This is a genomic window from Brevibacillus invocatus (assembly GCF_003710915.1).
Taxonomy (GTDB): domain Bacteria; phylum Bacillota; class Bacilli; order Brevibacillales; family Brevibacillaceae; genus Brevibacillus; species Brevibacillus invocatus.
Window position 1 is genome coordinate 57,672 of the sequence record NZ_RHHR01000003.1, and the last position, 57,671, is coordinate 115,342.

57 protein-coding genes and 1 other annotated feature (2 of these 58 cut by a window edge) are annotated in these 57,671 nt (G+C 50.0%); of the genes, 8 read left to right on the plus strand and 49 right to left on the minus strand.

The genetic code is table 11. The annotated features are described in order from the left end of the window. The 18 genes from glyS to EDM52_RS01180 form a co-directional block, all read right to left on the minus strand. Positions 1-1,416 carry the 5' portion of a glycine--tRNA ligase subunit beta gene (glyS, locus tag EDM52_RS01095; RefSeq protein WP_122907186.1) on the minus strand. The gene continues 657 nt to the left of window position 1, outside the view, so the window shows 1,416 of its 2,073 coding nt (coding positions 1-1,416); it begins with the start codon at positions 1,414-1,416; its stop codon lies off the left edge, out of view. Further along, positions 1,409-2,314, minus strand: coding sequence for a glycine--tRNA ligase subunit alpha (glyQ, locus tag EDM52_RS01100; RefSeq protein ID WP_122907187.1), 906 nt, complete (start codon positions 2,312-2,314; stop codon positions 1,409-1,411). The genes glyS and glyQ overlap by 8 nt, the downstream gene beginning before the upstream one ends. 285 nt (positions 2,315-2,599) lie before the next feature. Then, positions 2,600-3,364, minus strand: coding sequence for a DNA repair protein RecO (recO, locus tag EDM52_RS01105; RefSeq protein WP_122907188.1), 765 nt, complete (start codon positions 3,362-3,364; stop codon positions 2,600-2,602). Then, positions 3,355-3,510, minus strand: coding sequence for a YqzL family protein (locus tag EDM52_RS01110; RefSeq protein ID WP_122907189.1), 156 nt, complete (start codon positions 3,508-3,510; stop codon positions 3,355-3,357). The genes recO and EDM52_RS01110 overlap by 10 nt, the downstream gene beginning before the upstream one ends. A 104-nt stretch (positions 3,511-3,614) precedes the next feature. Continuing rightward, positions 3,615-4,532, minus strand: coding sequence for a GTPase Era (gene era / locus EDM52_RS01115; protein ID WP_122907190.1), 918 nt, complete (start codon positions 4,530-4,532; stop codon positions 3,615-3,617). Further along, positions 4,525-4,923, minus strand: a complete 399-nt coding sequence (locus tag EDM52_RS01120) for a cytidine deaminase (RefSeq protein WP_122907191.1) — start codon at positions 4,921-4,923, stop codon at positions 4,525-4,527. The genes era and EDM52_RS01120 overlap by 8 nt, the downstream gene beginning before the upstream one ends. A gap of 108 nt (positions 4,924-5,031) precedes the next feature. After that, positions 5,032-5,403, minus strand: coding sequence for a diacylglycerol kinase family protein (locus EDM52_RS01125; RefSeq protein ID WP_122907192.1), 372 nt, complete (start codon positions 5,401-5,403; stop codon positions 5,032-5,034). 8 nt (positions 5,404-5,411) lie between these two features. Continuing rightward, positions 5,412-5,921 (minus strand): rRNA maturation RNase YbeY, encoded by a 510-nt coding sequence (ybeY, locus tag EDM52_RS01130; protein WP_183184735.1) that lies wholly within the window; start codon positions 5,919-5,921, stop codon positions 5,412-5,414. A gap of 4 nt (positions 5,922-5,925) precedes the next feature. Then, complete coding sequence (locus tag EDM52_RS01135) at positions 5,926-6,900, minus strand: PhoH family protein (protein WP_122907193.1); 975 nt, start codon at positions 6,898-6,900, stop codon at positions 5,926-5,928. A 39-nt stretch (positions 6,901-6,939) separates the two neighbouring features. Continuing rightward, on the minus strand, positions 6,940-8,154 hold the full coding sequence (gene yqfD, locus EDM52_RS01140; protein WP_122907194.1) for a sporulation protein YqfD: 1,215 nt from the start codon (positions 8,152-8,154) through the stop codon (positions 6,940-6,942). A 36-nt stretch (positions 8,155-8,190) separates the two neighbouring features. Then, on the minus strand, positions 8,191-8,475 hold the full coding sequence (gene yqfC, locus EDM52_RS01145; RefSeq protein ID WP_122907195.1) for a sporulation protein YqfC: 285 nt from the start codon (positions 8,473-8,475) through the stop codon (positions 8,191-8,193). A 199-nt stretch (positions 8,476-8,674) separates the two neighbouring features. After that, positions 8,675-8,881 (minus strand): sigma-70 family RNA polymerase sigma factor, encoded by a 207-nt coding sequence (locus EDM52_RS01150; protein ID WP_122907196.1) that lies wholly within the window; start codon positions 8,879-8,881, stop codon positions 8,675-8,677. 183 nt (positions 8,882-9,064) lie between these two features. Next, on the minus strand, positions 9,065-9,556 hold the full coding sequence (locus EDM52_RS01155) for a hypothetical protein (RefSeq protein WP_122907197.1): 492 nt from the start codon (positions 9,554-9,556) through the stop codon (positions 9,065-9,067). Between the two features lie 11 nt (positions 9,557-9,567). Continuing rightward, entirely contained in the window at positions 9,568-10,572 is a 1,005-nt protein-coding gene (floA, locus tag EDM52_RS01160; RefSeq protein WP_122907198.1) for a flotillin-like protein FloA, read from the minus strand. 6 nt (positions 10,573-10,578) lie between these two features. Beyond that, positions 10,579-11,922 (minus strand): NfeD family protein, encoded by a 1,344-nt coding sequence (locus tag EDM52_RS01165; RefSeq protein WP_122907199.1) that lies wholly within the window; start codon positions 11,920-11,922, stop codon positions 10,579-10,581. Positions 11,923-12,106: 184 nt separating this feature from the next. Next, positions 12,107-12,553: a GatB/YqeY domain-containing protein gene (locus EDM52_RS01170; RefSeq protein WP_122907200.1), complete on the minus strand. Its 447-nt coding sequence runs from the start codon at positions 12,551-12,553 to the stop codon at positions 12,107-12,109. Positions 12,554-12,570: 17 nt separating this feature from the next. Continuing rightward, complete coding sequence (gene rpsU, locus EDM52_RS01175) at positions 12,571-12,744, minus strand: 30S ribosomal protein S21 (RefSeq protein WP_007727630.1); 174 nt, start codon at positions 12,742-12,744, stop codon at positions 12,571-12,573. A 113-nt stretch (positions 12,745-12,857) separates the two neighbouring features. Continuing rightward, positions 12,858-13,181, minus strand: coding sequence for a histidine triad nucleotide-binding protein (locus EDM52_RS01180; RefSeq protein WP_122907201.1), 324 nt, complete (start codon positions 13,179-13,181; stop codon positions 12,858-12,860). A 231-nt stretch (positions 13,182-13,412) separates the two neighbouring features. Between EDM52_RS01180 and EDM52_RS01185 the strand changes: the two genes are divergently transcribed. After that, positions 13,413-14,792: a UDP-N-acetylmuramoyl-tripeptide--D-alanyl-D-alanine ligase gene (locus EDM52_RS01185; RefSeq protein ID WP_122907202.1), complete on the plus strand. Its 1,380-nt coding sequence runs from the start codon at positions 13,413-13,415 to the stop codon at positions 14,790-14,792. Between the two features lie 117 nt (positions 14,793-14,909). Here EDM52_RS01185 and EDM52_RS01190 read toward each other — a convergent pair whose 3' ends face one another. Beyond that, a complete protein-coding gene (locus EDM52_RS01190; protein ID WP_122907203.1) occupies positions 14,910-16,028 on the minus strand; it encodes a D-alanine--D-alanine ligase in 1,119 nt (372 codons plus the stop codon). A gap of 216 nt (positions 16,029-16,244) precedes the next feature. Between EDM52_RS01190 and EDM52_RS01195 the strand changes: the two genes are divergently transcribed. After that, positions 16,245-16,745 (plus strand): hypothetical protein, encoded by a 501-nt coding sequence (locus EDM52_RS01195; protein WP_122907204.1) that lies wholly within the window; start codon positions 16,245-16,247, stop codon positions 16,743-16,745. An 86-nt stretch (positions 16,746-16,831) separates the two neighbouring features. On the opposite strand, the gene EDM52_RS01200 is transcribed toward EDM52_RS01195, so the two are convergent. After that, a complete protein-coding gene (locus tag EDM52_RS01200; protein WP_122907205.1) occupies positions 16,832-18,127 on the minus strand; it encodes a class I SAM-dependent rRNA methyltransferase in 1,296 nt (431 codons plus the stop codon). A gap of 108 nt (positions 18,128-18,235) precedes the next feature. On the opposite strand from EDM52_RS01200, the gene EDM52_RS01205 reads away from it, so the two are divergent. Beyond that, positions 18,236-19,177: a Na/Pi cotransporter family protein gene (locus EDM52_RS01205; RefSeq protein WP_122907351.1), complete on the plus strand. Its 942-nt coding sequence runs from the start codon at positions 18,236-18,238 to the stop codon at positions 19,175-19,177. Positions 19,178-19,186: 9 nt separating this feature from the next. Here EDM52_RS01205 and EDM52_RS01210 read toward each other — a convergent pair whose 3' ends face one another. The 13 genes from EDM52_RS01210 to lepA all read right to left on the minus strand — a co-directional run bounded on the left by EDM52_RS01210 (position 19,187) and on the right by lepA (position 32,567). Next, on the minus strand, positions 19,187-19,852 hold the full coding sequence (locus EDM52_RS01210) for an LrgB family protein (protein WP_122907206.1): 666 nt from the start codon (positions 19,850-19,852) through the stop codon (positions 19,187-19,189). Next, a complete protein-coding gene (locus EDM52_RS01215; protein ID WP_122907207.1) occupies positions 19,845-20,249 on the minus strand; it encodes a CidA/LrgA family protein in 405 nt (134 codons plus the stop codon). Before EDM52_RS01215 ends, EDM52_RS01210 begins: the two co-directional genes overlap by 8 nt. 111 nt (positions 20,250-20,360) lie before the next feature. Continuing rightward, positions 20,361-21,026: a deoxyribose-phosphate aldolase gene (deoC, locus tag EDM52_RS01220; RefSeq protein WP_122907208.1), complete on the minus strand. Its 666-nt coding sequence runs from the start codon at positions 21,024-21,026 to the stop codon at positions 20,361-20,363. 3 nt (positions 21,027-21,029) lie between these two features. Next, complete coding sequence (locus tag EDM52_RS01225) at positions 21,030-21,458, minus strand: NUDIX hydrolase (RefSeq protein ID WP_122907209.1); 429 nt, start codon at positions 21,456-21,458, stop codon at positions 21,030-21,032. Then, positions 21,455-22,813, minus strand: a complete 1,359-nt coding sequence (mtaB, locus tag EDM52_RS01230) for a tRNA (N(6)-L-threonylcarbamoyladenosine(37)-C(2))-methylthiotransferase MtaB (protein WP_122907210.1) — start codon at positions 22,811-22,813, stop codon at positions 21,455-21,457. The genes EDM52_RS01225 and mtaB overlap by 4 nt, the downstream gene beginning before the upstream one ends. 18 nt (positions 22,814-22,831) lie before the next feature. Then, complete coding sequence (locus EDM52_RS01235) at positions 22,832-23,599, minus strand: 16S rRNA (uracil(1498)-N(3))-methyltransferase (protein WP_122907211.1); 768 nt, start codon at positions 23,597-23,599, stop codon at positions 22,832-22,834. 18 nt (positions 23,600-23,617) lie between these two features. Then, positions 23,618-24,559, minus strand: a complete 942-nt coding sequence (prmA, locus tag EDM52_RS01240; protein ID WP_122907212.1) for a 50S ribosomal protein L11 methyltransferase — start codon at positions 24,557-24,559, stop codon at positions 23,618-23,620. Positions 24,560-24,624: 65 nt separating this feature from the next. Then, the gene (gene dnaJ / locus EDM52_RS01245; protein WP_122907213.1) at positions 24,625-25,758 is read right to left on the minus strand and encodes a molecular chaperone DnaJ; all 1,134 of its coding nucleotides are present in this window, start codon (positions 25,756-25,758) and stop codon (positions 24,625-24,627) included. A 126-nt stretch (positions 25,759-25,884) separates the two neighbouring features. Continuing rightward, complete coding sequence (gene dnaK, locus EDM52_RS01250) at positions 25,885-27,720, minus strand: molecular chaperone DnaK (RefSeq protein ID WP_122907214.1); 1,836 nt, start codon at positions 27,718-27,720, stop codon at positions 25,885-25,887. A gap of 60 nt (positions 27,721-27,780) precedes the next feature. Beyond that, entirely contained in the window at positions 27,781-28,323 is a 543-nt protein-coding gene (gene grpE / locus EDM52_RS01255) for a nucleotide exchange factor GrpE (RefSeq protein WP_122907215.1), read from the minus strand. 68 nt (positions 28,324-28,391) lie between these two features. Beyond that, a complete protein-coding gene (gene hrcA, locus EDM52_RS01260) occupies positions 28,392-29,420 on the minus strand; it encodes a heat-inducible transcriptional repressor HrcA (protein WP_122907216.1) in 1,029 nt (342 codons plus the stop codon). A gap of 128 nt (positions 29,421-29,548) precedes the next feature. After that, on the minus strand, positions 29,549-30,688 hold the full coding sequence (gene hemW, locus EDM52_RS01265) for a radical SAM family heme chaperone HemW (RefSeq protein ID WP_122907217.1): 1,140 nt from the start codon (positions 30,686-30,688) through the stop codon (positions 29,549-29,551). 58 nt (positions 30,689-30,746) lie between these two features. Next, positions 30,747-32,567, minus strand: coding sequence for a translation elongation factor 4 (lepA, locus tag EDM52_RS01270; protein ID WP_122907218.1), 1,821 nt, complete (start codon positions 32,565-32,567; stop codon positions 30,747-30,749). 269 nt (positions 32,568-32,836) lie between these two features. On the opposite strand from lepA, the gene EDM52_RS01280 reads away from it, so the two are divergent. Next, a complete protein-coding gene (locus tag EDM52_RS01280) occupies positions 32,837-33,289 on the plus strand; it encodes a GNAT family N-acetyltransferase (protein WP_183184736.1) in 453 nt (150 codons plus the stop codon). Between the two features lie 52 nt (positions 33,290-33,341). Here EDM52_RS01280 and EDM52_RS01285 read toward each other — a convergent pair whose 3' ends face one another. The 11 genes from EDM52_RS01285 to gpr form a co-directional block, all read right to left on the minus strand. Continuing rightward, on the minus strand, positions 33,342-34,337 hold the full coding sequence (locus EDM52_RS01285; protein ID WP_122907221.1) for a hypothetical protein: 996 nt from the start codon (positions 34,335-34,337) through the stop codon (positions 33,342-33,344). Continuing rightward, positions 34,316-34,855 (minus strand): sigma-70 family RNA polymerase sigma factor, encoded by a 540-nt coding sequence (locus EDM52_RS01290; RefSeq protein WP_122907222.1) that lies wholly within the window; start codon positions 34,853-34,855, stop codon positions 34,316-34,318. Before EDM52_RS01290 ends, EDM52_RS01285 begins: the two co-directional genes overlap by 22 nt. A 229-nt stretch (positions 34,856-35,084) precedes the next feature. Beyond that, entirely contained in the window at positions 35,085-36,176 is a 1,092-nt protein-coding gene (locus EDM52_RS01295) for a M24 family metallopeptidase (protein ID WP_122907352.1), read from the minus strand. 210 nt (positions 36,177-36,386) lie between these two features. After that, on the minus strand, positions 36,387-37,280 hold the full coding sequence (locus tag EDM52_RS01300) for an ABC transporter permease (protein WP_122907223.1): 894 nt from the start codon (positions 37,278-37,280) through the stop codon (positions 36,387-36,389). A gap of 13 nt (positions 37,281-37,293) precedes the next feature. Next, the gene (locus EDM52_RS01305; RefSeq protein WP_183184757.1) at positions 37,294-38,298 is read right to left on the minus strand and encodes an ABC transporter permease; all 1,005 of its coding nucleotides are present in this window, start codon (positions 38,296-38,298) and stop codon (positions 37,294-37,296) included. A 171-nt stretch (positions 38,299-38,469) separates the two neighbouring features. Beyond that, positions 38,470-40,137, minus strand: coding sequence for an ABC transporter substrate-binding protein (locus EDM52_RS01310; protein WP_122907225.1), 1,668 nt, complete (start codon positions 40,135-40,137; stop codon positions 38,470-38,472). A gap of 120 nt (positions 40,138-40,257) precedes the next feature. Next, positions 40,258-41,232 carry an ABC transporter ATP-binding protein gene (locus EDM52_RS01315; RefSeq protein ID WP_122907226.1) on the minus strand — a complete coding sequence of 325 codons (975 nt, stop codon included), beginning with the start codon at positions 41,230-41,232 and terminating at the stop codon, positions 40,258-40,260. An 18-nt stretch (positions 41,233-41,250) separates the two neighbouring features. Further along, positions 41,251-42,219 carry an ABC transporter ATP-binding protein gene (locus EDM52_RS01320; protein ID WP_122907227.1) on the minus strand — a complete coding sequence of 323 codons (969 nt, stop codon included), beginning with the start codon at positions 42,217-42,219 and terminating at the stop codon, positions 41,251-41,253. 276 nt (positions 42,220-42,495) lie between these two features. Then, entirely contained in the window at positions 42,496-42,804 is a 309-nt protein-coding gene (locus EDM52_RS01325) for a DUF3679 domain-containing protein (RefSeq protein WP_122907228.1), read from the minus strand. A 6-nt stretch (positions 42,805-42,810) separates the two neighbouring features. Further along, positions 42,811-44,004, minus strand: coding sequence for a stage II sporulation protein P (gene spoIIP, locus EDM52_RS01330; RefSeq protein ID WP_122907229.1), 1,194 nt, complete (start codon positions 44,002-44,004; stop codon positions 42,811-42,813). 147 nt (positions 44,005-44,151) lie between these two features. After that, a complete protein-coding gene (gpr, locus tag EDM52_RS01335; RefSeq protein ID WP_122907353.1) occupies positions 44,152-45,252 on the minus strand; it encodes a GPR endopeptidase in 1,101 nt (366 codons plus the stop codon). Positions 45,253-45,479: 227 nt separating this feature from the next. On the opposite strand from gpr, the gene rpsT reads away from it, so the two are divergent. After that, positions 45,480-45,755: a 30S ribosomal protein S20 gene (gene rpsT / locus EDM52_RS01340; protein WP_122907230.1), complete on the plus strand. Its 276-nt coding sequence runs from the start codon at positions 45,480-45,482 to the stop codon at positions 45,753-45,755. 60 nt (positions 45,756-45,815) lie between these two features. On the opposite strand, the gene holA is transcribed toward rpsT, so the two are convergent. From holA to EDM52_RS01360, 4 genes are all read right to left on the minus strand, one after another. Further along, entirely contained in the window at positions 45,816-46,850 is a 1,035-nt protein-coding gene (gene holA, locus EDM52_RS01345) for a DNA polymerase III subunit delta (protein WP_122907231.1), read from the minus strand. 253 nt (positions 46,851-47,103) lie between these two features. After that, positions 47,104-48,063, minus strand: coding sequence for an anti-sigma factor (locus EDM52_RS01350; protein WP_245996415.1), 960 nt, complete (start codon positions 48,061-48,063; stop codon positions 47,104-47,106). Next, on the minus strand, positions 48,063-48,608 hold the full coding sequence (locus tag EDM52_RS01355; protein WP_122907232.1) for an RNA polymerase sigma factor: 546 nt from the start codon (positions 48,606-48,608) through the stop codon (positions 48,063-48,065). The genes EDM52_RS01350 and EDM52_RS01355 overlap by 1 nt, the downstream gene beginning before the upstream one ends. A gap of 53 nt (positions 48,609-48,661) precedes the next feature. Next, on the minus strand, positions 48,662-51,040 hold the full coding sequence (locus EDM52_RS01360) for a DNA internalization-related competence protein ComEC/Rec2 (RefSeq protein WP_122907233.1): 2,379 nt from the start codon (positions 51,038-51,040) through the stop codon (positions 48,662-48,664). A 198-nt stretch (positions 51,041-51,238) separates the two neighbouring features. On the opposite strand from EDM52_RS01360, the gene asnB reads away from it, so the two are divergent. The 3 genes from asnB (at position 51,239) to comER (ending at position 54,866) form a co-directional block, all read left to right on the plus strand. After that, a complete protein-coding gene (asnB, locus tag EDM52_RS01365; RefSeq protein ID WP_122907234.1) occupies positions 51,239-53,164 on the plus strand; it encodes an asparagine synthase (glutamine-hydrolyzing) in 1,926 nt (641 codons plus the stop codon). 107 nt (positions 53,165-53,271) lie between these two features. Then, complete coding sequence (locus EDM52_RS01370) at positions 53,272-53,952, plus strand: helix-hairpin-helix domain-containing protein (protein WP_122907235.1); 681 nt, start codon at positions 53,272-53,274, stop codon at positions 53,950-53,952. Between the two features lie 74 nt (positions 53,953-54,026). Further along, a complete protein-coding gene (gene comER, locus EDM52_RS01375; RefSeq protein WP_122907236.1) occupies positions 54,027-54,866 on the plus strand; it encodes a late competence protein ComER in 840 nt (279 codons plus the stop codon). An 80-nt stretch (positions 54,867-54,946) separates the two neighbouring features. Here comER and leuS read toward each other — a convergent pair whose 3' ends face one another. Next, positions 54,947-57,364 carry a leucine--tRNA ligase gene (gene leuS, locus EDM52_RS01380; protein ID WP_122907237.1) on the minus strand — a complete coding sequence of 806 codons (2,418 nt, stop codon included), beginning with the start codon at positions 57,362-57,364 and terminating at the stop codon, positions 54,947-54,949. Positions 57,365-57,505: 141 nt separating this feature from the next. Further along, positions 57,506-57,671 (minus strand) — a binding site (T-box leader); it runs 77 nt beyond the window's last position.

A 57,671-nucleotide genomic window follows, 5' to 3' on the forward strand; every position in this document is an offset into this window, starting at 1 on the left:
TGTTGGGACAATGCCAATCGCAAAGCAACCCACAATCGTATCCAGTTTATCTGCCATGCTGACGATAGCACCTTGGGTGGAACCTGGCATCTGGTCACCGGCAAAGCGAGGCAGATAGTGTTCAAACACACCGCGTGCCACTACATCGCTTTCTTTTGCCTTGCGCGCGTAATCCTCACCCATGATGCCTTGCAGTTCAGGGAATTCGCCCACCATATTCGTCACCAGGTCAAACTTGGCGATTTCGGCGATGCGATCGACCTGTTGGGCTTCCGCCTGGCTGATGGCAAGCTTGTCGGCGATTTGAGCGGCTGTCTTGCGGACACGGCGCACTTTGTCTCCGATCGTGCCCAGCTCTTCATGGAACACGATGGATTCCAGTCGCTTGGTGCAGCTCTCAATCGACAGCTTCTGGTCTTCTTCATAGAAGAAGCGGGCATCGGAGAGGCGTGCACGAAGCACCTTCTCATTCCCTTTCGCTACGTTTTCCAGTGCACGGCTGTCTCCGTTGCGCACAGTCACAAAATGATTGAGCAACTGCCCCTCGGCGTTTTCCACCGGGAAGTAGCGCTGGTGCTCACGCATCGAGGTAACGAGCACCTCACGCGGGATAGACAGGAATTCTTCCTCAAAGGTACCGAACAAGGCTGTCGGGTATTCTACGAGATGCACCACCTCGTCCAGAAGTCCTTCGTCCATCGGAATTTTCCAGCCCTGCTCCTGCTCCATGCGGCGAATCTGCTCGACGATGGTAGCGCGGCGCTCCTCCGGATTGACGACAACATACTGTTCCGCCAGCTTGCTTACGTACTCGTCAGGCGAGCCCAGCTCCACTTCTTTCCCCAGAAAACGATGTCCGCGCGTGATGCGTCCAGCATGTACACCCGCGATTTCCAGATCAATCAGCTCTTCTCCGAACAACGCGACCATCCAGCGGATCGGGCGCAGGTATTTCAGTTCATTGGCACCCCAGCGCATATTTTTCGGGAAGCTCATGCCCGCGATTACATCGCTCAGCTGTGGCAAAAGCTCCTTGGTTTCTTTTCCTGCTTCAGACTTACGCGCATGGATGTACTCCACACCGTTCACTTCTTTAAAATACAGCTGGTCGACCTCTACTGCGTTGCTGCGAGCGAAGCCTTGAGCTGCCTTGGACCAGTTGCCAGCTTCATCCTGAGCAATTTTGCGAGCAGGCCCTTTTGCTTCATCATTGCGATCCGGCTGTTTTTCAGCAAGTCCGCTGACCAGTACAGCGAATCGGCGAGGTGTTTCATAAGACGTGATCTGGTCAAATGGCAAACGCTCCTGAGCTAGCCATTTTTCCACTTTTTCTTTAAACTGAGTGGCCGCCTGAGCAACAAAGCGAGCCGGCATTTCTTCCAAACCAATCTCCAACAGCAAATCGCGCTTACTCATGCGAACCCTCTCCTTTCGCCTTTCCTTTTTCCAGCAGTGGGAAGCCGAGACGCTCACGCTCTGCGTAATAGGTCTGAGCGACTTCGCGGGACAGGTTGCGAACGCGGGCAATATATCCAGTGCGCTCGGTTACACTGATCGCACCTCGGGCATCCAGCAGATTAAAGGTATGGGAGCATTTCAGCACATAATCATAAGCCGGGTATACAAGGCGCTCCTTCATCAGGCGCTTCGCTTCGGCCTCATACGTATTGTACAGCTGGAACAGCATGTCCACATCCGAGAGCTCGAACGTGTATTTGGAGTGCTCGTACTCCGGCTGCAGGAAGACGTCGCCATAGGTATAGCCATTCACCCATTCCAGTTCAAACACATTTTCCTTCTCCTGAATGTAGGAAGCGAGACGCTCCAGTCCGTATGTCAGCTCGACTGCTACGGGCTTGCACTCCAGACCCCCTACCTGCTGGAAGTACGTAAATTGAGTAATCTCCATCCCATCAAGCCATACTTCCCAGCCGAGTCCCCAAGCACCAAGACCCGGATGCTCCCAGTTGTCTTCCACAAATCGAATGTCATGCTCAAGCGGATCAATGCCGAGCTCACGCAAGCTCTCCAGATAGAGCTCCTGGATGTTGTCCGGTGACGGCTTCATGATGACCTGAAACTGGTGATGCTGGTAAAGACGGTTTGGATTTTCTCCGTAGCGACCATCAGCAGGTCGACGGGAAGGCTCCACATACGCCACATTCCAAGGCTCAGGGCCGATCGAACGAAGGAATGTCATCGGGTTCAGTGTACCCGCACCTTTTTCTACGTCATACGGCTGCACGATCAGGCAATTTTGCTTGGCCCAAAAGTTTTGCAGGGTCAAAATGATGTCTTGAAACGTCATTTTCATGCTTTTTCCTCCTCAAAAAAATAAAACCTCTCGCCGCCTACACCGTCTGTACAAGACCGTGTAGGGACGAGAGGTTTCTCGCGGTTCCACCCTACTTGACGAAGCTTCTAGCCTCGCCCACTTTCATAATAATTGCTCCAGAACGCCCTTCATCTGCATGGTGACCGGGCTCTCACTTTTCCCGATTCGCTTTTCACAACCAGTGGCCGACTACTCTTTTCCTTCATGGCAATATCGATGATCCAATTTGGTACTTATCATAACGGAAAGAAATTCATCTGTCAATTAATCGCTATTAGGCATCTGCATGCGTTCCAACTGTTCCAGAAACGAGCGACTTTTCAGGCGGAGATCGAGATGTTCGTCCATGAAGCTGCGCAAAATATGCTTCATCTGGCTGCGTGTCGCGGGCTTTACCTCGATTTCTCCCAGCCGCTCCAAATCAAAGACCTGGAACAGCCGCAAGAGCTTCCAGGTAGAAGGAGTAACCGCTCGCGCATACGGATCAGATGGCGAGCACACCGGACACAACAAGCCGCCTTGGGTAATGCTGATCGTATACGGTTCCCTTTGTTCACCGCAATTCGTGCAATAGGAAAGCTGCGGAGATATCCCTGCCACCTGAAGCATTTTTGTTTCAAAAATGCGACAGAGAATCTCCGCATCCCGCCCTTCGTCGAGATAACGAAAGGTATGAAGCAACAATTGAAATAAAAAGGGATTTGCTTCACGTTCGTGTGTCAACCGGTCCAACAGTTCCGCTATGTATGCGGCATACGCCGTCTCATTCAGGCTCTGCCGAAGGTCACGAAACGAGTCCACGATATCTCCTTGTGAGAGATCAGGCATTCCTGCACCTGGTCCAGCCTTGCACAAGTAATAGCCGTGAGTAAATAGCTGGGAGACGGCGGCCAGGCGGCTCTTCGCCTTTTTGGCTCCGCGCACCATGATGGCCAGTTTGCCGTGCTCCCGGGTAAACAATGTTACAACCTTGCTAGACTCTCCGTAGTCTACACTGCGGATCACAATGCCTTCCCACTTTACAAGCATGCCTGCGACTCACCCAATTCGTTCTGGGCGAAATCAAACGCGTCCTCCTCATCTGGACTAGCTGTTTGATGGTGATCACGGTACAGAAGGTAAGCCTGGATATCACCGGTTGAAGCGAAAACTCTCCAAGAAAAGTCACGAAGCATGGAGCATCATCCTTTCCCGTTTCGGCTAAGATCCACTTCCTTCTTAGAATCACCTATGCCCGTTATTCTATCCGTTGGAAAAATTTCACCTTTAGCAAGGTCTTTTATTCTTCGTTGTAAAAACCAAAGTTGCGCAGCATCCGCTCTTGATTGCGCCAGTCTTTCTTCACCTTGATCCACACTTCCAAGAAGACCTTGTCGCCCATCAATCGCTCAATGTCATGGCGAGCACGGCGACCGATCTCCTTGAGCATCTGGCCCTTCTCTCCGATCAGAATTCCTTTTTGCGAATCCCGCTCTACATAGATGGCGGCGTAGATATACAGAGTCTTGCCATTTTCTCCACGCTTCATCTCTTCTACGACGACCGCAATCGAGTGAGGGACCTCTTCTCTCGTCAGATGAAGAACCTTCTCCCGGATGAGCTCGGCCACGACGAAGCGCTCTGGGTGGTCTGTGACCTGATCGGCAGGGTAGTACATCGGACCTTCCTGCATCTCATCAAAGATCGCTTCAGACAGGGAGCTGGTGTTGTTCCCTTCCAGGGCGGAAATCGGGATGATCTGTTTGAAATCATGCAACTGGCGATAGTCGTCGATGATCGGGAGCAAAGCTTCCGGATGCACCTTGTCAATTTTATTGATGATCAAGAATACAGGCGTCTTCACTTGCTTGAGACGCTCGATGATGTATTCATCGCCTGCTCCCCGTTTTTCTGTAGCGTCCACAACAAACAAGACCAGATCTACTTCGTTCAAGGTGTTCTCCGCTACAGAGACCATGTAGTCCCCGAGCTTGGATTTCGGCTTGTGGATACCTGGGGTATCGATAAAGACCACTTGGCCCTTTTCGGTGGTATGGACAGCCGTAATTTTGTTGCGAGTGGTTTGCGGCTTGTTGGACATGATCGCAATTTTTTGACCGACCATGTGATTGATCAAGGTTGACTTGCCTACATTCGGCCTTCCCACAATAGTGACGAAGCCAGATTTAAATGATTGTTTTGTCTTGCGGTTATCCACGTAAATCCTCCTTGGTGAAAGCCCCTGGCAGCAGGGCAGATACAGTCGTTTCCGTGACTTCTCCGTTCAAATTCGTTAAAAATACTGGCATTTGCGGCGGACAAAGCTCTGCCATCACCTGGCGGCACGCTCCGCAGGGAGAGACCGGTCCCGGCGTATCGGCTGCTACAGCCAATGCAGTAAAGTCACGCTCTCCTTCTGAATACGCTTTGAAAAGTGCTGTTCGCTCTGCACAATTGCACAGAGAGTATGCAGCGTTTTCGATATTGCCCCCCAGATAGACCTTCCCCTCTCCTGTCAGCAAGGCTGCACCAACAGGAAACTGGGAGTAAGGAACATACGCCAATCCTCTAGCTTCCAGCGCTTTTGCCATCAAAGCTTGTTTATCCATTCTCATCATTCCTCATCGATAGAGTATATATGAACAAGTCTTTCAAAAGACACCAAGAAACCAGACATCTGCCTGAAAGTGCAGTTCGTCCGGTACTCTTGAGTGTTTCTAACCCCAAATCTTGTGGAACAAAGGAGAGCCAAAGACAGCGATTCCAATCAGGACGGCCAAACAGGCAGCCACCAAAACGGCGCCAGCGGCTGCATCCTTGGCAATTTTCGCTTTGGCATGCCAATCTGGGGAGGCGATGTCCACAGCAGCTTCGATCGCCGTATTGACTATCTCCAGCGCAAACACAAGTGCTATCGCAAAAAAGACTAGCAAAGTATCGTTGCGAGAAATATCCAGCCACCAGGATGCGACTAGAGCAAGAACGGCTGCGACTAGGTGGATCTGCATGTTTCGCTGAGTCTTTACCGTATAGGCTATTCCCTCTATCGCGCAGGAAAAACTGCGCACAAAGCGATGCCATTCCTTCACAGCAATCCCTACCTCGTCAAGCCAATTTCCTGCAAGACCTCTTCTTGACGAGAAAACATTTCCTTTTCCTCTGCCTCAGTGCCATGATCGTAGCCCAACAGGTGCAAGAATCCATGAACGGCGAGAAAGCCTAATTCGCGTTCAAAGGAATGTCCGTAGTCCTCAGCCTGTTCCTTGGTTTTGGGCAAGGAAATGATGATATCGCCAAGCATATTCGGATAGTCGTCGATCTCATCTTCGTCGATGAAGATCTCCATCTCCCCTTCACCTTCTTCATTCATGGCAAAGGACAAGACATCTGTGGGGCGATCGACACCGCGATAATCACGATTCAGCTCGTGAATCCGCTCGTTATTCACCAGGGTAACGACAACCTCGCCGGTTACTTCTTCACGTTTAGCGGCTGCCTGCAAGCATTGAATAATCAATTCCTGCAAACGCTCTTCAATGGGTTCGATCTCTTCGTGCAAAATTTCTACAGATAGCACAGTAGTAAAATCTCCTTTTTCTTCCACCATTCATTTATCGGTTATTCTGATCCGCTTCTTCCTTGGCATAAGCTTCAATGATCTTCTGTACCAGGCTGTGACGGACAACGTCTCCCTCCTGGAATCGGATAAAAGCGACGTCACGAATTGGGTTCAATATACGTTCAGCTTCCCGAAGACCCGATTTTTTTCCTTTTGGAAGGTCAATCTGGGTCACGTCTCCTGTCACCACCATTTTGGAACCAAATCCAAGGCGGGTCAGAAACATCTTCATTTGTTCAGGCGTAGTATTTTGAGCCTCGTCCAAAATGACAAAGGAATCTTCCAGCGTACGGCCGCGCATGTAAGCGAGTGGAGCTACCTCAATCAAGCCTCTCTCCATCATTTTGGCGACTTGTTCGGTGCCGAGCATATCGTACAGGGCATCGTAGAGCGGGCGCAGATACGGATCTACTTTCTCCTGCAAATCTCCGGGCAAGAATCCCAGGCTCTCACCAGCTTCTACGGCCGGCCTGGTCAAGACAATCCGCTTGACTCGTCCACTTTTCAAGGCGTTGACTGCCATGACGACAGCCAGGTATGTTTTTCCCGTACCAGCAGGACCAATTCCAAATGCAATATCATGTCGCTTGATCGCAGACAGATAATGCCGCTGTCCCAGTGTCTTTGCCCGAATCAGCTTGCCGCGTTGGGTACGGGCTACTTCTTCGTCATACACATCGAGCAGTTGCGCTCCCTCACCACGCTCGATCAGCATCATCGCATAGGAAATGTCTCTCTCGGACAGGGCGATACCCCGGCGAATCAACTGCAGGAGGATACCAAACAACTCTGTCAGCTTATCCACTTCCGCCTTATCACCGGTAATCACCAGCTCTCCTTCTCTGGTCATGACCTTGGCGGAGCTTTTCTCCTCGATCAGCTTTAGATACGCGTCGTGCGGTCCAAACAACAGCAAGGCTTCAGATGCGTCTGAAAACGGGATTTTTACCTCATCTTGTACGTGCAACTTAGCTTCCATCTCCTCGGAACGGTTATCATTATTACCTCACGAATTGCTGTTTACTTCCGGTGTCTGAGGAACGCCTACGATCGGTTGTTCAACACCGATGTCTTCGATGACTGAAAAATGAATGCTTACGTAAACTTTACCATTCTCTGATGTAGCGTGCAAAACTTTTTCCTGTTGAATGGAAGCATCCTTGCCTGCCTTACGCAGGATATCCTCACGAGCAAATCGAATAGCCAACGCTTTTGCTTCCTCGACCGTCAACTCTTTTTGGGTCTGTACAATCTCTTCGTGCGTCACCCTTTTCCAGCCAACCGGCGATGTATACCCTGCATAGCCAGGCATGAATCGCTTTTCCTTGCTTTCATATTGGCTAAATGGCAGCTTCTCGAACGGCCATACCTGCACCGCGTACGGACCAATCACCAGATATTGCTGATCCTGTTTTTCTCCGGTCAAACGCGTGTGGCTCTGTTTGAGAGGTACCGAAGCATTGCTGATATACCAGACTTCACCTCGGATTGTCCCTTTTGCAGAAACGGCCTTTTGGCGCTCGTCGTTCCCAATAATACCGGAGATGAGCACTTGTCCTTTTTCAACAAATTGGTTTACCGTCACCTGACTGCGGCCGGCTTCAGGCAAAATTGTTTGGATCACCGCACGTTTTTTTGCAACTAAATGACGCGGTCCGGTCACAATCGGTTTGGCAGGCTCGTCTTTTTCCACTACCTGCAGTGTCACCTTGGTTCCTTGGATCGTCACCCCCACCCAAGTCACTTCCGGCAGAAGGCTTGTCAGCTCTCTTTGCAAATGCAGTGGTTCTTTTAGTTTGACCTTCCAAGCCCCTTCTTTAATCCCTATTTGTTCAGCTACCTGCATGACTCTTTCAGGACTCAATTGCTTGGTGCCTTGAACTTCAACGGTCCATATGAAGGATGAGAGCATGTACAATCCGACAAGAAAAAGAAATGCTCCAATTGCCAAGCCAGATCTTCGACGAAGCCTGGCCAACCAAAATGGAAAGCCTTCCCGCTGCTCGACGTGACTGCGACAGCCTGTCTCTCTCATCAAAGGACGCAGCCGAAAATAATCCTTGATCAAAATATCACAACGGCACGCTTCCGTACCTACTCGACGAATATTCCAGATGCGCAGACCTTCACGTACTGCCATGTTGAGGAAGCGTTCAAAACGCTTTCCTCTCACCGTGATCGTGACGTATCCCTCTGTCCACTCCTTCAGTCCATAACGCATACATGAGTCCCACCTTTTTCATGTGTTTGATCCCAATCATGGCTTTTCCAAAAATTTCACGCTTCCAATCCGGCCTTCCAGCAAGACCTCTTCTGGCAGAATCGCCCGAATGACAAGCTGTTCCCCCGATACGATCAGCTGTCCATTGGTCAACAACAAACGGAGCTCTTTTTCACTAAAGTGCAGAACTCCGCGATGATTTTCTATGTACATTTGAAGATGCCCGATCATCGTGATCCGCAGGACTTCCAGAACTACATCTTGTGGCAGGTCCAATACCCCTCCGGCCAGATGGCGCAGACGGCGGCTCCAACGCCTCATGGAAAAGCCCCCTCTCGTACTGGCGCAATGACGCCGAATAGCCATTCACAACCGTTCTTAACCATTTTTATGCGCCCAATCAGCAAGTGATTCATAAGAATTAAGTCTGCTCTGCCCTTCCTTGACTCATTGCCCTTAACCATTCTTTCTTGAACGGAATAAAAAAAAAACTTGCAGCTCCTTTTGAGGAAGCGGCAAGCTATGTGTGTTTGTCATTCAAATGTGCGGGAGCAGCAGATTCTTCATACCGAGAAAGCGTCTTCCATTTTTTGATGACGCGTTTCACTTTCTCTGCCGTGCAGCCACACGCTATGGCTGTCTCGTAGATCGACTTTTTTTCAACAATGGCAAGCTGAATCACCTTTTTGCGAAAACGTCCCATTTGATCCACACTTTTCGTATCCACCGCTTAACCATCCTCCTCTGCGATGTTGGAAAAAATTTCAATCCTAAGAGTAGAATAGTAAACCTACTAAAGATAGACAAGTTTATATTTTCGCTATTATTCGACATTTTCAATAAAAGAAAATGCCCCATCCAGTCGTTTTTCGACTCAACGGGACATTCACTTCGTTGTGTAATCGATGAATTACTCGCTTCTCCGCCGGGTATTTGGAGAAGCATATGGAGCTTTCGAGCGGGGTTCCCCAAAGATCAATGCCCACTTCATCCCTTCACGAGGGTCCAGCTGGATCGCAGACTTGGAATTTGTAGCCTCCTCCATTGATCGTCCACTCTCTTCTCGCTCTGAAGTCATTCGCTGCTCCACTTCGGAAGGTCGGTTAAGCCTTTCGTATTCCATTCCGACTTGTTCCCGTGAATCAGCCTGCACGGGTTCGTACTTGGAAGAAGCACGAACCGCTTTTCTCTCCTTGGTCTTTTGAGGAGTGGGGAAACCTCCGCTCTCCACAGGAGTAAGCGTTCTTCTCTTCTGCTCCTGTCCTGCCTTTTTCGCAGCCTGACCGAAAATCTTGTATCCGATGTACCCCACGATAAGGAACCAGAACTTGCCGATCAGCGGCCATAGCCAACTTAAGACATCGCCAACCAGGTCGAGGAGCAGAAAAATGAGGTCATCCATGTCAGGTTACCTTAATCCTGGCCGTCTGTGGACTCAGTTTTTTGCTTTTCGCCCGGCAATCCAAACGATTGACGCATTTGTGTATCAGCTGCTATGTTTTGCATATTGTAGTAATCCATAACGCCCAGTTTGCCAGATTTCAGTGCTTCTGCGAGTGCAAGTGGAACCTGCGCTTCTGCTTCCACAACCTTCGCTTTCATCTCTTGTACGCGAGCAATCATCTCTTGCTCTGTCGCTACCGCCATTGCACGACGCTCTTCTGCTTTTGCCTGGGCAATCTGTTTGTCTGCTTCGGCTTGGTCGGTCTGAAGCTCAGCACCGATGTTTTTGCCTACATCTACGTCCGCAATATCAATCGAGAGAATTTCGAAGGCAGTACCAGCATCAAGACCTTTGTTCAATACTGTTTTAGAAATCATATCGGGATTTTCCAAAACCGCTTTGTGACTATCCGAAGAACCGATCGTCGAGACGATTCCCTCACCTACACGAGCAATGATGGTTTCTTCACCAGCACCCCCGACCAGACGGTCAATATTGGCACGCACGGTCACTTTCGCTCTTGTGCGCAATTCGATACCGTCTTTCGCCATGGCTGCGACGATTGGGGTTTCAATCACTTTCGGGTTAACGCTCATCTGTACTGCTTCCAGCACGTCACGTCCAGCCAGGTCGATCGCTGCTGCACGTTCAAAGCCCAATGGAATATCTGCACGCTGTGCCGCAACCAGCGCGTCGACGACTCGGTCTACGTTACCGCCTGCTAGATAATGGCTTTCCAGTTGGTTCGTATCGAGCTCCAAGCCCGCTTTACGCGCTTTGATCAACGGATTCACGATCCGGGACGGTACAACACGACGCAGGCGCATCGCCACGAGGGTAATGATCCCGATCCGCACACCCGAAGCGAGTGCCGAAATCCAGAGCATGACTGGAACAAACGAAAAAAATATGGAAAGTACGACGATCGCTACCGCGACCATAAATATGAGGGGAATCAATCCGCCGTCTAACATGAGCATCTACTCCTTCTGTTCTTCTTCCTGCACTACAACGCGAGTGCCTTCTACCTGTACTACCACTATTTGTACACCGGCCTGAATAAATCCTCCTGCGGAAACAGCATCGACTCGCATTCCCTCGATCTTGGCAACACCCGCCGGGCGGAACGGTGTAAGCGCAATTCCTTTTTTACCTACAAGATTACGTTGGTCTTTGGGCGCTACGTATCCTTGTTCGTTGCGCTGTTCATCACTCAGGATAAAACGGTTTATCAGGCCTTTAAACCCGTATTTCTTGATCAGGATAAAGGTAATGACCGCCGTAATCAGTACGGCAATTCCCAAGGAGGCCAGTCCTTGCTCTGTATCGTAGGCGGCCATGACGAGACCACTTACTATACTGATAAAGCCTATCGCGCCAACGATTCCTCCGGGAAGGAAAATTTCGAGGATCATGAGCAAAATACCGAAAAGAAACAATCCGATGTGCAGCCAGTTGGCAAAGCCTGCCACGTAATGTCCGAAGAAATAAAGACTGAAAGCAAAGATCGAAATCGTCCCTGCTACACCAAAGCCTGGTGCAAACAGTTCGACTACGATTCCCCCCAACCCGATGATCAAAAGCATGCTCATCACAACCGGACTGGTTACCCAACGAGCGATATTTTCTCCGATCGTCGGTTCAATCGTCTGCATCGTGTCTGCAAAGATGCCATATTGTTTGAGCAGCTCATCTTTACCGCTCACCAAGCGGTCGGCATACCCAACCTCCTTCGCTCGCTCTGCATCGAGAGACAGGACTGTTCCCTTTGGCTTCAAACCAGGAAACTCCGTGTCTATTTCCACCATTGCACGAGCGACATCAGGGTTTCGATCATTCAGCTTCGCAGCCGCCTTCATCTGGTTTGACCACCCTGAGATCAATTTGATTTCTGCAGCATTTCCTGCCATGTCGATAGGAGTAGCTGCTCCCATGCTGCTACCAGGAGTCATCACGATCTCATTCGCATTCAATGCGATATAAGTACCTGCTGAAAACGCCTGATTGTCAATATACGCGACTACGTGTATCGGCGATTGGCGAATGAGCTCACCAATGGCTCCAGCAGCATCAATCTTCCCGCCCGGTGTATTGATATCCAGAATAATCAGATCAGCTTGCTGTGCTTCTGCCTCTGTGAATGCTCTGCGTAAAAAGCTCTCAAGACCCTGTTCGATTTCCTTCTCGACAGGGATCCAGACCGCTTTTTGGTAGGTCTGAGCCGTCGTTACCGGGGGAAATAGCAGAAGTATCATCGATGCGAGCAGACAAAGAAGCGACACTAGCAAGCGCACGCGACTCATCGCTGAGCGGGTTGCACTCATCCCATAAACCTCCTTTCCACTATCAGCTTCCCACGAATGGTTACTATGGTATACGGAGAAGTTCGACATTCGTTTCATTTTTTTGCCGGAAGTACCAGGAAAAATGGAATCGTAGAATACAAAGAAAAACTCAACCGATATCCGGCTGAGTTTTTCTGCGTATCTATATGAGGGTGTTACTCATTTAATTAGGTAATTCCTCAGATACAATCTTCTGCACGAGGTTCCCGTCTGCTCTGCCTTTTACTTTGGGCATGATTGCACCCATCACTTTGCCCATCTCTTTCTTAGAGCTGGCATGGGTAGAGGCAATCGCTTCACGAACGATTTCACGAATCTCATCTTCGCTAAGCTGAACGGGTAAGTAAGCGGAGAGCACATCGATCTCTTCGCGCGCTTTCGAGGCAAGTTCCTCACGGGCTGCCTTCTCAAATTCGTGGAGGGATTCACGGCGTTGTTTTAACTCACGAGTCAAGATGGTCAGCACTTCATCGTCAGACAAAGTTCTGCCTTTGTTTATCTCTTCGTTCTTTAACGCGGCTTTCACCATGCGAATAACAGAGAGTTTTAGAGCAGCTCTGTCTTTCATTGCTTGCTTCATATCTTGATCGAGTCGCTCCATTACACTCATGATGGGCCCTCCGTCAATTAAAACTTGCGCTTGCGAGCAGCTTCGGATTTTTTCTTGCGTTTAATGCTAGGCTTCTCAAAGTGACGACGTTTACGCAGTTCTGCCATCACCCCAGATTTTGCGCTTTCACGCTTAAAGCGGCGAAGTGCGCTATCCAAAGACTCGTTTTTCTTGACTCGAATTTCTGCCATTTGTCTTCCCTCCCTCCGCTAAAACCGTGGGACGCCTGAATCGAATCGAACGAACAGACTGTCACACTTCATTATAGGATATCTGACCAAAGAAGGTCAACCTTTAGTTCATTTTATTCTTGAAATCCCGCCAAAAAATGATAGTGAATATGGAACACTTCCTGACCGCCTTCTTTTCCGCAATTGTTCACGAGGCGGAATCCCTTCAATTCCAGTTTTTGTGCCAGCTTTTGGGCAACCTGATGGATATGGCCGATCAACGGCAGATCCTCATCTGTCACGTCCATCAGAGTAGGAATCGGTTTGCGCGGAATGATCAACAGATGGACGGGAGCCTTTGGCGAAATATCGTGAATGACGATAACCTGATCGTCCTCATACTCTACACGTGCCGGAATTTCTTTTTCCATGATCCGGGTAAAAATACTTTTTTCCATGACTGAAAAACTCCTTTCGAACATTCATCCGCTATGCGATCTGCTCGTATGTATAAATTGATAATAGTACCATGATAGCGAACCAAGCATAGCGAATCAATCCCCGCGTCCGGCATTTTTTCCTTGCGACATCGAGTAGTGCGTGATAGCATGACCTCGAGGTTTGGACCGAACATCATCCCCAATTCCCGTAAAAGACCAACGGATATCACGATAAAGGAGTTTGTGGACATGAAACCAATCGCACTGCAACAAGCCGCCATTCATGCGGAAGGACTGCTGCTCAAGGGAAATCCGGAGTCGGCGATCACCTCCGTACATTTTGATACCCGCCAGCTGGCACCCGGCGCTTTGTTTGTTGCGATCCAGAGCGGCGCCAGAGACGGGCACGATTTTCTCTTGCAGGCAGTGGAAAAAGGAGCAGCGGCAGCGTTGATCTCTGATCAAGATAAAATACCGTCGCAACTACCAGAGGATTTTGCGCTTATTCTCGTCAACGACACCTTGCGGGCATTTCAGAAGTTGGCTGCTGCCTATCGAAAAGATTTCTCCGCCACGCACATCGCCATCACGGGAAGCATCGGCAAAACCACGACCAAAGACATCGTGGCGCACATCCTGGAGAGTCAATATTCCATCTATAAAACGTACAAAAATCATAACAACCACATTGGCGTTCCTTATTCTTTGCTGCAGGTCGAACCCGAGCATCAAGCAGTCGTGCTGGAGCTGGGGATGAACCATGCTGGAGAAATTGACCTGCTCGCTTCACTAGTAAAGCCGGAAATCAGCGTCATTACGTACATAGGCGAATCGCACATCGAGTTTTTTGGCACGAAAGAGAAGATTGCCCTAGCTAAAGCCGAGCTTCTTCCCCATACGGCTTCAGATGGCCTGGTGCTATTGAACGGCGACTCGGAGTATTTGCACAAGGTTTCCCACTTGTATGCAGGCGAGATTCTGTACTACTCCGTCACTCAGGAAGCAGATATTTGGGCTGACCAGATAGAACCATTCGAAGACGGGATGCGTTTTGAGGTATGCTTTGCGTCTGGCGAGCATTTTCCTGCTTTTCTGCCGCTCTTTGGCAAGCACAGTGTCCTGAACGCCTTGCCTGCGGTTGCGATTGCCAAAAGACTCGGAATGACGAATGACCAGATCGTTGAGGCCCTTGCTTCTGTAAAGCTGTCAGCCATGCGCTTTGAAAAAATACAGTCTGCCCACGGTGCGCTCTATGTGAGCGATGCGTACAACGCCAGTCCGACATCGATGGAGGCGGCGATCGGTACGTTTGCTGAACTCTTTCCCGAACGCAAAAAAGTGCTGGTCTTAGGAGACATGTTCGAGTTGGGACTGGAGAGCGACGATTTGCACAGACAGGTAGGAGCGTATGCGAATCAGCTGCGCGAGCATTTCGAGCTGCTCGTGACGATCGGCGATCACTCCCGATTTATTTCAGAAACGTACGACGGGGAAAAGCTTCATTTTGCGACCAAAGCGGAAGCCACACAGGCATTGCTTCCCCTGCGTGATGCAAAGCACGCTTTTCTGCTCAAGGCCTCTCGCGGTATGGAGCTGTGGACGATCCTACCAGATCTGGAACACGCATAAGCATACAAAGCGGTCAGACCCACTTTCATTTCATGTAAAGATATCGAACTGTTTTTCACAGAAAAAAGCCGCTTCCCATGATCGGAGAAGCGGCTTTTTCTATTATACATAGGAACGTTAATCCAGTGACTCAGCATCGACCACGTTGCGCTGCTTGTCAGCGTGGCGCTCAAGGGCAAGCTGAACCAGTCGGTCAATCAACTCGCTGTAGCTGATGCCGGCAGCCTGGAACAACATCGGATACATGCTGTATGGTGTAAATCCTGGCATTGTGTTCACTTCATTAATGTACAGCTTATCGTGTTCTTCATCCCAGAAGAAGTCAACCCGCGACAACCCGGAACCGTCCAAAGCCTGAAACGCTTTTTTGGCAATTTCGGCGATTTGCTCTGACACATGCTGTGGCACCTTCGCCGGAATCGACAACTCTGTCCCCGCACCTTTGTACTTGGCTTCGTAGTCGTAGAATTCCTTGGCTGCCACAATCTCACCGACTACCGATGTGATGGTCTCTTCATTGCCCAACACACCAATTTCCAGTTCCCTTGCTTTGACAAATTGCTCAACAATCATTCTCCGGTCAAATTTGGCTGCAATATTCAGCGCCTCTTCAAGCTCGGATCGATTTTTTGCCTTGCTGATCCCGACGCTAGAACCCATATTTACGGGCTTGACGAAGCAGGGGTATCCTAGCTCCTGCTCGATTCGGTCCATCGTTGCATCGCGGTTCTTTTCCCACTGTGAGCGCAGCAGCCCCACATAGCGGACCTGAGGCAATCCCGCTTGGGCAAAGACCGTCTTCATCATCCATTTATCCATTCCGACAGCAGATGCCATTACGCCTGTCCCTACATAGGGGAGATTGGACAGCTCCAGCAATCCCTGAATGGTTCCGTCTTCACCATTTGGACCGTGGACGACCGGAAAGAATACATCCACTTGCTGCCCAATCGAGAAAGGAGAGGCTGCCCGCGACGAACGGACAAGTCCTGTGCTCATCTGTTCAGCATCGTTCTCCCCGTTCGTCAACCGCAGGGAAGCAATGGATTCAGGCAGCAAGCCACTCATGGCATCTCCCTTGATCCAGGCACCATCCAACGATACATAGATTGGTGTAATGTCGTATTTATCCATGTCCACCGCTTTCATGATGGACAAGGCTGTGCGCAGTGAAACCTCGTGTTCCGAGGATTTTCCTCCGTAGATAATACCGAGACGAATTTTCTCTCTACCCATTTTGTTTTGCCCCTTTCCTCTCTGTGCTGTCAGAGAGCCTAACCCGTATCGTTCTTTATCATTCTATGCAATAACCCAGCAACTGGCTCTATGCCTGGTTGAATCCACATTTCAGCATACACAAACCATTCTGTAAATACAAGGTACACAAGAATCACGACTTCGCTGACCTTGGCATATCCTGCCATTAAATCTTTCCTTCATGGAGGGAATTCCATGAGAGACTATCTGCTGTTTTGTACGTATTGCTCTACCTATACTCTCCTGCATGGCTTTGATAAGGAAAGCGGAGAATTTCAGGGTGAGTATTCCTTGCTGCATAACCATTATACGGGAAACAGCATCGTCCTCAACAAATTTTTGTTATCTCACCTCGGTCACAGCATCCGCTCCATCCCCTCCCAGACCGATGAGTACAGGGAGATCATTTGTACCGCGGAACACTTTCTGGAAGACGACATCGACAAGTACGTGGAAGAGAGCAAAGCCAGACAAAAGTATCAGGAACGCGACCGAAAAAGTGAAAGAGAGATTGGCCAAATACAGGTGTACTTGATCGAGCATCTACTCTCCCACGAGCTGTATACCTTGTCTCAGATGCATGCCTCCACGCCGGCAGAGAGCCAGGTTTTTCTCGGTCAGGAGTTGGGATTCAAAAAGGCACTGGAACTCGTTCGTCGCGTCATGAGTGACAAGCAGTTCAGTGCAGGTAGCTAATTGCACAAAAGCAAGTGAGGGACGATCCCGTTGCAGTCTGCAGGATTGCCCCTTCTTCATGTATGGAGCGCTTGTCCACTGAAAGACTAGCGCCGGTTCCTCACTTCAAAAATAGCAAACTTCAAGTAGTGCCCTTCATCAGCTCCACTGATTTGCGGATGATCTTTGCCAGCGCCGCGCCATTCGATCAGGCGGAGGATCTTTTTCGCATCTACCGCCGCCTCCTGGATCGTCTCCAGGAACAGATCAGGCGACATGTGGTACGAGCAGGATGCTGTAACTAAATAGCCTCCTGACCGGACAAGCTTCATGCCGTTCAGATTAATATCCTTGTAGCCTCTGCATGCCCCTTTGACTGCGCCGCGAGATTTGGCAAATGCCGGAGGATCCAGAATGACGACATCCCAGGATCGTTCAGCCTCCACCTGTTCACGCAAATAATCGAAAGCGTTGGCTACCACAAAATCGACGCGATGCAAAAAACCGTTTAAGGTAATGTTGCGCTTGGCGGTTTCAATCGCATGTTCAGATATATCCAATGCTGTGACCTTTTTGGCACCGTGCTTGCAGGCGTTTAAAGTAAACGAGCCCGTATGCGTAAAGCACTCCAGCACTTCGGCACCGTCCCAAAATGGATTTTTGATTACTTTTCCTCGTTTGTCTACAGGCACGAGTTTATTTTCATTCTCGACCTCCACCGTTTGCAGGGTAATCCCGTGCTTTTCCCCCCAGCCCTTCATCAACGGCTGGATCGAAGCGCGATTTTCCCGCTGATCGTAGAAAAAGCCTGTTTTTTGTCCTTCGATGATGTCCACGATGTACTTCAATCCGTTTTCCTCAATCGTCACTTCTCGCGGACATTCTCCGTAAAGTACTCCCTTGCCTTGCTCAAGCCCTTCCAGTTGGCGTACAGGCACATCATTGCGCAAATAAATGCCCTGTGGGGAAAACACCTCGACCAGCGCATCACGAATCCAGTCCAGACGCTGTTCCATACCAAGTGAAAGCACTTGAGCAACCAAGATGTCGTTGTAGCGATCCACGATCAAACCAGGCAGAAAATCCGCTTCTCCGTAAAGCACCCGGCACGCTTTCGGGTTATCGACAAAACGGGTTCTAAACGCTGCTGCCTCGCGGATTTTACGCAGGAAAAAGTCATAATCTATTTTTTCCTTGGGATCGTAGCTCATGATGCGTACGATCATTTGTGAGGCCGGGTTGATGTAGCCTTGTGCAAGAAAATGCCCCTGATGATTGACGACCTCGACAATCTCTCCAGGTACTGCATCCCCTTCAACCTGGGCGACTTCTGACTGATAAATCCATGGGTGGCCTGCCTCCAGCCTCTTCTTCCGATGCTTATGTAATTGTACTCGTGTCACTATATTGAGTCCTCCTAGTCATGCCTGTCTTCGTACAAGCATAGCGTATAATAGTTTGCTTTATCCCCATCCCCCAGCTTCGTGCACCTCTCGCTGGAAGGAGGAATCCTGTTGTTTTCCATCCTCGCCCCGTTTACGATCGGGCTCAGTTTTTTTCTGTTCGGCATGTTTGCGATGCGTTCAGGCTTTCAAAACCTGGCGGGTAAAAAAATGGAGCAATGGATGTACCGGGTCACTCGCACCCCTGTACACAGCTTCTGGATGGGCTTGATCACGACCTTTATCCTGCAAAGCTCCAGCGCCGTAACCGTGCTGACGATTGGCTTGACGAATGCTGGAATGATTCCTTTTTCCCAAACGGTAGGAATCATTCTCGGAACCAATCTGGGCACTACGGTAACCACTGAGCTGATTGCCCTCAAGCTCGAATCCTTCGCAGTGCCCATGCTGCTCATCGGTGTCGCTCTCTGGCTGATGCCACGACGAACTCCACGATGTCTTGGATTGGTTGTCGCCGGATTCGGGTTGATTTTTCTAGGTATCGACACATTAAAAGTGATGGCAGCGCCTTTGGAACAATCTGAGACGTTCCGCTCGCTCTTTTCAGAAAGCCGCCATTCCATCTGGATCGGCCTGATTACCGGCATGGTCTTCACCGCCTTGATTCACAGCGGCTCAGCGACGACTGTCATCACGATGGGGTTGATGAGCCATCAGATGATGTCGATGGAAACGGCCTTGGCTATCGTGCTTGGAGCCAATATTGGAACCTGCTTCACTGCCGTTATTGCCAGCATCGGTACAAATACCGCTTCCAAGCAGGTCGCCTGGTGCCATACCTTGTTCAATGTTGCGGGAGCGCTTGTCTTTTTGCCTTTTCTTTCCCAGCTTGCCCTCGTCAGCGCCTTCCTAACAGATAACGTATCGATGCAGATCGCCCATTCCCAGACGATCTTCAATCTCATCTGCTCCCTTGTCGCCCTGCCTTTTACGGATCAGATTGCCCGATTCATTCAATGGCTGATTCCGGATAAAAAGGTGCGAGGCTAATCGGTTTGATCAAAAGGAAAACGGAATGAGAAATAGGGACGTCACGACACCAGCAACGATCATGGCTACGGTAGAGGCCGCTGTCTGCATCTGGGAAATCCGGTTCAGACTGGCCGTACCGATGGCATGAGCGCTCGTCCCTACTGCGATGCCGATCGCCCTGTCGTCTGTTATTTTCGCCCAGGCTAGCACAGGACGGGCAAAAATGGTTCCGATAAAGCCTGTCAACGCTGTAAACAAAGCTGCCAATGCTGGAATTCCGCCAATGGAGTGAGCCAGCTCCAACGCGATTGGTGTGGTGACGGATTTGCTTAGCATGCTATGGACCATCGTCTTGTCATATCCGAAGCTGGCATGAATGATGAGTACAGAAAGGATGGATACTGCACAGCCTGCTGCTACACCCAACAAGACACCACGCCAGATGTGAGCGAACTCTTTTATCTGTTTCGCCAACGGTACTGCCAACGCAACGGTTGCAGGACCTAGCCAGAATGAAATCCAAGATCCTCCCGCCGAAAAGACCTCCCAGTCGTTGCTCAGCAGCCACCATGCAAACCAGACGAGCACTACAGCTACGATTAACGGCTGAAAACGAGGGTAACGCGCCGCAATCAAGGTTGCCACCACATAGCCTACCACAATTACCAGGATGGCGAAAAGTTCGTTAAGCATCGAATGATCTCCCCTCCTGTGGCAAATTTGGTTTTGCTTGATCCCGCTGATCCTGCTGTCTGTTTACATACCATTGGACGACTCGTCCCGACACGATCATCACCAAAAACGGGCCTACGACAAGCGAGACCAGGATCGGCCACGGATCCTGCGAAATCAGACCCATATAGGAAGCGACACCTGCAATGATCGGGACAAAAAACAGCATCATATGCCGGATCAAAAAGCCGCTCGCTTTCTCCACCCAATCCATTCGAATCCAACCCTTGCATAGGGCAAGTGTGAGCAGCAGCATGCCCAACAGATTTCCTGGCAATGGAATGTGGAGCCATTTGTTCGCCAACGTTCCTGCTCCGTAAAAAACGAGCAGGATCAGTATGCCATTGACGATTTTCATCTCTATTCCCTCTCTCCTCATTACGGTTTTGAATAGGTCTGTCTCTATTTGTCCATAAAGGAAACGGAAGAAGCCCGACCAACTACTGGGTCAGGCTTCCTCTCTTTCTTGCTAATATCCGCTGCCTGTAGGTGCATGACCAGACACAATGGAAATCCCCGAGCTGGTACCGATACGTGTAGCGCCTGCTTCAATCATCGCCAATGCTGTTTCACGATCACGGACGCCACCGGAAGCTTTGACTCCGAGGCCTTCTCCTACCGCTTTTCGCATCAAAGCAATATCCGCTACAGTAGCTCCACCTGGCCCAAAGCCGGTAGAGGTTTTGACGTAATCCGCACCTGCTTCCACGCACAATTTGCAGGCAATCTCTTTTTCCTCGTCTGTCAAAAGTCCTGTCTCCAGAATCACTTTGAGCAGAACATCGCCAGCTGCCTGTTTGACAGCAGCCACGTCGGAACGCACCAGATCCAGATCTCCGGATTTGAGTGCGCCCACGTTGAGAACCATGTCCACTTCTGTAGCACCATTGGCAATCGCGTCACGAGTTTCAGCTGCTTTTACAGCAGAAGTATTGGCTCCAAGAGGAAAACCGATCACGGTACATACTTTCACATTGGTTCCACTCAAAAGCTTCGCAGAACGTGCCACCCAGTACGGGTTCACGCATACAGAGGCAAAATCGTGCGCTTTGGCTTCTTCACACAGCTTGTCGATCATCGTTTCAGTCGCTTCCGGCTTCAGAAGGGTATGGTCAATATAGGCATTCATATTCATGATTTACACCTCAATCCCTAAATGTTCAAACGCCAGACGTAAGATGCTGTCGTTGTTCCGGTATCCGCGTTCCTGCTGCAGGGACCACGCTTCACTGGCTGAATGCCAATGAACATCGTTGATCTCTTCCAGCTGAACGGTGATCTCTGTGTTGTACGCTTCGACCAGATAGTAGTGAACTTCTTTGTTCACGACCTCTCCTGTCGCTGCTTGGGTATATTCGTAGTAGATCGTATCCAGCTTGTCTCCCAGGCGTCCGGCCACTCCGGTCTCTTCCAGCACTTCGCGCAATGCCGTTTCCTGGATGGTCTCGCCCAATTCCTGCTTGCCTTTTGCCAACGTTACCTTGCCATATCGGTCTTCGATCAAGAGAAGCATGTATTCTCCGTCTTGTTGGCGGTAAACGACGCCTCCTGCCGAGATCTCCGTCATATGGCTCGCTCCTTTAAAAGGGGTAACTGCTCCTGCTCCAACACACGAACGAATGTTCCCTGACAATAATCAGTTCCAGGCCCATCCAGGCGTACTTTGCAGATTTTCCCGATCATGCTTTCGTCTCCTGCAAACACGACATTCAGATAGTTATCCGAATACCCCATCAAGAGCCCGCTGTCCGGTGCATCCTTGAATGGGCGCTCAGGGATCACTTCCAGTACATCGCCGACAAATTGTTGGGAGTAGGCCATTTGCAGCTCTTTGTTCAGTTCCAGCAGTTTCGCCACGCGCTCGTGTTTGATTTCCTCTGGAACTTGATCCGTCATCCGAGCTGCCGGAGTACCCGTGCGCATCGAATAAGGGAATACGTGCATCTCGGCAAAACCGATCTTCTGCATGAAGGCGTAGCCCTGTTCAAACTGCTCTTCAGTCTCTCCCGGGAAGCCCACGATCACATCGGTCGTCAATGCCACACCCGGAAGTGCTTCGCGGACCTTGACCATTCTTTCATAGAATTCAGCCGTCGTGTACTTGCGGCGCATCCGTTTCAAGACTTCATCATGTCCGGCTTGCAGCGGCACATGCAGATGTCGCACAACACGGTCGGAATCATTGATTACCTGAATCACTTCATCCGTGATTTGGCTGGCTTCGATCGAGCTGATCCGGATTCGTTTCAATCCTTCTACCTGATGCAAGTCCAGCAGCAGCTTGGCAAGATTGTAATCCTCCAGGTCTTCCCCGTAGCCTCCTGTATGGATTCCGGTCAGAACGATTTCCAGATAGCCGGCTTCTACCAGCTTTTTGGCTTGCTCTACCACACTCTCCGGTTGGCGGGAGCGCATCAGGCCGCGCGCCCAGGGAATGATGCAGAAGGTGCAGAAGTTGTTGCAGCCCTCTTGAATTTTGAGAGAAGCGCGCGTACGATCTGTAAAATTAGGTACATCCAGCTCCTCGAAATCGCGCGCTTTCATGATGTTTCCGACCGCATTGATCGGTGTACGCTCGAGGCGAATTTGATCCACGTATTCAATCAGTTTTTCTCGCCCTTGTGTACCGACAATGATGTCCACGCCTGGAATTTGAGCGATCTCACTCGGAGAGGTTTGCGCATAGCACCCTGTCACGGCTACGATTGCATCTGGATTACGGCGAATCGCACGGCGAATCACTTGGCGGCTTTTTTTATCCCCTGTATTGGTTACGGTACATGTATTGATGACGTAAACATCGGCTTCATCCTGTTCAAAGTCAACTCGCTCATAGCCGTCTGCCTTGAACAGCTGCCAAATTGCTTCTGTTTCATAGCTGTTCACTTTACAACCCAATGTATGAAAAGCAACGGTAGACATTGCTATTCCTCCTTTCTTCTACGCTTCTCCACCAGTGCCAGCAGCTGCATGTTTTCGTTCGAACTGGTAGGAAGCGCAAGCCAGCACATACTGACTCGCTGTTTCTGTACGCAGGATGCGCGGTCCGAGTGAGATCGGCAAGAACCCGTTCGACTCCGCAATTCCTACTTCCTCTGGAGAAAAGCCACCTTCTGGTCCAATCAGTACGAGCAGTGTATCGTCTCCCTGCAATTCATCCAGCACCTGATGCAGCGTAGTGCCGCCTTCTTTTTCATAGGCAATCGCACAGCGCGTATACGCATTGGATGCTTTCAAAGCCTCGCGAAACGAGACAGGTGGAAGAATTTCAGGCAATACAGCCCGATGGGACTGTTCGGCTGCTTCTTTTACGATCTTGCGCCAGCGTTCTAATTTTTTTGCTTCTTTTTTAGCGTCCAGCTTGACGATAGTGCGTTCAGATGAAAACGGAAAAAAGGAGTACGCCCCAAGTTCCGTCCCCTTTTGCAAGATCCACTCCATCTTCTCGCCCTTTGGCAACCCTTGTCCAATCGTAATCCGGATTGGCAGCTCACATTGTTCATCCAAAAGCTCCAGCACCTGTGCCTTTACTTCCTTGGAGGACAGCATGACTAGCTTGGCCAAAGCTGTTCGTCCGGCGCCATTCGAGACAAGGATTTCCTCGCCTTCTTTCGCACGCATGACATTTACGATATGGTGTACATCGTCGCCTACTATCGAAATCTCGTCTTCAGAAAAGAGATCTGGCTCGACAAAATATCGTTGCATCTCGCCAACCTCACTATTCTATCGTTTTTTTGACACAATTGCCACCCAATCATCGATGCAAATGGTTTCCACGATCTCAAGTCCTGACTCTGCCAAAGCTCGTTTTACGTCTGCCTCTCGCGCTTCGATAATGCCCGAAGCAATGAAGGTTCCGCCTGGCTTCAACACCCGGGATACATCATCTGTAAAACGGACAATCACTTCTGCCAGGATATTGGCGATCACGATTTCCACCTGCTCTTCGATTCCATCCAGCAAATTATTCTGTTTCACTGTAATCTTTTCATGGACGCCATTCAGCTCGGTGTTGGCTTGTGCAGAACGCACTGCAACTTCGTCCAAATCCATTGCCAGGACGTGTTCAGCACCCAGCTTGACCGCAGCAATACTGAGAATGGCTGTTCCAGTCCCTACGTCGTATACACGATCGCCAGGCGCCATGTACTTTTCGATCGCCCGCAGGCAAAGGATCGTGGTCGGATGTGTGCCTGTACCGAATGCCATGCCGGGGTCCATCTCAATGATCAACTCTTCTGGTGATCTCAGCTCGTACTCTTCCCACACCGGCTTGATCGTCAAACGATCCGTGACGTGTATCGGCTTGTAGTACTTTTTCCAGGCGTGGGCCCACTCGTCTTCGTGAACATCATTGACAGCAATCGTTGCTTTGCCAATATCCAGTCCGTATCCTGTCAATTCGGCCAACTGTTCCTTCAATTCTTCCACTACATCGATCAATTCACGACTGTCAGCTGGCAAATATGCCTTGACGAATACGCCCTCGGCTGGAAAATCATCCGGGGAAAGCTGGTAGATTTCACCAAATGGCGTATCCCAATCGCGATAGAGAACCTCCGGATCCTCAATGACGACGCCGTTGGCACCCAATTCATACAAAAGGCTGGACACCGCCTCTGTAGCTTCCGCAGTTGTATGGATACTGATTTCTGACCAATTCATGAACCTACCACTCCCCACATGATCCTATTACACAGCCTGTTGTGATCCTAGACGCTGCCGCGGCATTATTCGCCGCGGAACGCCCGTTTCATTTTTTCAAAAAAGCTCTCGTCTTCTACGCCACCGCCGTGTTGCCCCGGTTTCTCCCCTGACAAGTCGGCCAGTTCACGCAAAAGCTCTTTTTGCTTGTCACTGAGCTTGGTAGGTGTAATCACACGTACCTTGACATGTTGATCTCCTCTGCCGTTCCCGCGCAAATGAGGAACTCCCTTGCCACGCAGACGAAAGAACGTTTCGGTCTGGGTACCAGCTGGAATTTTTAGCTTGACACGGCCATCCACCGTCGGGACCTCGATCTCGTCGCCAAGTGCTGCCTGTGTATACGTAAGCGGAACTTCGCAATAGATATCGTTTCCTTCACGCTCAAAGAACTCATGCTGCTTGACGCGCAATACCACGTACAAGTCTCCTGGAGGTCCTCCGTTGGCACCTGGTTCTCCTTCGCCAGAAACGCGAAGTTGTGCGCCATCGTCCACACCGGCCGGAATGTTGAGGTGGATCTTGCGGCGTACCTTGACCCGCCCGCTTCCACGGCAGGAAGAGCACTGCTCTTTGAATACTTTCCCTTTTCCTTCACAAGTCGTACAAACGCGTCGATTTACAATGCGGCCAAATGGCGTGTTCGCTGCCACTTCCTGCTGTCCCGTTCCGCTGCACGTCTTGCACGTTTCCACACCGGTTCCCGGCTTTGCTCCAGAGCCGTGACAGGTATCGCACTCCGCTTCTTTCGGGATCTCTACGTCTGTCTCCTTGCCAAACACGGCATCGAGAAACTCAATGCTCAAGCCAAATTGTAAATCGGCGCCTTTACGTGGCGCGTTTGGATTCGCTCTTCTCGCACCGCCGCCGAAGAACATATCAAAAATATCGCCAAAGCCACCCATGCCCGATCCGTCAAAACCGCCACCGCCGAAGCCCTGATTGGGGTCTTGGTGACCAAAGCGGTCATATTGCGCCCGTTTTTGCGGTTCCGACAGGACGTCGTAGGCTTCCTTTACTTCCTTGAACTTTTCCTCGGCATCTGCCTCTTTATTCACATCCGGGTGATACTGACGCGCAAGCTTGCGATACGCTTTTTTGATATCATCCGCGCTCGCATCCTTGGCTACGCCCAGCACCTCGTAGAAATCGCGTTTCATCTCCTAGATCACTCCCATGACAGTCAACTGTTATCATAGCATGTGACAGACTTGAAAAAAAGTCAAAGTCACAGCTCGTGACTTTGACTTTCAGTGGGTCACATTGTGAAGAAAAGGCCAACGTGATTACTTTTTGTCGTCTACCACTTCATAGTCGGCATCTACCACGTTGTCTTTCTTCGCTTCCCCTTCCGCTCCTGCTCCTGCTCCACCTTGTGCCTGAGCGGCTTGCGCAGCCTGCTCATACAGCTTCATGGAAATTTGCTGAACAATCGCAGAGAGTTCGTCCTTGGCAGTCTTGATTTCTTCGATGTTGCCGCCTTCCAGAGCCTTTTTCACTTTATCCTTGGCTTGGTTTGCGGAATCGATCTCAGCCTGATCTACCTTGCCCTCTACGTCTTTCAACGTTTTCTCCGTCGTGAACACGAGCTGGTCTGCTTCATTGCGCACTTCTACTTCTTCCTTGCGCTTTTTGTCGGCTTCAGCGTTCAGTTCCGCTTCTTTTACCATGCGCTCGATATCTTCATCGGACAGTCCTGTATTGGAAGTGATCGTGATGCGTTGCTCCTTGCCAGTACCCAAGTCTTTCGCGCGTACGTTCACAATCCCGTTCGCATCGATATCGAAGGAAACTTCAATTTGCGGGATACCGCGTGGTGCTGGCGGAATGTCCGACAGGTTGAAGCGTCCCAGTGTTTTGTTGTCGGCTGCCATTTGGCGTTCGCCTTGCAATACGTGAATTTCTACAGAAGTCTGGTTGTCAGCCGCTGTGGAGAAGACTTGAGACTTGCTTGTAGGAATCGTGGTGTTGCGGTCAATCAGCTTGGTGAATACACCACCCAGGGTTTCGATCCCCAGCGAAAGTGGAGTTACGTCCAAGAGAACGACGTCTTTCACATCACCAGTAAGTACACCAGCTTGAACAGCTGCTCCCAACGCAACCACTTCGTCTGGGTTCACGCCTTTGTGCGGCTCTTTGCCGGTAAATTTCTTGATAGCTTCCTGTACAGCTGGAATCCGTGTGGAACCGCCGACGAGGACAACGCGATCAATTTCGTTCGGAGTCAGTCCAGCGTCTTGCAGCGCTTGACGAGTAGGACCCATGGTGCGTTCCACGAGATTTGCTGACAGCTCTTCGAATTTTGCACGAGTCAGATTCAGCTCCAAGTGTTTTGGACCTGTCGCATCTGCTGTGATGAACGGCAGCGAGATGGTCGTGGTCAATACACCAGAGAGGTCTTTCTTCGCTTTTTCAGCAGCGTCTTTCAAACGTTGTTGCGCCATGCGGTCTTTGGAAAGATCGATTCCGTGTTCTTTCTTGAACTCGCTCACGAGGTAATCCATGATCACCTGGTCAAAATCGTCTCCACCGAGTTTGTTGTCACCGGAGGTCGCTTTCACTTCAAAGAAGCCCTCAGACAGTTCCAGGATGGATACGTCGAATGTACCGCCACCCAGGTCGAATACCAGCACGGTCTGGTCTTCCGATTTTTCCATTCCGTATGCCAGAGCAGCAGCAGTCGGCTCGTTCACGATACGCAGAACTTCCAAACCTGCGATTTTACCTGCATCCTTGGTCGCTTGACGCTGGCTGTCATTGAAGTACGCTGGTACGGTGATAACTGCCTGTGTTACGGTTTCACCCAGATAAGCTTCGGCATCCGATTTCAGCTTTTGCAGGATCATCGCGGAGATTTGCTCAGGAGTGTACTGCGTTCCCTCGATGGTCACCTTGTGATTGGTACCCATATGACGCTTGACGGACATTACGGTGTTGTCCGGGTTTGTGATCGCTTGGCGCTTCGCAGCTTCCCCGACGATGCGCTCGCCGTTTTTATATGCGACCACCGATGGCGTGGTGCGATTTCCTTCCGCATTGGCGATTACAACGGGCTCGCCGCCTTCCATTACAGCAACACAAGAGTTTGTGGTTCCCAAGTCAATACCGATTACGCGACTCATACAAAATTTCCTCCTAACACTTTGCATCGAGATATGTTAATAAATATGGTTACGACTGTCTTAAGCGTTTACCTTGACCATCGATGGGCGAACTACACGATCCTTGAACATGTAGCCTTTTTGCAGCTCTTCGACGACAATGCCGGAATCTACATCTGGCTCCTGGGTTTGCATGACAGCCTGATGGATGTGTGGATCAAACGGCTGACCAGCCGCCTGGATGGCTTGCAGTCCTTCTTTTTCAAAGACTTGAACCATCTGGCGGTAAACCATGTCCACGCCTGTCAACAGGGACTCTACCGTCATGGATTCCTTGTCCGCTGCCATCGCCCGCTCGAAGTTATCCAGAACAGGCAATAGCTCTTCCACAATCTTTTGTGAAGCGTATTTCGCCAGGTCTTCCTGCTCCTTGCGAACACGTCTTCTCAGGTTATCCATGTCGGCCATGGCACGAAGCATTTTACTCTGGTTTTCTTCTGCTTGCGCCTTCCACTGAGCTGCTTCTTGCTCCCAGTTTACGTCAGTCGCTTCAGTCTGCTCTGCCGTCTCCGTGTTTTGCTCCTCTTCGGCTGTCATTTCTTTCGTCCACTTTTCATCACTCAACTCGAAATACCTCCTGCGGCTCTGCACCGATCTAAAGGATCGGCAGCCCTTTCAATCGTTACCTTCATTTATTTCTCAAACTGCGAAGTCAGCATGCGCGACAGCCCTTCAGTCAGATGATTGAGCACGGTGATGACTCTTCCGTATTCCATCCTAGTCGGACCTAGAATCCCCACCATTCCCACCGGCTTTCCCCCAAGAGAATAGGAAGTGGTGATAATACTGCATTGCTTAATCGCGTCTAGCTGATTTTCTTGACCGATGCGCACCGTCAGGCCATTTGCCTGGCCTCCGAGCAGATGAAGCAGCTGATCGTTTTGTTCCAACAGCTCCAGGATGTCTTTTACCTTGTCAACGTCCCGAAATTCCGGCTGATTCAAAATCTTTGTCGCCCCTCGCAGACAGACACGTTCTGTTTCTTCCTGTATGAGTGACTGATCAAGGATTTGAAGCATTTCCTCGTACTGCTCGGTATGTCGCTTCATTTCACCAGATATCTCCTGATACAGGCGTTGCCGCAGCTGCCAGAGCGGCACGTCGGCTAAACGGTGGTTGAGGAGGTTAACCAGTTGTTCAATCTCACTGGCACCGATACCCTCAGGAAGATCAATGAGTTTGTTTTCCACGCGCCCCGTATGCGTGACAACAATCGCTACTGCCTGCGCCTCGTTCAATGGAACAATCTGCACATTTCTCAGCTTATGCTCAAAAATTTCAGGACCAAGCACAATCGCCGTGTAGTTGGTTAGCTGTGTTAAAATCTGGGCTGTGTACTCCACCACTTGTTCGGCGTGGAAAATTTGTTCGGCAAACAACTGTTTTAGTTTAACCAGATCTTCCTCATTTAAAAGATGAGGCTGGATCAGGTTGTCAACGTAAAACCGGTATCCTTTCGTAGAAGGAACGCGGCCTGCCGAAGTATGCGGCTGCTCCAGATACCCCAGCTCTTCCAGGTCTGACATTTCGTTGCGAATCGTAGCCGATGAAAAGCCGATGTCTTCCCGTTTGGAAATCGTGCGGGAGCCAACAGGTTCGGCAGTATGAATGTAATTATCGACAATCGCATTCAAAATCAGTTGTTGACGGTCTGATAACATAAGCTCACTTCGCCTCCCTGTTGTTAGCACTCCTAGCCAGCGAGTGCTAAATCTACTTACTAAATTATCAATAGTAGAAGGATTTGTCAACGGACTTCGGCGAGTTATTACGCGATTTTCGACAGGATTTACCGTAAAAAGCGTGCGAACACCTCATTGCCAAGAGGCAAGCCTTTTTCGGTCAGCCGCAAATAACCACCTTTTTCTTCCAGCATGCCTTTCTCTCTTTCTTCCTTCATGATTGTTCCGAAAACATCTTGGGCTGCCACGCCAAATCGGTTGGCAAACCGAGGCAAATCGACCCCTTCTCTCAAACGCAAGCCCAATATCATCTGCTCTTCCATCGCATCTTCCACTGGGACGACAAACTGCTCCACTCGCGGCAGACCTTCCTTGCTCATCTGCAAGTAGACAGCCAGCGGTCCGGCGTTGACATGTCTTTCTCCATTTACATAGCCGTGTGCTCCTGCACCCAAACCATAGTATTCGTTATTGAGCCAATAGGTTTTGTTATGTTGGCTTTCAAAGCCCGGCTTGGCGAAATTGCTAATCTCATATTGTGCGTAGCCCTGTTTCTCCATCTCCTCGATCAAGATGAGGTACATCTCAAGCTCGGTTTCTTCTGAAGGCAAGGGCAGCTGATCCTTCTGGTAGAGCGTGTGGAACAAGGTATTTTCCTCGACCTTTAGGCTGTATGCGGAAAAATGAGTCGTCCCCAGGGCAAATGCCTTGTCCAGTGTCTCGCGAAAAATCGGCAGCGTTTGGTCTGGCAAACCGAACATCAAGTCGATCGTCAAATTCTCGAAGCCAACGGAACGGGCGTTGTCCACACTGCGGTACACATCATCCGTGTTGTGGATGCGGCCCAAGCGCTTCAGCAAAGCATTGTCGAAGGATTGAACGCCAAAGCTGAGGCGATTGACACCCAGCTCTCGCATCAACCGCAGCTTGTTTACATCGGTTGTTCCCGGGTTGGCCTCCATTGTAAATTCCACATCGGGAGTCAGATGACGTCCCAAATAGTGCTGAACGGTTTCCAGAAACATCCGCATTTGTTCCTGATCGAGAAAGGTCGGCGTCCCTCCGCCTACAAAAATCGTTTTCACAGGCTCCAACTGCCGATTGGCAAAGGTGAGCTCCATCTCCCGCTTTAACGCTTCGAGGTAATCCCACACCAATTGCGGGTTGTTGGTCACAAACGAGTTGAAGTCACAGTAGTAGCATTTATTCGTACAAAAGGGAATGTGGATATAAACCGAGTGAGGCATGACCCGCTTCCCTCCTTTCACGATAGTAGAATGGAAAAGACCTGACACAAGGTCAGGCCTACTTCTTATTATCATCCATGCGCAATACGGCCATGAAAGCCTCTTGTGGAACCTCGACGGAACCGACAGATTTCATGCGCTTCTTCCCTTCTTTTTGCTTCTCCAAGAGCTTGCGTTTACGCGAGATGTCCCCACCGTAACACTTGGCGAGCACGTTTTTACGCAAAGCACTGATCGTTTCACGAGCAACGACTTTTTGCCCGATGGTCGCTTGGATCGGCACTTCAAATTGCTGGCGAGGAATCAATTCCTTCAGCTTTTCGCAGATGACTTTCCCGCGGGCATATGCGGTATCCTTATGCACGATAAAGGAGAGTGCATCGACCATCTCGCCGTTGAGGAGAATATCCATTTTCACCAGCTTGGACGCCTTGTAGCCACCCAGCTCGTAGTCAAAGGAGGCATATCCTCTCGTTCCTGATTTCAAGAGGTCAAAGAAATCGTACACGATCTCGGACAAAGGCATGTCGTATTTCAACTGTACGCGGTTCTCGCCCATGTATTGCATGTCGAGGAATTCTCCGCGCTTGCCTTGGCAAAGCTGCATGACATCTCCGACATATTCTTTTGGCACCATGACGGTAGAGGTGACATACGGCTCCTCGATCATTTCGATCTTTTGAGCATCAGGCATTTTCGAAGGGTTGTCGATTTCGAAAACCTCGCCGTTGGTTCTGGTGATGCGGTAAATTACGCTCGGTGCTGTCGTGATCAGATTGATGTTAAATTCCCGCTCAATCCGCTCCTGGATGATTTCCATGTGCAGCAAGCCAAGGAATCCGCATCGGAAGCCAAAGCCCAATGCTTGAGATGTTTCTGGCTCAAATTGCAACGAAGCATCATTGAGCTGCAGTTTTTCCAACGCTTCTCGCAGGTCGTTGTACTCGCTGGTCTCGATTGGATACAGACCGCAGAATACCATCGGATTGATCTTGCGGTAGCCCGGCAACGGGTCTGAAGCTGGTCTTGCTGCATCCGTGATGGTATCCCCCACACGGGTGTCACCGACTGTCTTGATAGAAGCGGCGACATAGCCAACATCCCCAACGGTCAGTTCTTCTACCTGCGTCTGGCGCGGTGTCGTGGTACCGATTTCCGTAACTTCAAAGGACTTGCCTGTCGCCATCATCTTGATCTTCATACCTTTGCGCAAGGTACCGTTGATGACCCGAATCGAAGCAATGACACCGCGATAGGCATCGAAGTAGGAGTCGAAGATCAGTGCTTGCAGCGGTGCATCTGGATCTCCCTCTGGAGCAGGTACTTTTTTCACAACCGCTTCCAGTACTTCCTTGATCCCGATACCCGCTTTGGCGGAAGTCAGAACGGCTTCACTGGCATCCAGCCCGATTACGTCTTCTACCTCTTGCTTCACACGCTCAGGCTCAGCACTTGGCAGGTCGATTTTATTCACCACAGGAAGGATTTCCAGATTGTTGTCCAACGCCAGGTAGACGTTTGCCAACGTCTGTGCTTCAATCCCTTGGGCAGCATCCACGACCAGAATCGCTCCTTCACAGGCTGCGAGACTGCGGGATACTTCGTACGTAAAGTCCACGTGTCCAGGGGTGTCGATGAGATGGAGAATGTACTCTTCGCCATCATCAGCTTTATAGTTCAAACGCACAGCATTCAGTTTGATCGTAATGCCGCGCTCTCTTTCCAGATCCATCGAATCCAGAAACTGTGCTTCCATCTCACGTGATGACAACGCTCCGGTAAGCTCTAAAATCCGGTCAGCAAGTGTCGACTTGCCGTGGTCAATGTGGGCGATGATGGAGAAATTTCGTATCCTTTTTTGTCTTTCACGACGATCCATTGACTGTTTGTTCCCTCCCACGCGAATCCATTCCATCGTTCCAGATTGCGTCTTGCAAAATGGTCATTGCCATTTTGCTGACCGCAAGCGGTCACATCCACATGTATGAAAAACATCGAAACGTTTTTCACGAAAAATACGCTAACGGTAATTATAACAAACGCTGGATATAGTAGCAACAAAAGAGAAATGGGTGTTTGCCACTACGGGACTCGTCACCTTCCACAATTTATGGTAAAGTATGGATCATCAAAAGGGGGAATGTATGTTTGCAAGCACTACCATTACAACACCTTTCCGAAGCAGATATTCCAGATCTTCTAGCATTGACAAAAGCAGTCGAGTGGGACTACCATGCACCGGAGCTCCATACCTTGTACTCTCTTGGCAAAATCTACGGACATCGAAATGAGAAAAATCAGCTGCTCTCATGTGCTGGCGTGATCCAATATGACGGACATGCCGTAATAGGCTTGGTGATTGTCCATCCTTCCTGTCAGGGGATGGGTCTGGGACAAGCTCTGATGATCCGGTGCATGGAAGAGGTTCTTGCGGACGTCCCTATGAGCCCCGCGGACGAGGAAGCAGTCATCCACCTGGATGCACAGGCGACAGGCAGCTGCCGAGCGGATTTTGTACGAGCGCGAATGATCGCGCGAGCCAGCCGCATGCCACAACGAAATGGCACATACTACGGGATAGCCTCGCAGTTTTTAGGATAGAAAAAACGGACTCTTGTCCTAAGAGTCCGTTTCTCTTCCTGCTTCTCTATCTTTAATCCTTGTTATCCCTTTGCTTCAGCTTCTCCAGCACTTTTGCCGGAAAGATTTTCTCCAAGCTGCTTTGATAACGATTCCCATCCTCCGGCATTTCAAAGCCTTTTACCCGATAGCTATTCCCATCATACTGAATATCGAATGCCATCGGCGCACTGATCCCGGAGGAAAGCTCCTTGTTTTTACTCAAGATTCTAATCCATGCATATACCCTGCGCTGCTCTGCGTTTGGTGCCTCCACATGGAGTAGATCAATCGAAATCTCGCGGTCTGCCCCAAGCCAGTTCAGCTTTTTCCCTTCAGCCTCCAGCCACTGACGAATGAGTGGTTCAACCAAGCTGCGATTGCTTGGTGAAATCCCTGCCTTTACCTCCACAAAAACTTGTCCGAAGTGTTTCCCTTCCGATAGGATCTGCAGCTTCCATATTCCCGGATCCGGTATAACCAGTCCCGAGGGAAAATGGGCTTTGGCGTCATACTGGCTCCCCATGACCTCATAGGTACCCAACTCGACCTGCTGTCCATCACTGCTGTGAGCGACAATTTCGACCTTTGAAGCAACATCACCATCCAGCAGCCAGAAGAATTTTTGTTGCTGCCCTTCGTATATGCTGGTTTCATCTGTTATCAAGCGAACAGGCTTATCACCCATATAAGTAAACGGTTTGTTGTCATATGTGCTTTTCACCACAGGAGAAGGCTTCCAAAGCACGGGTGTCTCCAAAGCTCCACCAGGCAATAGAGAAGGGGGAGGCTGAGATATGATGGACTCGCTTGGTACTTGCTCTTCGGATTGTGGCCACACCTGCCACGTGGCAAAGACCATCAAACAGGCAGCAACTCCAGCCGAACCTACACGAACCCATACTGGCCGGGATCGCTTGCGCAGCCTGTTTCGCACCTTCTGCTCCAGCTCAGGAGTGAACGAAATATCGCGTAATACGCCCTGGTCTGCTCGATCCTTCAACTGTTTTAGCCATTTGTCCTCGTCCATTCCCATCCCTCCTCTTCTCCCATCCGTTGCTTCAACTGCTGTCTAGCACGGTGCAAACGGGTACGCACGGTACCTTCTGATACCCCTAGAACCACTGCCATCTCAGAAATAGACAAATCCGCATAATAATGAAGCGCAATAGCCTGACGATAGAATGGAGATAGCCTAAGGACCGCCTGTATCAACTGATCCCGCTCAGCCTGCTCCAGAACCAGATGTTCGGTCGAGACATCTGCGTCACTTTTTATCCAGGAGCGTGGGAGGATATGCCGGAATGACCACGAGCGCAAATAACCCTTGCACTCGTTGACAGCGATCCGATACAACCAGGTATGGATACTGCTCTCATGACGAAAACGGGGCAGATTTCGGTACACCTTGACGAAGACATCTTGCGTAAGATCTTCAGCCAGACTGCGATCCTTGACCAGAAATGTGACGAGGCGAAGCACACGCGTCCCATATTCCCGCATGATTTGCTCAAAAAGAGCTTCGTGCGTAGGCTGCAATTTTTCCACGGACGCGTCCTCCTTCCCTTGGTTACTCTACTGGTTAGATGCAGATCAGCGCATCTTGTTACAAGAATCACACCTATTTTTTTGCTATCACGGCATTGTGCAACTAAAAAGCATCTCCCATGGACATTGGGGAGATGCCTTTCTAATGTGGATTAAAAACGAGAATCTTTCTCCGCCCATTTTTTAACGGGTTCATCGTTTTCCACCACATGTATGTCTGATTATCACTTCACCCAATCACTGTGAGCTGTTTCGGGAACTGAGTGAGCACTTCTACTCCGGTTTCGGTAACCAGCACGTTGTCTTCGATCCTTACGCCACCTACACCAGGCACATAGATGCCAGGCTCGATGGTGAAGACCATACCAGCACGCAGCACTTCCTGGTTCTCGCTATGAACAGATGGATACTCATGCACATCCATGCCCAAGCCATGTCCAAGACGATGCATGAAGTACTCACCATATCCCTTAGCCTCAATCACGCCACGAGCGGTCTTGTCCAGATGGGCAAACGTTACGCCCGGACGGATTTCTGCAATCGCCGCTTCATTGGCTGCCCATACAGTTTCGTAAATCTCGCGCAGCTGGTCGTTGATTTCACCCACCGCAAATGTACGGGTAATATCTGAAACATAGCCATTCACTTCGACACCCAAATCAAACAGCAGCAGCTCGCCTTCCTGTACAGCGCGATTACCCGGCTTGCCGTGCGGAAGTGCAGATTTTTCTCCAGCCAGCACCATCGTGCTAAACGATGGACCTTCCGCCCCCAGCCGCTTCATCTGAAATTCCAGCTCGGCCAGGATTTCCATCTCCGTCACGCCTGGCTTCACTTTTTTCAAACCCTCACGCAATGCATCCTCTACGAGCTGGATCGCGTGCTTCATACGGGCAATCTCATCCTCCGACTTGATCAGACGCATTTCTCGCAGCGGCTGCTCGACGTCTACGAAGCGTGAAGCCGCAACGACTTCACTCATCGCCTCAAACCGCTCCAGGGTCATGTGGCTTTTTTCCAGACCCAACGCTTTTGTATCAGCCGGAAGAGTTTGTTTGAGGACTTCATATGGGTTTTGGATATCTGTATGTGTGTAAATGCTCTGCACGATGGATGCCGCTACCGCAGCTTCACGGTCCAATGCTGGAACGATCAATGATGGCTCCCCCTGTGCAGGAATTACCAGCCCCAGAAAACGTTCATGCGGGTCTGTAAAAAAGCCTGTCAGGTAGTAGACGTGTTTGGGCGATGTAATCAATACTGCGTCCAGCTCTTGCTCTAGCAAAAAGGTATGTAATTTCTGTATGCGTGCTGTAAACAATTTCTTCACCTTGCTTTCACCAGTATTCTATAGCGAGAATACCACTCCGCTCTTGAAAAAAGAAGCATTTTTGAAGACGTGGCTACTGCCAGCTTCATGTCGGTGTCTTATTGGCACTCTGGCGATCTTCCCTATTTTTTAGCCTTCAACACGTAAACATTCAGATAGAGAAGGAAAAAAGGGAAGCCAGATCGGCTTCCTGCGATTCGATTAATTCTTCATTCTGGGGTCAAGCGCATCACGCAATCCATCCCCGATCAGGTTGAATCCAAGCACCGTCAGCATGATCGACAATCCCGGGAAGATCACGGTCCACGGGGCTTTCTGAATGTATTGGCGGGAATCAGACAGCATTTTTCCCCATTCCGGTTCAGGTGCCTGAGCTCCTAAACCAAGGAATCCCAATGCTGCGGCTTCAATGATCGCAGTAGCAATGCCCAGTGTCCCTGTCACGATGATCGGAGCCATGCTGTTTGGCAGGATATGCTGCAAGAGGATACGGCTGTCCTTCATTCCAATCGCACGAGCCGCCATGACAAATTCTTCTTCCTTCAAACTGAGTACACGCGAACGAACGAGTCGCCCAAATGTCGGGATGTTGATGACCGCAATAGCCAGCAAGGCGTTTTGCAAGGAAGGCCCGAGAATCGCCACGATCGCAATAGCCAGAAGAATGCTGGGAAAGGCGAGCATGATATCAAAAATGCGCGATATCAGAGTATCCACCCAGCGGCCATAGTAGCCAGACAACAAGCCCAGAATGGTTCCGACCACGACGGAACCGATCACTGCGAACGTCCCGACCCACAAGGAAATGCGCGCACCGTAAATCACGCGGCTGAGTACATCCCGCCCATTGTAGTCTGTTCCGAACCAATGTTCTTCGGATGGCGGCTGGTTCTTCATTTTCAGGTCTCCGACATCGTAGGGATATGGCGCCAGTAGTGGAGCCAAAATCGCCACGAGTACAAAGAACACAATAATGCCCATCCCTACCAAAGCCAATTTGTTTTTCCGCAACGTTCTCCATGCTTCCCGCCAAGGAGAGATTATCTGTTCGTCCGTCTGTTTCAACGGGACGCTCTGCACGTTTACTTCTGCCATATCTCCAACCTCCTTAGCGGTATTTGATCCTCGGATCGATGTAGGCGTACAGCAGGTCTACCAGTAAGTTGATCAAGACAAAGATCGTGGCAATGACCAGGATACCGGATTGAATGACCGGATAATCCCGATTCCCGATCGCCGTGAAAATATACCTTCCTACACCCGGCCATCCGAAGATCGTCTCCGTCAGTACCGCACCGCCGAGCAAAAGACCCGTCTGCAAGCCAATAACCGTCAATACGGGAATCAAGGCATTTTTCAACGCATGCTTGTACACCACACCGAATTGGGCCATCCCTTTTGCTCTGGCCGTGCGGACATAATCTGCACGCATGACTTCCAGCATGCTGGAGCGGGTAATGCGTGCAATGATAGCCATCGGAATGGTCCCGAGTGCGATCCCCGGTAGAATCAAGTGCTCAACCACTTCACGGAACTGGTCCCACCGTCCTGCGAGCATGGCATCTACTATATAGAAGTGCGTAATCGCCTGGATAGGATCACGCGAATTGTCACGACCAACTGATGGCAGCCACTTCAGCTCTTGAGCGAATAACCATTGCTCCATCAGACCCAGCCAAAAAATCGGCATGGAAACGCCAATCAGCGCAATCAGCATGGCGATGTAATCAAACCAGGAATTTTGCTTCCACGCAGAGATGATTCCGGCGTTGACGCCGATGATGATAGCAAAACACATACTGAAAATGGTCAGCTCTGCAGTAGCCGCTAAATACGGACCTATTTCTTTCGCGATACTAGCACCCGAGTGAAGCGATACGCCAAGATCACCCGTAATGATTTGCTTCAAATAATCAAAATACTGTATGTACCAAGGATGGTTCAGACCGAGAGCTTCTCGTAAATCTGCAAGTGCCTGGGCACTTGCTTTCTCCCCCAAAATCGTGAGGGCCGGATCACCTGGGATGGCACGTATGATGGAAAATACGACGATTGACATGCCCAGTAGAACGGGGATGAGCATAAGAATTCTTCGGATGCTGTACGATAGCAATGCCATCTCCTCGCTTTCCTTATTTGAAAACTTGGCTCCGTCAAAACGATGGACGGAGCAGTAGTTGAATAGTCGCTGATTAAGGATTCAAGCTTCAAAAACGAAAGAAAAGGGTAAGAAGAAGGATCTCTCCTCTTACCCTTCAAGATCGTCTGAACGTGATGGAGAGGTTTATTTAATATCTACTTTCTCTAAGCTTTCAGAGCCTTTTGGATGTGGTTTGTAGTCGACGACATTGGCTCTTGCAGCCAGAGCAGGTGTGGAGTGAGCCAAAGGAACCATCGGTACATCCTTGAAGATAATTTCTTGCACTTGCTTGTACAGCTGCTCACGCTCTGACTGCGTGCTTGCCTGCTTGGCTTTCATCATCAGCTGGGAAGCCTCTTCGTTAGCCCAGCGAGTGTTGTTGTTTCCATCAATATTGTTCTTATCCAAGAGTGTAGCGAGGAAGTTGTCAGGGTCTCCGTTGTCCCCTGTCCAACCCAGCATGAACATGGTTTGCTCGCCAATTCTCGTTTTTTCCAGATAAGTCGCCCATTCCATTGTCACAATTTCTGTTTCAACACCGATTTTTTTGAGGTCTTGTTGGATAGCTTCCGCGATTTTCACACCATCTGGCATGTAAGGGCGCGGTACTGGCATCGCCCAGAATTGAGTTTTAAAGCCATTCGGGAAACCGGCTTCAGCCAAAAGTTGTTTCGCTTTATCCAGATTGAATTCACGATCCTTGATGCTGTCGTTGTGTCCCCAAAGTGTTGGTGGCATAGGGTTGACGGCTGGTTGGCCCAATCCCGCAAAGAACGCTTCAATAATTTCTGGTTTGTTGATCGCGTGAGAGATGGCTTCGCGCACTTTTTGATTATTAAATGGTTCTTTTTCCACGTTGAAGCCGATGTAGCCAATGTTCATGGATGGACGAAGAATTAGCTGCAATTCGCTGTTCGCTTTTACATCTTCCGCATCATCCGGATTCAGACCATCCATCAGGTCGATCTCTCCGTTGATCAGTGCAGTCAGCCGTGCCGTATTTTCTGGAATGGCTTTGAATACAAGCGTATCCACTTTCGGATAGCCCGCATTCCAGTAGTCAGGATTCTTTTCCAGTGTGATGGTGTCGTTGCGTTTCCACTCTTTAAATTTGAATGGACCTGTACCTACTGGCTTCTCCGTAAAACCGTCAGCTCCAGCCGCTTGTACAGCTGTTGGTGATGCGATAGCAAAAGGAGACATTCCCAGATTCTGAATAAATGGCGCCAGTGGATAGTTCAACGTAAATTTAACTGTACCAGGGTCTACAGCTTCGACAGACTTGATGACGTGGTTGGCATCTCCCTTGTAGCCGCCGAACATGTCATTGTAATAGTAGTAACCGTCCTGATTGTGGAAAGGATTGCTCTTGTCCATCCAGCGCTCAAAGTTCCATTTGACTGCTTCCGCATTAAAGTCAGTGCCATCATGGAACTTGACTCCTTTGCGAAGCGTGAACGTATACGTCAGGCCGTCTGGAGAAACCTCCCATTTTTCAGCCAGTGAAGGAACTACTTTTGTACTTTCCTCTTCGTAGCCTACCAATGTGTCATAAATATTTTCGGTTACCTTGAACGATTCACCATCTGTCTCTCTGATCGGGTCTAGTCCTACGGAGTCGCCACCACGTCCAACGATCAGCTGCTTGGGACCTTCCTTGGCAGGCTCTGGTGCAGGTGCTGGCGTTTGCGCGGGCTGTTCGGTCTTGGCTGGCTCTGTCGGTGGAGCTTGAGTCGTTTGAGAGCAACCTGCGAGCAGCATGGCAATCGCCAGTAGGCTGGTCATGGTTGCCGAAAGAATTCTTTTCTTCATGACTTTAATCCCCCTCTTCTACGTGTTAAATCAAGATTCATACGTGTACGCATCATATCGACCTGCTTCGCATCCCCCCTTTAAAAGGTTGCGGGATCATAGAATCTGTTTCGTCGACGTTTAAGCCTGGTTGTATAAATGACAAGCCACAAAGTGATTCTTCTCGATTTCCTGGAACTCAGGTCGCACCGTTCTGCACTTATCCTTCACGCGTGGACAACGCGTATGGAAGGTACAACCGCCAGGAGGATTGGCTGGGCTTGGCACATCGCCTTCCAGAATGACTCGTTCCCTGACAACATCAGGATCTGGCGTCGGCACAGCGGACATCAATGCCTGTGTGTAGGGATGGAGCGGATTGCTATAGAGCTGACTGCTTGTGGTCAGCTCGACGATTCTGCCTAAGTACATCACACCGACCCGATTACTGATGTGGCGAACCACACTGAGATCATGAGCAATGAAAAGATAGGTAAGGCCCATATCCTTTTGCAAGTCCTGCATCAGATTCAGCACCTGTGACTGAATCGAAACATCCAACGCAGAGACAGGCTCATCTGCTACGATCAGCTTGGGCTTGAGCATCAGTGCTCTGGCAATGCCAATCCTTTGGCGCTGCCCCCCACTGAATTGATGGGGATATCTCCTCGCGTGATAGCTGTTCAAGCCCACGACCTCCAGCATTTCGGCCACTTTCTTTTTCCGTTCGGCCGACGTGCCGATTCCGTGTACGATCAAAGGTTCTTCCAGAATCCTCTCAACATTGTGACGAGGATTCAGGGAAGCAAACGGATCTTGAAAGACGATCTGCATATCCCGTCTCATTTTGCGCATATCATCCGGCTTCAGATTCATCACATCGACGCCATCGAAGCGGATCTCGCCTGCCGTAGGCTCTATCAACCGCAGCAAAGCCCGACCTGTCGTCGACTTTCCGCAGCCGCTCTCTCCTACCAGCCCTAGCGTCTCTCCTTTTTTGACAGAGAAAGAGATATCGTCCACCGCTTTGACAACGCCTACCTCTCCCCCAAGGACGCCGCCTGTGATTGGATAGTATTTTTTCAAATTGGAAACTACGAGAAGTTCTTCAGCCACCTGCATGCTCCTTTCGGGTTAAACACTCAGCCAACAACGTGAGCGATGATTTTCGCCCACAGCTACCAGCTCTGGCATCTCTTGTCGGCAACGGTCAACCGCCTGCTCGCAGCGAGGGGCAAACCGGCATCCGGTTGTAAGGGAACCTGGAATTGGTACATTTCCCGGAATGGAGTAAAGTCTCTCTTGGGATTCTTCCAGCTTGGGCAGGGAGTTTAACAAGCCAATCGTATAGGGGTGCTTGGGCTCCTTTAGAATCGTTCGAACATCGCCTTCCTCGATCACTTTGCCAGCGTACATAACCACGACGCGATGGCACATCTGCGCGACGACACCCAGGTCATGCGTGATCAGCAAAACAGCAGTGTCTGCATCCCGATTCAACTGTCTCATCAGATCCAGGATTTGCGCCTGGATCGTCACATCCAGTGCGGTAGTAGGCTCGTCTGCAATCAACAGCTCAGGGTTGCAAGCCATTGCCATCGCAATCATGACGCGCTGGCGCATGCCACCTGACAACTGGTGGGGGTACTCATCTACTATCGCTTCTGCGCGCGGGATTCCTACCTTTTTCAACATCTCTATCGCTCGTTGCCTCGACTCTTTTTTACTAGCTTTCGTATGTATTCGGACAGCTTCGCCGATCTGATCGCCAATCGTAAACACGGGATTCAGCGAGGTCATCGGCTCTTGGAAGATCATCGCGATTTCATTACCGCGAATCTCTCGCATTCTTTTTTCACTCGCAGTAACCAGATCTTCCCCTTTAAAACGAATCGTTCCTCCTACGATTTTGCCGGGAGGATTGGGGACGAGCTTCATGATAGACAGGGAGGTCACACTTTTTCCGCAACCGGATTCCCCTACGATGCCCACCACTTCACCTTTATGTACCTTGATCGAAACGCCATCTACCGCTGGAATCTGACCTCGGTCTGTGAAGAAGTGCGTTTGCAGGTTTTCAATATGAAGGACTGGCTGAGACACACGGCGCACCTCTCTTATCGTTATATTCATACCTTTTACAATATTACTGACATTATGCCATTTGTTCTATATTTTGGCAATAATTAAATTTCTCAATAATTATTTTTTTATAAATTTTTTAACTAGTCATAATTATTAATTTTCCCTTTCATAAATTTGCTGATTTTCGTTGAATTACATGACTTTCTCGTACCAAGCAACGAAAAAAAGACCTGTCGAAACAGGTCTTTCGTCGCTATACCTTTCTTCCTAGTATCCATTTAATGGCAAACCATTTCATGGTTCAAAGAAGGCCCCCACCCACTCCACAAATACCTTTGCACCGCTTTTGATCGTACTTCCCAGATTCGTTCCCATACTGCTCATGTAATTAACGATCTGGTCGGGGTTAGCCGTTTGCACCTGCTTGCCCATCACTGCGATTTCCATCTGGCCTTCCTCGACCTTTTTGATATAGAACGTTTGCGGCTGTTGTTCTGGCAACCCGCTCACCTTGGATATCCCTCTCTCTGCCGTCTGCAATCCAATCACGACCCCGACCAGCAAGATCATCAACAAACCCGTCAGTTTCACCGTCACATTCATACCCGCTCACCTCTTCTCCGGTTCTTCAGCAACCGGATTCGCCACTTTTTCTGCTTTGAGGTAATACGCTGCGAATACATCAGCCAAAGCTTCGGCAGTATTCAAGCTTTCCTCCAAGGTGTTGTCTGTACCACCTATTTCCATTAACAGGCTTCCCGGAGATATGGACTGGTTATACTCGCCATGATCTGTTTTTGCGCCTTTTTCCATCACGCCTCTTGAAAGGTCCGGATACATTTCTTCCATCAGCTTGTGCAGCTCCGTGGCGAATGCTTCGTTCTTCTGATGGTTCTTGTTGCGCTTCCCGATGACGAACATGACGCGTGCGTAGGTTTTTCCTTTGATCGTTGCGGTTGTTTGATCACGAGGTGCAGTATCCCGGTGTAAATCGAAGAAGTAATGCAGATCGCGATTTTCCTGTGCGGCCGTTTTTATGACTTGCAGAGACTGAGCGTAAGAAAGCGCGTAATCCATTTTCTTGTTCAAAAGATCCTGGTAGATGTCATGGTCGCTCACATCCGAGCCGACTCCTCTTTCATTCAGCGCTTCGGAGAGTCGCTTGCTTATCATAGAAATGTTGCGTGTCGGATGGTCCAGTGAACTTCCGACGTACTTGGTCTCGCTAGTCCACGACTCCCTGTTGTGAGAGGTATAGACATACACCACTTTTTTACCGGAAGGAGCAGGTGTTGCCTTCGGTGGATTTTTCTCATCGTCTGGCTTGGTTTCCGGTTGCGCGGCTTCCGGTGCCTTCTCATCTGTTGGAGATGGAAGCGGCTCGGCTTGCGAAGCATCAATCACCTGTTTCGGATGAGGTGGATACTCCACGTATAAATCCGATAACCGCGCACCTTTCCCTTCGACGATAAAGCGCGCATCGTCCATTGTTACCATTCCCGGGAGTTCTCTTCCCAGCAAGCTGCGCAAATCCCCCGGGTGGATACTGGTCGCCAGTTCAAACAAGAAACCTGTTACACTGTCGGGAGGTCGATCTCCCTGTACCGTCTCATTCAATCTGGGAATCTCCTGACCCATCCACGTCAAAAACGCGAGGCTGGAAATCTGCGAGGCAGCCTGCTGAATCGTGGTTGAGGCGATATTGATTCGGTTGTTGCTCAGGGCAAAAACACCCGTAAGCAAGAACAAAAATGCGGTAATGAAGGAAAGGACCACAAATTGGCGCTGTATGAGGGCAGCCATCTGTCTCACTCCTCTGGCTGTATCATTGACAGCGGATCGCTCATTGCTCTTCCGCTTGTCTATGCTTTAGCCTATGAAGGTCATAGAGACGATAGAACCCTCTTTTCTAGCTTTTCTCTCAAAATCTTACTCCGCTTTTTCAAAACGCTAGTGAGTGTATGAAGCGCTGTTTTCTTCGTCCACAGCTCTGTGCAGGGAACGGTTCAGTCCCGTCGCAATCACATTTGCAACGCCTTCGATAAATTCGTCCACTTCCTTGGGCGTGACGACCAGGTCCTGTCCGAGCGGACGCAGCACTTCGTGAATCAGTTGACGCTTTTCTTCTTCCGGCAGCGAACCTACCAGACCCATGAAGGTCTTCCGCGATTCCATATCAGGAAGGTCTTCTTCTGTATACGGTTCCTTTCGTTCCGGCAGTGTACTCATGGCAAGCTTGTTGAATGCCCGCTTGCTCTCTTGCATGGATTGACCAAAATGGCCGAGCAGGTACGTAATCGCATCATTGACAATGGTAGAAGCAAACACGACTGTCGGCACCCCGATGGCAATGACCGGAACACCTAGAGATTCCTTGTCGAGTGCTTTGCGCTTGTTGCCTACCCCAGACCCCGGATGAATGCCTGTATCCGAAATTTGAATGGTGGTATTAACCCGGTGCAAAGCACGGGAGGCAAGCGCATCTACACAAATCACGAAATCCGGTTTGCTTTTTTCAACGACGCCAAAGACGATCTCACTCGTTTCGATCCCGGTAATCCCTAACACGCCCGGCGAGAGTGCGCTAACCTCCCGATATCCGTCACCCACGGTTTCTGGGGCAATTTGATACAGATGCCGCGTCACCAGCAGATTTTCTACAACGAGCGGGCCTAGAGCATCCGGTGTGACATTCCAGTTTCCAAGTCCGACGACCAGTGCCTTTTTGTCTTCCGTAATGCCCAGCTTTTGCAGAAAGTCGGCAAACTCCACTGCAAAGCGTTTTGTCACCTGCTCTTCAATCGAGGTATCATTATCGCGCAGCTTGGGGACCTCAATCGTCAGATAATGGCCAGGCAGCTTTCCCAACTGCCTGCCAGCCTCCTCAGTCTGCACGTGCAGGCGGGTGACTTGAATGCCAGGCTCACTGTCGTCCGCTTGCAGCCAAACACCTGAAATGCTGCTTTCATTTTGCTGTTGCGCCAGCTCATGTGCTTCCACTGCAAGATCGGTTCGTATTGAATAGCCTGACAGATCAATGTTGTGTTCCATTTCTCCTTGGCCTCCTTCTTTCGTCTCTGAGAAAAACGTCTCGACGTTTTTCATAAAATTTAGATGCGACCACTTGCGGTCAAGTGTGACCATTTTGTTCCTGCTACTAGGGTGCTTGAATCCCACAATTTTATTCCAAATCCTCTTCTTGCAAATGGGTACTGTGCATGCTAGAATTACTTTGTTGTATGACTGTATGTCTATGGTCGTCTAAGGAGGTGACACACATGCCAAACATTAAATCCGCGATCAAGCGCACCAAAACAATTGAAAAGCGCCGCGCACACCGTGCTTCTCAAAAGTCTGATCTGCGCACTTCCCTGAAGAACTTTGAGAAAGCCGTGGCTGCTTCCGATGTAGCATTGGCTAAATCGACTCTTCTGGTGGCTGTGAAAAAGCTGGACAAGGCCGCTTCGAAAGGTCTCATTCATAAAAACGCAGCAAACCGTCAAAAATCCCGTTTGATGAAAAAGCTTAACGTTCTGAACGCTCCTGTAGCGTAAGAGACCGACGAACAGCAAAAACCCGCGAACTCGTTCACGGGTTTTTTTCTTTGCCTGCATCTACGCCCTTTGACGTTCTTCGTGAGCGCGTGCTATAAACAGCTCCAAGGCCAGCAGCTTGTCTACTTGACCAGACTTGATGCGATAATCCTCTTCGGCTAAAATCCCCAGCAGTTTCTTTAACGAATCCTCGGAAAAATGTCGTGCCTGTTCCATCGCTTTTTTTACCGCATAAGGATGAATTTTCAGCATCCCCGCTAGCTGCTGCTGTGAATAGCCACGCGGTGACCATTGCCTGACGTGCAGAAGCAAGCGGAATTGACGAGCAAACAAAGAGAGCAGCTTGATTGGTTCTTCTCCTGTTTTCATCAGGTCGTACATCATGCGCATGGCTTTGTCCAGTCTCCCGATCGCGACTTGTTCAATAAGAGCAAACACATCCTGCTCCAGCGTTCGTGAAGACAGCAGCTCAATACTCTGATCAGTAATGGACCCTCCGGCTCCGACATAGAGTGCCAGCTTTTCCAGCTCCTTATCCAGCAGACGCAATTCGCCACCGACTCTCGCCACCAGCTTGATCGCCTGCTCGCGCTGAATCCTCGCCTGGTACTTCTCAGCCCTGCGCTCTACCCAGCTGTAGAGATCCACGTCCTTCATCAGCGGAAAAGAAATCATCTTTGCTTTTTGCTGCAAGCTCTTGACCAGCTTCTTGCGTTCGTCCAGCTTTTCCGAATCCGTATGCAGGATCAAGCTGGAGTATGCAGGTGGATTTTGCATGTATGTGAGCAGACTGTCCGGATTACTTTCCACTTTTGCTGGTGACTTGCTCCCGGTCAGAAAGTAAGCTTGTCTGGCAATAACAAGCCGATGCTCTCCCATAAAAGGCAGGGTCTCGGCATCCTGCAGAATCTCTTGGAGTGGCGTCTCCGAACAATCGTATATACTTATGTTTAAATCGTTGAACGCGGGGTCAACCATCTCTCGTCTGGCCAGTGCCATGAATTCTTCTGCAAGAAAGGACTCTGGTCCATAGAGGACGTAGATTGGCGCAAACTGTTTTTGTCTGATTTCCCTTATGGCCGATAGTAACGGCATGAAACTCCTTCTCCCCTCATCCTTCTTTCCAGCGTAATTATAACACACGATGTTTCGGGAAAAAGAAAAAACCGCCCCTATCGGCAGCGGTTTTTCATCCTTTGGCACCTCTATGTAAACGTTGGGGGAAGAGCCCCGGGATTCATCCTCCCCAAACGGTAAGCAGGGGGTGCTTGATACTTTACTATACGTAAGAAACCCCTTGCTGGTGCCGGTCCACTGAAGTGAAAGCCACATTTTCACCAAGTGTTAATCAGACTGCGATCGTACGTCCATACTGACGCTTCGATTCCTTTTTCTCGTCATCGTCATCGTCGTCATCATGGTCGTCATCATCTTCGTCATCTTTATCTTTATTTTTTTCGGATTTTCCTTTGTCTTCCTTCTTGCTTTCCTTGTCCTCTACCTTACTCTCTTTGCGCATCTCTTTGTCTTTGTCTTTTTCACTCTTGCTGTTGTTGTCATCGTCCGATTTTTCTTCCAATCCGAACGGAAATGCCGGCGGCTTGGGCTCTCTTGGCACTGGCTTCATTGGAAGAACAACAGGTACCGATTGTGCCGGTGGATTTTGGACTTGCCTTGGAGGTGTCACCGGTGTTTTGTTCACCGTCTTGGAAGGTGTCTCGACCTTTTGTTGCTTAGGCGGTTGTGTTTTTTCAGTTGCTGGCTTCTCCTCCCCAACCTCAGTAATGGGCGTAGGATTAGTGCTTGGTTGAGGGGCAGGCGGTCCGATAAAAGCCGGAGGCTCCACAGCCGTTGGAGTAATCGTTGACCCATGAGTGGCAGGATCATCCTCTTGTTTCCTCGCTTCGTTGCCAACGAGCAGAACGCCAATCAACAAACATGCTGCTACAGCTGTACTACCGATGCGAGCAAACCAAACTGTCTTGTTTTTCCACTTTTTCGATTCAGAAGGCTGAGACGACGTTCGTTTCACTTCTAGAGTTGGCAGGACTACCTCATTCAGATCAGCCTTGGCAGCAGGTGTGGCGGCTGCTGATTCCAGCTTCGGCAGGATCGAATCCACGATACTGAACGAGGGGACGACTGGGGGCAGTTGTTCTAATTGTAGAGACACACTTTTCAAACGGTTGTACTTCAGCTGCAAGTCGGAATCCTTCTCGAGGAGTGCAAGCAAGGCTGCCTGTTCTTCAGGCGCCAAATCCCCGTCCAAATCACGCTGCATCCATTCCCAAATCTCTACGTTGGTCATCAACCGATCCCCCCTTTCTGATAGTCGTACAACAGTTCCTGCAACTGTTGTCTAGCCCGAAACAAATAGGACTTTACCGTATTTAACGGCAGATCAAGCGTCTCCGCAATTTCCTGGTAGGAGAAGTCCTCCAGATAACGGAGTACTACGACCAATCGGTACTGCTTGGGCAGCCTCCCGATGGCTTCCTGGATGTCATTTGACAATCCAGTGAGAAGGATCTCATCTTCTACGTTGTTTCGATCAGGAATAATGAGTTCGTGCTCGTCTATTGAGACCGTCTCCTTCTTGGTGCGGAACTTATCCATACACACATTGCTCACGATGCGCTGAACCCAGGTCGTGAACTTCGCCTTTTCTTGATACGTATCTAATTTGCGATAAATACGAATCAATACTTCCTGGGAGGCATCCAATGCGTCTTGTTCATTCCCTAAAATATAATAAGCGCTGCGGTAAACGGAGTTCTCAATAGATCGAAGCAGTTGAACAAGCGCCTCATGATCCCCGGACTGCGCTTTCCTGATCAGCTCTGCTTCCTGCATATCTTCTTCTCCCCCCTACAGACGGGTCGCTGCTAGAAAAGGTTGCAACCTATTTATGTATCGGATATTGCTGTTTTCCATGATAAACCCTGAGATGAAATCACGAGTGTCACTGCTCCGTGATGATCGGTACGATAGAGAGCCTCTACTGATTTTCCCAATCTCCCCAGGACTTCCGGTGCCGGGTGTCCATATCTGTTGTGCTGTCCTGCTGAAATGACGGCATACTTCGGTTGTGTCACTGCCAGAAAATCCATAGTGCTGGACGTTTTGCTCCCATGATGCGCTACTTTCAATACATCGATCATAGGCAGGCCATGAGCCAGCAGATGTTTTTCTCCATCCGTCTCGATATCGCCAGTAAACAAGACTGTCCTTCCGAATGCCGTAAGCTGCAGGACGACAGATGCATCGTTGCCTAAAAAGTCTGTTGATTGTCCCGGATGCAGCCACTTCCACTCCACGCCGGGCATGTCTGTCCAGCTCTGCCCAGGTTTCCCTGTCCAAATGGGGACGCCCTTTGCCTCAAATCGCTGGAGAAGCTCCTGTTCCTTCCCTTCTGGTTTTGTTGGGTTCACCAAAACGCCACCAAATGAGATTCGCTGCAGTAGTGCAGTCATTCCTCCAATATGATCGGCATCGCCATGAGTGAGTACCACTCGGTCGATATGAGCGATGCCTCTTGCCCGCAAAAATGGGAGTACGACATCCTTTCCCACCTCAAACGGATCCCTTTTTTCTCTCCACGGTTCACGAATGGTCCAAGCAGGATTTCCACCTGCATCCATTAAGTATACCTTCTGTTGACCAACTTCGACAATGATTGAATCCCCTTGCCCGACATCAAGGAAGGTAATTCTCACTTCTTCTCCACCTGAAAAAGGCTGCCTGGCGAATACCAGAAGAGCCACAAACAGGATCAGGGCAAGCGTCAGGTCGCGTTTGCGATGGTAGCCACGATTCCACAAAATGGGCAATGAAATCAAAAAAATGGTGTATAAAACCAGCCACCACCATGCTGGATGCGGCCAGTGCGTAAACGGAATCTTCCAATCTTGCAGCGCAAATAAAGGAGTGTGGACCCATTCCAGCAGCTTGGTAGATATCCACACAGGCAAACTGGACAAAGCCGGGTGTAGCAGACTGAACAGCAGGGCCATGTAGCCCAGCGGCAGTACGATCGAGGACAGGACGGGTGTCACGATCAGATTCACTCCCCAAGACAAGAGAGAGAACTGATGGAAATGATAGACAAGAAAGGGAAAGGAGACAATCTGTGCAGTCGTCGTGACAGCAAGCAGGACCCGAAGCCAGCTCGGCAGCCTTGTACAAACATATAAACTGTAAGGGACGAAGATGATTAACCCCAAAGTCACAGCAAACGAGAGCTGAAAACCGACATTCCATAGCTGATGCGGATCAAACAGCAGCATGATGATCAATGCGCCAGCCCACACCTCTCGTCCGTCCAAACGCCTATTCCATACCTGACAAGCCAGTCCAACGCCCCCCATCATCCCGGAACGCACCGCAGAAGCACTTGCACCGACCAGAAGTACGTATCCGACTAAAAATATGATCGTGGCCATCAACGCCAGATTCCGCTTCACGCCTGCCTTTTCCAGTAACCACATAAACATGCTGCTCACCAGTGTGACATGAAGTCCTGAAATCGCCAACACATGGCTCAAGCCCAGCTCCGCATACATGTCCCCCCATTCAGGAGAAACATCATCCCTCACACCGAGCAATAGAGACTTCATGTAACCTGCGGTTTGTTCATCAGCAAACAGGGACTCAATTCTAGCAGCGGCGTCTGTCTGCCACTGCTGAAATTGCCCCCATACGGAATGGTCCTCACGAAAAATTTGCACATCAGAAAAGGATGTTTCTGCCATCACAAAAACACCCTGCAATTCCAAGTATCGTGCATAGTCAAAAGCATGTGGATTGCGTGCCGTAGGAGGATTGTAGAACTTCACTGGAGCAATAATCTCACTCCCATGCCTCCACTTCTCTACCCGAGCAGCCTCCTCTTCTGTGTCCAGCTTTACCCGAAGTGCGACTCTCTCATTTGCTGATAGGCTCTCCCAGCTGCCATCGCTCTTTTTTATCCCTTTCACAGAGTAGAACAGTCGCGCAACATCACCATCACGCACCAGAGGAGTTTCGATAGAGCCTCTTGTCAGGATCGTCGCTTCCTGTACAGCAAGAGGTACCAGTTCCGTACGCTGCAAATACTCATACCCTGTAAAATAGAGACCTGATAGAATAGATAATAGAATGAGTGGGGTCTTTCCCGGACGCTTCGATGGATGAAGCCAAAGGCAAATGACGAGCCAGATGCCAGCAGCAGCCAGCATCCAAGCAGGATGTACATAAGCGGAAAGCAGATAACCCGTGACAAGCGAAATACTTGCTCGAAGAACCATCGCGGATCCCCTCCATCCCGTGTCGAAAGCTTATTTTCCCGCCCTGATTATATCCATGGTTCCCGGGACAAAAATAGGAGTATCGACGCTTTATTACAAGGTTTTACGGCCATTTCCTGGTCATTTGGAGAGATTGCGCTGACTGTCGATCCGTGATAGAGTTAGCAAGAGCAATCAGTGAGAGGAAGAGTCAAGTCAATGTGTGGAATCGTATCGCTTTACAACAAACGTCAAGCGCCTGTTCAACAAGAAACGATCAGCGCGATGACTGGAGTCATCTTGCACCGGGGTCCAGACGATGATGGCTTCCATCTCGAAGAAAACATCGCCCTGGGCTTTCGTCGTTTAAGTATCATTGACGTGGAAGGCGGACATCAGCCGCTGTTCAATGAATCACGAGACATGTGGATCGTAGGCAATGGAGAAGTGTACAACTACAAAGAACTGCAACAATGGTTGAAGGATTCCGGACACATCTTCCAGACCGATTCTGATATTGAAACCATCCTGCACCTGTATGAAGAAGTGGGAACTGACGCACCGAAGCACTTGCGCGGCATGTTTGGCTTTACCATCTGGGACGGCCGTAAAAAACGACTGTTTGGTGCACGCGATCACTTCGGAATCAAGCCCCTTTACTATGTAGAAACCGCTGATTCAATCGGGATTGCAAGTGAGATCAAAAGCTTGCTGGAGCTTCCCGGACTACGTCGCGAAGTGAACAAAAAGGCCTTTTATCACTACCTTACCTTTCAATACGTACCCGATCCCGAAACCATGTATGAGGGAATTTACCGCATTCCACCTGCTCACTCCTTCGTGGTGGAAAATGACAAGATCACACTAGAGCGTTATTGGGATGTACATTTTCAACCGGACGAGAGCAAGCCTTTTTCCTACTTCGTGGAAGGCACTCGCAGTGTCTTGCTCGAATCCATCGACAAGCACCGGATCAGTGAAGTGCCACGCGGAGCCTTTCTTTCCAGCGGCGTCGATTCCAGCAGCATTGTAGCGATGATGCGTACCTTTGAACCGGTGAAGACCTTCTCGGTCGGCTCCGACATCCCCGGCTACAGCGAGCTGGACTTCGCAAAACGCACCGCAGCCTTCCTGGGTACCGAACATCATGAGTTGGTCGTCAACGCCCAGCAGTATATGGATGAATTGCCGCGCCTGATCTGGCATCAGGATGAACCGGTGGCCGACCCATCCGCCATTCTGCTCTACTTCGTCGCAAAAATGGCAAGTGAACATGTAACCGTCGTCTTGTCCGGAGAAGGGGCCGATGAATTTTTCGGAGGCTACAACATTTACCGCGAGCCGCATTCGCTCAAAATGTTCTCTGGCATGCCTGGCTGGATGCGTCATTCCATTGGCTATATGGCGGAACATCTGCCTGACCAGGTAAAAGGGAAAAACTTTTTGATTCGCGGATCGAAAAAAGTGGAGGAGCGCTTCTTCGGCAACGCCTTGATTTTCAGCGAAGAGATGAAGAGACGTGTCGTCATGGATGATATCGCCAACTCCAGCTTCTACGTATCGCCTTTTACAGTCACCTCGGACATCTATAAGCGCGCTGCCCAATACGATGATGTGACCAAGATGCAGTACCTGGACATTCACACTTGGCTGCGCGGCAACATCCTGATGAAGGCTGACAAGATGACTATGGCCAATTCTCTGGAGCTACGTGTTCCGTTCATTGACACCAAGGTGTTCGAATTCGCCTCCACCATCCCGACCAAGTACAAAATTGCGAACGGTACAACCAAGCACGTCCTGCGTGAAGCGATGAAAGACTTCTTGCCAGCTGAAATCAAGTCGAAAAAGAAACTGGGCTTCCCGGTTCCGACACGCACCTGGTTGAAAAACGAATTTTACCAATGGGCGAAGGAAATCATCTTCGAATCGAAGGTGGACGACCTCATCAACAAGGCCTATGTGTTATACATGCTGGATGAGCATCGCGAGGGCAATGCCGACTACAGCCGGAAAATCTGGACGATTCTCGTCTTTATGCTTTGGCATCAGATTTTCATCGAGCAAAAGCACACCTTTGGCCCTTATGTAAGTCCCAATGTAGAAATTCGTCGCAAGAAAAACGCTTTCCAGCATATTGGTTAAGCCATAGCAAATAAAGTTGCACCCCCTCTCTTTCTTTTCGTAGCATCCTTTGTAAGAGACAAGTTGATCTCTTTAGATGCACGCAAAGAATGAGGAGGGGTTTTTTTATGCTTTGGGAATGGTGGGAGCGGTATCGCCGTCTGCTCGTCGGGATTGGTGCTCTCTTCTTTCTTGGGAGCAGCGTCTGGCTGTACCACTCCAGCCAAGGATCAGCGCAGGAGGAATGGCCGTTAACGCCTATCTCCGGGATCGAAAAGGAAGCATTAGACACAGCGATACGTGCTGAGGAGCCTAAGCAAGAAACACTTGAAGCTGAGCCTCCTCCTCCAATCCTGGTAGACGTCAAGGGCAAGGTAAAAAAACCGGGCTTGTACTCCTTTCAGGCTGGCATGCGCGTAGCTGATGCGATTCGTCAAGCAGGCGGAACGTTGCCAGATGCCGATCTTGAACAGATCAACCTCGCCCAGCCACTGCTGGATGGAGCAGCCGTTGTGATTCCATCCAAATCTGACACGGAGCCTCAGACGCTCAATCAGGCTGTGCCCGGACAGCTCATCCCCTCCTCTTCTGATCCTGCCGATCAAGGCTCGGGTGGGACGATCAATATAAACACCGCAACAGCAGCCGAGTTGATGTCCCTGCCAGGCATTGGCGAAGCAAAAGCGCAAGCCATCCTCCAATACCGAACAGAAAAGCAAGGTTTCCGTTCACCGGAGGATATCAAGCTCATTTCAGGTATCGGGGACAAAATGTACGAGCGGCTGAAGGATCGTATTCGTATTCGTTAGATGATGCGCGAGGGTCATGATCGCCTTCTTTTCCTCATATGATGGGGAAAGAATCAGAGGAAGGAGGTATGGACTTGAACAGGATTGGAGTCATTGGTACGGGCAGTATGGGCAGTATTTTGCTGGAGGCCTGGTTAACAGCCAAAGCCTTATCGCCCACGCAGCTCATCGTACACAACCGAACCCCTGCTAAAGCTGTTCGTCTAGCGGAAAAATACCCAGGTTTGAGCGTCGCACAAAGCAATACAGAAGTGGCGCAAACATCCAGCATCCTGCTTTTGTGCGTCAAGCCCTCTGAATATAACGTCTTGCTAGAACAACTGGCCCCTGCCTTAACGACGAACCATTTAATGATTACGATCACCAGCCCGATTAAGCTAAAACAACTGGAGACCCAAGTTCCCTGCCCCGTAGCGAGAGTCGTCCCAAGCATTACCAATGCGGCCAAAAGCGGTGTCAGTCTGTGCGAGTTCGGCTCGCGGATCACCCAGCAGCATCGACAAAACATCTTTTCCCTGTTTTCTACGATCAGTCAGCCCATTGAAGTATCCGAAACCTATTTGCGGGTAAGCTCTGACATAACTAGCTGCGGTCCAGCTTTTTTGAGCTATATCCTGCAGCAGATGATTGAAGATGCTGAAAAGGAAACCGGATTATCCCACGAAGCGGCTACCTACCTGGTAACACATATGCTGATCGGGATGGGCGAGCTGCTTAAACAGGAACTATTTACTCTTCCAACCCTGCAGCAGCGCGTCTGTGTACCCGGCGGAATTACCGGTGAAGGATTGGTAGCTTTGCAAAAAGGTGTGCCCGGATTGTTCGCAGAGGTGTTTCATCGTACACACGCCAAATTTGCGGAGGATCAGGAGCTGGTTCAACAACAGTGGAAGAATCATGTGAAACAGCATTGATGGAAAAAATAAAAAGGAGTGGGCCCATTTAACAGGTTCCACTCCTCTTCCTATGTTACTTCCGTCCGTCCATTCTCGCCTTAGCGAATGACGATATTTACCAATTTACCAGGAACAGCGATTACCTTCACGATTGTTTTGCCTTCGATGAGCTCCTTGATGGTCTCATTGCTCATCGCCAAAGCTTCCATTTGCTCTTTGGTTGCGTCAGAGGCAATCAGCAGCTTTTCTTTGTTTTTCCCATTGACCTGCAGGACTATCTCAACCTCGTCTTCAACCAGCTTTGCTTCGTCGTAGGTTGGCCATGCCTCGTACGCAATCGTATTGGAATGTCCAAGCTTTTCCCACAGCTCTTCCCCAATATGCGGTGCAATCGGAGAGAGCATTTTCACAAAGTCTTCCATGTATTTCTTCGGCAAAACGTCCGCCTTGTAAGCTTCGTTGATGAACACCATCAGCTGGGAGATCCCTGTATTGAAGCGTAGTCCCTCGTAATCCTCGGTTACTTTTTTGACCGTCTGATGGTAGACGCGCTCCATCGCATTCGGTTTGTCTGTATCCACGATCTTCGGATTCAGCTCACCATTGTCATTCACATACAAGCGGTAGACGCGGTCCAGAAAGCGACGGGCACCGTCGAGGCCTTTTGTAGACCACGCGATGGATGCATCCAACGGCCCCATGAACATTTCATACATACGCAGGGTGTCTGCACCGTGGCTTTGCACGATGTCGTCCGGATTCACGACGTTGCCTTTGGACTTGCTCATCTTCTCGTTGTTCTCGCCCAGGATCATTCCTTGGTTAAAGAGCTTCTGGAATGGCTCCTTCGTCGGTACGACACCGATATCGTAGAGGAATTTGTGCCAGAAACGAGAGTAGAGCAAGTGAAGAACAGCGTGTTCCGCCCCTCCGATATAGATATCAATCGGCAGCCACTCTTTCAGTTTATCCGGATCTGCCATCGCCTGATCATTGTGCGGATCGATAAAGCGCAGGAAGTACCAGCAGCTACCAGCCCATTGAGGCATGGTATTCGTTTCACGGCGAGCTTTCATGCCAGTCTCTTTGTCTACGATATTGATCCAGTCGGTGATGTTGGCAAGTGGCGACTCACCTGTACCAGACGGTTTGATTTCTTTCGTCTTCGGAAGGATTATCGGCAATTCATCAGCTGGAACCACTTTCATCGTGCCATCTTCCAAATGGATGATTGGAATCGGCTCGCCCCAGTAGCGTTGACGACTGAACAGCCAGTCGCGCAGACGATAGGTGACTTTGCGGTTTCCTTTACCGTTCTCCTCCAGCCATTCGATCATTTTGCTGATCGCTTGTTCCTTGTTCAAACCATCGAGGAAGCCAGAATTGATGTGTTCGCCGTCACCAGCGTACGCTTCCTTCGTAATGTCTCCACCTGCAATAACAGCTTTGATTGGCAAATCAAAGGTTTTTGCGAATTCATAGTCTCGCTCATCGTGTGCTGGAACGGCCATGATCGATCCAGTACCATAGCTGATCAGTACGTAGTCGGCAATCCAGATAGGCAGACGTTCGCCATTTACCGGATTGATCGCATAGGCGCCTGTGAATACGCCTGTTTTTTCTTTCGCCAGGTCCGTACGCTCCAGATCGCTTTTGTGTTTTGCCTGATCCAAATACGCTTCAACTGCTGCCTTTTGTCCAGGTACCGTAATTTGCTCGACCAGCTTATGCTCCGGCGCCAGCACCGCATAGGTTGCACCGAACAAGGTATCAGGGCGAGTCGTGAATACCGTGAACGTCTCTTCGTGGCCTTCAATACCAAAGGTCACTTCCGCCCCTTCCGAACGACCGATCCAGTTGCGTTGCATTTCCTTGATGCTCTCTGGCCAATCCAGCTCTTCGAGGTCAGCGAGCAATCGCTCTGCGTAAGCTGTAATTTTCAATACCCATTGCTTCATTGGGCGGCGTTCGACCGGATGGCCTCCGCGTTCACTCTTGCCATCGATGACCTCTTCGTTGGCCAGTACGGTACCAAGTGCCGGGCACCAGTTCACAGCCACTTCATCGATGTAGGCCAAACCGTGTTCATATAGCTTGGTGAAAATCCACTGTGTCCATTTGTAGTAGTTTGGATCTGTTGTATTGATTTCCCGGTCCCAGTCGTAGGAGAAGCCCAGCGACTTGATCTGACGACGGAAATTGTTGATGTTGTGCTCGGTAAATTCAGCAGGGTCATTTCCTGTATCGAGAGCGTATTGCTCAGCCGGCAAACCGAATGCATCCCATCCCATTGGATGAAGTACATTATAGCCTTGCATGCGTTTCATGCGGGACAAAATATCTGTAGCCGTATAGCCCTCTGGATGTCCAACGTGCAGTCCTGCACCCGATGGATACGGGAACATATCAAGCGCATAGAACTTTTTCTTGCCCTCATCCTCTGAAGTCTTGAAGGTTTTGTTTTGCTCCCAGTATTGTTGCCATTTCTTTTCGACATTGCGATGACTGAAAACCATGGTAAAGCACTCCCATCTGAAATAACGAAATAGATTACACAGCTTTGACGAGAAGTAGCATGGCTACTCCGCCTTTTCAAGCTTTGTATGGTACTACAAATTGATAGTAAAATAAAAAACCCCGCGCCCCTATCGCTTACGAAAAGGGACGAGAGGTTGTGTAGACTCCCGCGGTACCACCCAGTTTGGTGAAGAGAACTGTTTCACCCGCTTGTTCATATCCGTATCGTGGATGAAACGCCCTCCCTTACACAGCCTATCCATCAGGCCTTCAGGGGGAGTGCTCGGAGGCGAGTTCGGAGTGGTC

Coding starts and splice junctions, on each gene's coding strand:
- glyQ (WP_122907187.1), bottom strand. CDS start 2,314: ATGAAAATGACGTTTCAAGACATCATTTTGACCCTGCAAAACTTTTGG.
- recO (WP_122907188.1), bottom strand. CDS start 3,364: ATGCTTGTAAAGTGGGAAGGCATTGTGATCCGCAGTGTAGACTACGGA.
- EDM52_RS01110 (WP_122907189.1), bottom strand. CDS start 3,510: ATGCTTCGTGACTTTTCTTGGAGAGTTTTCGCTTCAACCGGTGATATC.
- EDM52_RS01120 (WP_122907191.1), bottom strand. CDS start 4,923: ATGGATAAACAAGCTTTGATGGCAAAAGCGCTGGAAGCTAGAGGATTG.
- ybeY (WP_183184735.1), bottom strand. CDS start 5,921: ATGGTGGAAGAAAAAGGAGATTTTACTACTGTGCTATCTGTAGAAATT.
- yqfD (WP_122907194.1), bottom strand. CDS start 8,154: ATGCGTTATGGACTGAAGGAGTGGACAGAGGGATACGTCACGATCACG.
- yqfC (WP_122907195.1), bottom strand. CDS start 8,475: ATGAGGCGTTGGAGCCGCCGTCTGCGCCATCTGGCCGGAGGGGTATTG.
- EDM52_RS01155 (WP_122907197.1), bottom strand. CDS start 9,556: ATGGATGACCTCATTTTTCTGCTCCTCGACCTGGTTGGCGATGTCTTA.
- floA (WP_122907198.1), bottom strand. CDS start 10,572: ATGTTAGACGGCGGATTGATTCCCCTCATATTTATGGTCGCGGTAGCG.
- EDM52_RS01165 (WP_122907199.1), bottom strand. CDS start 11,922: ATGAGTGCAACCCGCTCAGCGATGAGTCGCGTGCGCTTGCTAGTGTCG.
- EDM52_RS01170 (WP_122907200.1), bottom strand. CDS start 12,553: ATGAGTGTAATGGAGCGACTCGATCAAGATATGAAGCAAGCAATGAAA.
- rpsU (WP_007727630.1), bottom strand. CDS start 12,744: ATGGCAGAAATTCGAGTCAAGAAAAACGAGTCTTTGGATAGCGCACTT.
- EDM52_RS01180 (WP_122907201.1), bottom strand. CDS start 13,181: ATGGAAAAAAGTATTTTTACCCGGATCATGGAAAAAGAAATTCCGGCA.
- EDM52_RS01185 (WP_122907202.1), top strand. CDS start 13,413: ATGAAACCAATCGCACTGCAACAAGCCGCCATTCATGCGGAAGGACTG.
- EDM52_RS01190 (WP_122907203.1), bottom strand. CDS start 16,028: ATGGGTAGAGAGAAAATTCGTCTCGGTATTATCTACGGAGGAAAATCC.
- EDM52_RS01195 (WP_122907204.1), top strand. CDS start 16,245: ATGAGAGACTATCTGCTGTTTTGTACGTATTGCTCTACCTATACTCTC.
- EDM52_RS01210 (WP_122907206.1), bottom strand. CDS start 19,852: ATGCTTAACGAACTTTTCGCCATCCTGGTAATTGTGGTAGGCTATGTG.
- EDM52_RS01215 (WP_122907207.1), bottom strand. CDS start 20,249: ATGAAAATCGTCAATGGCATACTGATCCTGCTCGTTTTTTACGGAGCA.
- deoC (WP_122907208.1), bottom strand. CDS start 21,026: ATGAATATGAATGCCTATATTGACCATACCCTTCTGAAGCCGGAAGCG.
- EDM52_RS01225 (WP_122907209.1), bottom strand. CDS start 21,458: ATGACGGAGATCTCGGCAGGAGGCGTCGTTTACCGCCAACAAGACGGA.
- mtaB (WP_122907210.1), bottom strand. CDS start 22,813: ATGTCTACCGTTGCTTTTCATACATTGGGTTGTAAAGTGAACAGCTAT.
- EDM52_RS01235 (WP_122907211.1), bottom strand. CDS start 23,599: ATGCAACGATATTTTGTCGAGCCAGATCTCTTTTCTGAAGACGAGATT.
- prmA (WP_122907212.1), bottom strand. CDS start 24,559: ATGAATTGGTCAGAAATCAGTATCCATACAACTGCGGAAGCTACAGAG.
- dnaJ (WP_122907213.1), bottom strand. CDS start 25,758: ATGAAACGCGATTTCTACGAGGTGCTGGGCGTAGCCAAGGATGCGAGC.
- dnaK (WP_122907214.1), bottom strand. CDS start 27,720: ATGAGTCGCGTAATCGGTATTGACTTGGGAACCACAAACTCTTGTGTT.
- hrcA (WP_122907216.1), bottom strand. CDS start 29,420: ATGTTATCAGACCGTCAACAACTGATTTTGAATGCGATTGTCGATAAT.
- hemW (WP_122907217.1), bottom strand. CDS start 30,688: ATGCCTCACTCGGTTTATATCCACATTCCCTTTTGTACGAATAAATGC.
- lepA (WP_122907218.1), bottom strand. CDS start 32,567: ATGGATCGTCGTGAAAGACAAAAAAGGATACGAAATTTCTCCATCATC.
- EDM52_RS01285 (WP_122907221.1), bottom strand. CDS start 34,337: ATGGACGAGGACAAATGGCTAAAACAGTTGAAGGATCGAGCAGACCAG.
- EDM52_RS01300 (WP_122907223.1), bottom strand. CDS start 37,280: ATGGCAGAAGTAAACGTGCAGAGCGTCCCGTTGAAACAGACGGACGAA.
- EDM52_RS01310 (WP_122907225.1), bottom strand. CDS start 40,137: ATGAAGAAAAGAATTCTTTCGGCAACCATGACCAGCCTACTGGCGATT.
- EDM52_RS01325 (WP_122907228.1), bottom strand. CDS start 42,804: ATGAATGTGACGGTGAAACTGACGGGTTTGTTGATGATCTTGCTGGTC.
- spoIIP (WP_122907229.1), bottom strand. CDS start 44,004: ATGGCTGCCCTCATACAGCGCCAATTTGTGGTCCTTTCCTTCATTACC.
- gpr (WP_122907353.1), bottom strand. CDS start 45,252: ATGGAACACAACATTGATCTGTCAGGCTATTCAATACGAACCGATCTT.
- rpsT (WP_122907230.1), top strand. CDS start 45,480: ATGCCAAACATTAAATCCGCGATCAAGCGCACCAAAACAATTGAAAAG.
- holA (WP_122907231.1), bottom strand. CDS start 46,850: ATGCCGTTACTATCGGCCATAAGGGAAATCAGACAAAAACAGTTTGCG.
- EDM52_RS01350 (WP_245996415.1), bottom strand. CDS start 48,063: ATGACCAACGTAGAGATTTGGGAATGGATGCAGCGTGATTTGGACGGG.
- EDM52_RS01355 (WP_122907232.1), bottom strand. CDS start 48,608: ATGCAGGAAGCAGAGCTGATCAGGAAAGCGCAGTCCGGGGATCATGAG.
- EDM52_RS01360 (WP_122907233.1), bottom strand. CDS start 51,040: ATGGTTCTTCGAGCAAGTATTTCGCTTGTCACGGGTTATCTGCTTTCC.
- asnB (WP_122907234.1), top strand. CDS start 51,239: ATGTGTGGAATCGTATCGCTTTACAACAAACGTCAAGCGCCTGTTCAA.
- EDM52_RS01370 (WP_122907235.1), top strand. CDS start 53,272: ATGCTTTGGGAATGGTGGGAGCGGTATCGCCGTCTGCTCGTCGGGATT.
- leuS (WP_122907237.1), bottom strand. CDS start 57,364: ATGGTTTTCAGTCATCGCAATGTCGAAAAGAAATGGCAACAATACTGG.